The organism is Kitasatospora sp. NPDC059827 (assembly GCF_042731675.1).
Taxonomy (GTDB): domain Bacteria; phylum Actinomycetota; class Actinomycetes; order Streptomycetales; family Streptomycetaceae; genus Kitasatospora.
In genome coordinates, this window is record NZ_JBHWIV010000047.1 from 1 (window position 1) to 54,100 (window position 54,100).

General features: G+C 74.0%; 54 protein-coding genes and 1 tRNA gene (1 of these 55 cut by a window edge). 25 read left to right on the forward strand and 30 right to left on the reverse strand.

What is annotated here, in order from left to right; all coding sequences use genetic code 11:
- Positions 1 to 78 precede the first annotated feature (78 nt).
- The gene (gene dhaL, locus ACFV8H_RS26135; RefSeq protein WP_380404309.1) at positions 79 to 705 is read right to left on the reverse strand and encodes a dihydroxyacetone kinase subunit DhaL; all 627 of its coding nucleotides are present in this window, start codon (positions 703 to 705) and stop codon (positions 79 to 81) included.
- An 11-nt stretch (positions 706 to 716) separates the two neighbouring features.
- Positions 717 to 1,712, reverse strand: a complete 996-nt coding sequence (gene dhaK, locus ACFV8H_RS26140; protein WP_380404312.1) for a dihydroxyacetone kinase subunit DhaK — start codon at positions 1,710 to 1,712, stop codon at positions 717 to 719.
- 147 nt (positions 1,713 to 1,859) lie between these two features.
- Here dhaK and dhaM point away from each other — a divergent pair, with 147 nt between their 5' ends.
- Positions 1,860 to 2,252 carry a dihydroxyacetone kinase phosphoryl donor subunit DhaM gene (gene dhaM, locus ACFV8H_RS26145; RefSeq protein ID WP_380404314.1) on the forward strand — a complete coding sequence of 131 codons (393 nt, stop codon included), beginning with the start codon at positions 1,860 to 1,862 and terminating at the stop codon, positions 2,250 to 2,252.
- 6 nt (positions 2,253 to 2,258) lie between these two features.
- Here dhaM and ACFV8H_RS26150 read toward each other — a convergent pair whose 3' ends face one another.
- Entirely contained in the window at positions 2,259 to 3,971 is a 1,713-nt protein-coding gene (locus ACFV8H_RS26150) for a bifunctional 3'-5' exonuclease/DNA polymerase (RefSeq protein ID WP_380404316.1), read from the reverse strand.
- A 175-nt stretch (positions 3,972 to 4,146) separates the two neighbouring features.
- Between ACFV8H_RS26150 and ACFV8H_RS26155 the strand changes: the two genes are divergently transcribed.
- Positions 4,147 to 6,171 (forward strand): M3 family metallopeptidase, encoded by a 2,025-nt coding sequence (locus tag ACFV8H_RS26155; protein WP_380404319.1) that lies wholly within the window; start codon positions 4,147 to 4,149, stop codon positions 6,169 to 6,171.
- A 51-nt stretch (positions 6,172 to 6,222) separates the two neighbouring features.
- On the opposite strand, the gene ACFV8H_RS26160 is transcribed toward ACFV8H_RS26155, so the two are convergent.
- Both ACFV8H_RS26160 and ACFV8H_RS26165 read right to left on the reverse strand, forming a co-directional pair.
- A complete protein-coding gene (locus ACFV8H_RS26160) occupies positions 6,223 to 7,695 on the reverse strand; it encodes a glycoside hydrolase family 5 protein (RefSeq protein ID WP_380404321.1) in 1,473 nt (490 codons plus the stop codon).
- Between the two features lie 138 nt (positions 7,696 to 7,833).
- Positions 7,834 to 8,475: a TetR family transcriptional regulator gene (locus ACFV8H_RS26165; RefSeq protein ID WP_380404324.1), complete on the reverse strand. Its 642-nt coding sequence runs from the start codon at positions 8,473 to 8,475 to the stop codon at positions 7,834 to 7,836.
- A 195-nt stretch (positions 8,476 to 8,670) separates the two neighbouring features.
- On the opposite strand from ACFV8H_RS26165, the gene ACFV8H_RS26170 reads away from it, so the two are divergent.
- Entirely contained in the window at positions 8,671 to 9,897 is a 1,227-nt protein-coding gene (locus ACFV8H_RS26170; RefSeq protein ID WP_380404327.1) for an acyl-CoA dehydrogenase family protein, read from the forward strand.
- Between the two features lie 48 nt (positions 9,898 to 9,945).
- Here the strand turns inward: ACFV8H_RS26170 and ACFV8H_RS26175 are convergent, their stop codons facing one another.
- From ACFV8H_RS26175 to ACFV8H_RS26185, 3 genes are all read right to left on the reverse strand, one after another.
- Complete coding sequence (locus ACFV8H_RS26175) at positions 9,946 to 10,548, reverse strand: hypothetical protein (RefSeq protein ID WP_380404329.1); 603 nt, start codon at positions 10,546 to 10,548, stop codon at positions 9,946 to 9,948.
- Positions 10,549 to 10,660: 112 nt separating this feature from the next.
- A complete protein-coding gene (locus ACFV8H_RS26180; protein ID WP_380404332.1) occupies positions 10,661 to 11,470 on the reverse strand; it encodes an enoyl-CoA hydratase/isomerase family protein in 810 nt (269 codons plus the stop codon).
- Positions 11,471 to 11,507: 37 nt separating this feature from the next.
- Positions 11,508 to 12,218 (reverse strand): TetR family transcriptional regulator, encoded by a 711-nt coding sequence (locus tag ACFV8H_RS26185; RefSeq protein WP_380404335.1) that lies wholly within the window; start codon positions 12,216 to 12,218, stop codon positions 11,508 to 11,510.
- Between the two features lie 271 nt (positions 12,219 to 12,489).
- Here ACFV8H_RS26185 and ACFV8H_RS26190 point away from each other — a divergent pair, with 271 nt between their 5' ends.
- Entirely contained in the window at positions 12,490 to 14,001 is a 1,512-nt protein-coding gene (locus tag ACFV8H_RS26190; RefSeq protein ID WP_380404338.1) for an MFS transporter, read from the forward strand.
- Between the two features lie 131 nt (positions 14,002 to 14,132).
- On the opposite strand, the gene ACFV8H_RS26195 is transcribed toward ACFV8H_RS26190, so the two are convergent.
- Positions 14,133 to 14,684, reverse strand: a complete 552-nt coding sequence (locus ACFV8H_RS26195; protein ID WP_380404340.1) for a GNAT family N-acetyltransferase — start codon at positions 14,682 to 14,684, stop codon at positions 14,133 to 14,135.
- A 134-nt stretch (positions 14,685 to 14,818) separates the two neighbouring features.
- On the opposite strand from ACFV8H_RS26195, the gene ACFV8H_RS26200 reads away from it, so the two are divergent.
- Complete coding sequence (locus ACFV8H_RS26200) at positions 14,819 to 15,430, forward strand: TetR/AcrR family transcriptional regulator (protein ID WP_380404343.1); 612 nt, start codon at positions 14,819 to 14,821, stop codon at positions 15,428 to 15,430.
- 305 nt (positions 15,431 to 15,735) lie between these two features.
- Here ACFV8H_RS26200 and ACFV8H_RS26205 read toward each other — a convergent pair.
- Positions 15,736 to 15,811 (reverse strand) — tRNA-Arg (locus tag ACFV8H_RS26205).
- Between the two features lie 645 nt (positions 15,812 to 16,456).
- Here ACFV8H_RS26205 and ACFV8H_RS26210 point away from each other — a divergent pair.
- The 5 genes from ACFV8H_RS26210 (at position 16,457) to ACFV8H_RS26230 (ending at position 22,101) form a co-directional block, all read left to right on the forward strand.
- A complete protein-coding gene (locus tag ACFV8H_RS26210; protein WP_380404346.1) occupies positions 16,457 to 17,041 on the forward strand; it encodes a single-stranded DNA-binding protein in 585 nt (194 codons plus the stop codon).
- A gap of 356 nt (positions 17,042 to 17,397) precedes the next feature.
- Entirely contained in the window at positions 17,398 to 18,837 is a 1,440-nt protein-coding gene (locus tag ACFV8H_RS26215) for a Cys-Gln thioester bond-forming surface protein (protein WP_380404349.1), read from the forward strand.
- Between the two features lie 313 nt (positions 18,838 to 19,150).
- Complete coding sequence (ettA, locus tag ACFV8H_RS26220; RefSeq protein WP_375896271.1) at positions 19,151 to 20,815, forward strand: energy-dependent translational throttle protein EttA; 1,665 nt, start codon at positions 19,151 to 19,153, stop codon at positions 20,813 to 20,815.
- A 110-nt stretch (positions 20,816 to 20,925) separates the two neighbouring features.
- Entirely contained in the window at positions 20,926 to 21,369 is a 444-nt protein-coding gene (locus ACFV8H_RS26225) for a thioesterase family protein (protein WP_360242622.1), read from the forward strand.
- A gap of 39 nt (positions 21,370 to 21,408) precedes the next feature.
- A complete protein-coding gene (locus ACFV8H_RS26230; protein WP_380404352.1) occupies positions 21,409 to 22,101 on the forward strand; it encodes a hypothetical protein in 693 nt (230 codons plus the stop codon).
- A gap of 28 nt (positions 22,102 to 22,129) precedes the next feature.
- Here the strand turns inward: ACFV8H_RS26230 and ACFV8H_RS26235 are convergent, their stop codons facing one another.
- From ACFV8H_RS26235 to ACFV8H_RS26280, 10 genes are all read right to left on the reverse strand, one after another.
- On the reverse strand, positions 22,130 to 22,534 hold the full coding sequence (locus ACFV8H_RS26235) for a globin (RefSeq protein WP_375896264.1): 405 nt from the start codon (positions 22,532 to 22,534) through the stop codon (positions 22,130 to 22,132).
- Positions 22,535 to 22,628: 94 nt separating this feature from the next.
- Positions 22,629 to 23,771 carry an ABC transporter permease gene (locus tag ACFV8H_RS26240; protein ID WP_380404355.1) on the reverse strand — a complete coding sequence of 381 codons (1,143 nt, stop codon included), beginning with the start codon at positions 23,769 to 23,771 and terminating at the stop codon, positions 22,629 to 22,631.
- Positions 23,768 to 24,685 carry an ABC transporter ATP-binding protein gene (locus ACFV8H_RS26245; RefSeq protein WP_380404358.1) on the reverse strand — a complete coding sequence of 306 codons (918 nt, stop codon included), beginning with the start codon at positions 24,683 to 24,685 and terminating at the stop codon, positions 23,768 to 23,770. Before ACFV8H_RS26245 ends, ACFV8H_RS26240 begins: the two co-directional genes overlap by 4 nt.
- A gap of 157 nt (positions 24,686 to 24,842) precedes the next feature.
- Positions 24,843 to 26,024 carry an FHA domain-containing protein gene (locus ACFV8H_RS26250; RefSeq protein ID WP_380404361.1) on the reverse strand — a complete coding sequence of 394 codons (1,182 nt, stop codon included), beginning with the start codon at positions 26,022 to 26,024 and terminating at the stop codon, positions 24,843 to 24,845.
- 84 nt (positions 26,025 to 26,108) lie between these two features.
- Positions 26,109 to 27,464, reverse strand: a complete 1,356-nt coding sequence (locus tag ACFV8H_RS26255) for a VWA domain-containing protein (protein ID WP_380404364.1) — start codon at positions 27,462 to 27,464, stop codon at positions 26,109 to 26,111.
- Between the two features lie 95 nt (positions 27,465 to 27,559).
- Positions 27,560 to 28,846, reverse strand: coding sequence for a protein phosphatase 2C domain-containing protein (locus tag ACFV8H_RS26260; RefSeq protein ID WP_380404367.1), 1,287 nt, complete (start codon positions 28,844 to 28,846; stop codon positions 27,560 to 27,562).
- A gap of 3 nt (positions 28,847 to 28,849) precedes the next feature.
- Positions 28,850 to 31,390, reverse strand: coding sequence for a tetratricopeptide repeat protein (locus ACFV8H_RS26265; protein WP_380404370.1), 2,541 nt, complete (start codon positions 31,388 to 31,390; stop codon positions 28,850 to 28,852).
- Between the two features lie 5 nt (positions 31,391 to 31,395).
- Positions 31,396 to 32,844 carry a hypothetical protein gene (locus tag ACFV8H_RS26270; RefSeq protein WP_380404372.1) on the reverse strand — a complete coding sequence of 483 codons (1,449 nt, stop codon included), beginning with the start codon at positions 32,842 to 32,844 and terminating at the stop codon, positions 31,396 to 31,398.
- Between the two features lie 281 nt (positions 32,845 to 33,125).
- Positions 33,126 to 34,118, reverse strand: a complete 993-nt coding sequence (locus tag ACFV8H_RS26275; protein ID WP_380404375.1) for a glutamate ABC transporter substrate-binding protein — start codon at positions 34,116 to 34,118, stop codon at positions 33,126 to 33,128.
- Positions 34,119 to 34,135: 17 nt separating this feature from the next.
- Positions 34,136 to 35,449, reverse strand: coding sequence for a hypothetical protein (locus ACFV8H_RS26280; RefSeq protein WP_380404377.1), 1,314 nt, complete (start codon positions 35,447 to 35,449; stop codon positions 34,136 to 34,138).
- Positions 35,450 to 35,976: 527 nt separating this feature from the next.
- Here ACFV8H_RS26280 and ACFV8H_RS26285 point away from each other — a divergent pair.
- Both ACFV8H_RS26285 and ACFV8H_RS26290 read left to right on the forward strand, forming a co-directional pair.
- A complete protein-coding gene (locus tag ACFV8H_RS26285; protein ID WP_380404379.1) occupies positions 35,977 to 36,552 on the forward strand; it encodes a nucleosidase in 576 nt (191 codons plus the stop codon).
- A 99-nt stretch (positions 36,553 to 36,651) separates the two neighbouring features.
- Positions 36,652 to 37,170: a DinB family protein gene (locus tag ACFV8H_RS26290; protein WP_380404382.1), complete on the forward strand. Its 519-nt coding sequence runs from the start codon at positions 36,652 to 36,654 to the stop codon at positions 37,168 to 37,170.
- A 127-nt stretch (positions 37,171 to 37,297) separates the two neighbouring features.
- Here ACFV8H_RS26290 and ACFV8H_RS26295 read toward each other — a convergent pair whose 3' ends face one another.
- Positions 37,298 to 38,239 (reverse strand): sigma-70 family RNA polymerase sigma factor, encoded by a 942-nt coding sequence (locus tag ACFV8H_RS26295; protein WP_380404385.1) that lies wholly within the window; start codon positions 38,237 to 38,239, stop codon positions 37,298 to 37,300.
- Positions 38,240 to 38,292: 53 nt separating this feature from the next.
- On the opposite strand from ACFV8H_RS26295, the gene ACFV8H_RS26300 reads away from it, so the two are divergent.
- The gene (locus ACFV8H_RS26300) at positions 38,293 to 38,814 is read left to right on the forward strand and encodes a hypothetical protein (protein WP_380404387.1); all 522 of its coding nucleotides are present in this window, start codon (positions 38,293 to 38,295) and stop codon (positions 38,812 to 38,814) included.
- Here ACFV8H_RS26300 and ACFV8H_RS26305 read toward each other — a convergent pair.
- The 3 genes from ACFV8H_RS26305 to ACFV8H_RS26315 form a co-directional block, all read right to left on the reverse strand.
- Entirely contained in the window at positions 38,790 to 39,122 is a 333-nt protein-coding gene (locus ACFV8H_RS26305; RefSeq protein WP_380404390.1) for a hypothetical protein, read from the reverse strand. The genes ACFV8H_RS26300 and ACFV8H_RS26305 overlap by 25 nt on opposite strands.
- A gap of 72 nt (positions 39,123 to 39,194) precedes the next feature.
- Positions 39,195 to 39,326: a hypothetical protein gene (locus ACFV8H_RS26310; RefSeq protein ID WP_375896225.1), complete on the reverse strand. Its 132-nt coding sequence runs from the start codon at positions 39,324 to 39,326 to the stop codon at positions 39,195 to 39,197.
- A gap of 122 nt (positions 39,327 to 39,448) precedes the next feature.
- The gene (locus ACFV8H_RS26315) at positions 39,449 to 40,921 is read right to left on the reverse strand and encodes an aldehyde dehydrogenase family protein (protein ID WP_380404393.1); all 1,473 of its coding nucleotides are present in this window, start codon (positions 40,919 to 40,921) and stop codon (positions 39,449 to 39,451) included.
- A gap of 59 nt (positions 40,922 to 40,980) precedes the next feature.
- Here ACFV8H_RS26315 and ACFV8H_RS26320 point away from each other — a divergent pair, with 59 nt between their 5' ends.
- From ACFV8H_RS26320 to ACFV8H_RS26340, 5 genes are all read left to right on the forward strand, one after another.
- Entirely contained in the window at positions 40,981 to 41,730 is a 750-nt protein-coding gene (locus tag ACFV8H_RS26320; RefSeq protein ID WP_380404396.1) for a TetR/AcrR family transcriptional regulator, read from the forward strand.
- Between the two features lie 14 nt (positions 41,731 to 41,744).
- A complete protein-coding gene (locus tag ACFV8H_RS26325; protein WP_380404399.1) occupies positions 41,745 to 42,230 on the forward strand; it encodes an SRPBCC family protein in 486 nt (161 codons plus the stop codon).
- A gap of 256 nt (positions 42,231 to 42,486) precedes the next feature.
- Positions 42,487 to 42,690, forward strand: coding sequence for a hypothetical protein (locus ACFV8H_RS26330; protein WP_380404401.1), 204 nt, complete (start codon positions 42,487 to 42,489; stop codon positions 42,688 to 42,690).
- A 111-nt stretch (positions 42,691 to 42,801) separates the two neighbouring features.
- On the forward strand, positions 42,802 to 43,221 hold the full coding sequence (locus ACFV8H_RS26335; RefSeq protein ID WP_380404403.1) for a hypothetical protein: 420 nt from the start codon (positions 42,802 to 42,804) through the stop codon (positions 43,219 to 43,221).
- A 6-nt stretch (positions 43,222 to 43,227) separates the two neighbouring features.
- Positions 43,228 to 44,121 (forward strand): hypothetical protein, encoded by an 894-nt coding sequence (locus tag ACFV8H_RS26340; RefSeq protein WP_380404406.1) that lies wholly within the window; start codon positions 43,228 to 43,230, stop codon positions 44,119 to 44,121.
- 5 nt (positions 44,122 to 44,126) lie between these two features.
- Here the strand turns inward: ACFV8H_RS26340 and ACFV8H_RS26345 are convergent, their stop codons facing one another.
- Positions 44,127 to 44,477: a DoxX family protein gene (locus tag ACFV8H_RS26345; protein ID WP_380404409.1), complete on the reverse strand. Its 351-nt coding sequence runs from the start codon at positions 44,475 to 44,477 to the stop codon at positions 44,127 to 44,129.
- A 61-nt stretch (positions 44,478 to 44,538) separates the two neighbouring features.
- Here ACFV8H_RS26345 and ACFV8H_RS26350 point away from each other — a divergent pair, with 61 nt between their 5' ends.
- Positions 44,539 to 45,483 (forward strand): LysR family transcriptional regulator, encoded by a 945-nt coding sequence (locus tag ACFV8H_RS26350; protein WP_380404412.1) that lies wholly within the window; start codon positions 44,539 to 44,541, stop codon positions 45,481 to 45,483.
- A gap of 280 nt (positions 45,484 to 45,763) precedes the next feature.
- Here the strand turns inward: ACFV8H_RS26350 and ACFV8H_RS26355 are convergent, their stop codons facing one another.
- Positions 45,764 to 47,311 carry an AMP-binding protein gene (locus ACFV8H_RS26355; protein WP_380404415.1) on the reverse strand — a complete coding sequence of 516 codons (1,548 nt, stop codon included), beginning with the start codon at positions 47,309 to 47,311 and terminating at the stop codon, positions 45,764 to 45,766.
- 575 nt (positions 47,312 to 47,886) lie between these two features.
- On the opposite strand from ACFV8H_RS26355, the gene ACFV8H_RS26360 reads away from it, so the two are divergent.
- A complete protein-coding gene (locus tag ACFV8H_RS26360) occupies positions 47,887 to 48,564 on the forward strand; it encodes a DUF4232 domain-containing protein (protein ID WP_380404418.1) in 678 nt (225 codons plus the stop codon).
- Between the two features lie 51 nt (positions 48,565 to 48,615).
- On the opposite strand, the gene dmpI is transcribed toward ACFV8H_RS26360, so the two are convergent.
- Positions 48,616 to 48,798 carry a 4-oxalocrotonate tautomerase DmpI gene (gene dmpI / locus ACFV8H_RS26365; protein ID WP_375888141.1) on the reverse strand — a complete coding sequence of 61 codons (183 nt, stop codon included), beginning with the start codon at positions 48,796 to 48,798 and terminating at the stop codon, positions 48,616 to 48,618.
- Between the two features lie 125 nt (positions 48,799 to 48,923).
- The gene (locus ACFV8H_RS26370; protein ID WP_380404421.1) at positions 48,924 to 49,820 is read right to left on the reverse strand and encodes a LysR substrate-binding domain-containing protein; all 897 of its coding nucleotides are present in this window, start codon (positions 49,818 to 49,820) and stop codon (positions 48,924 to 48,926) included.
- Between the two features lie 181 nt (positions 49,821 to 50,001).
- Here ACFV8H_RS26370 and ACFV8H_RS26375 point away from each other — a divergent pair, with 181 nt between their 5' ends.
- On the forward strand, positions 50,002 to 50,343 hold the full coding sequence (locus ACFV8H_RS26375) for a hypothetical protein (protein ID WP_380404424.1): 342 nt from the start codon (positions 50,002 to 50,004) through the stop codon (positions 50,341 to 50,343).
- Between the two features lie 69 nt (positions 50,344 to 50,412).
- Here the strand turns inward: ACFV8H_RS26375 and ACFV8H_RS26380 are convergent, their stop codons facing one another.
- Complete coding sequence (locus ACFV8H_RS26380; RefSeq protein ID WP_380404426.1) at positions 50,413 to 50,949, reverse strand: hypothetical protein; 537 nt, start codon at positions 50,947 to 50,949, stop codon at positions 50,413 to 50,415.
- 174 nt (positions 50,950 to 51,123) lie between these two features.
- Here ACFV8H_RS26380 and ACFV8H_RS26385 point away from each other — a divergent pair, with 174 nt between their 5' ends.
- From ACFV8H_RS26385 to ACFV8H_RS26400, 4 genes are all read left to right on the forward strand, one after another.
- On the forward strand, positions 51,124 to 51,597 hold the full coding sequence (locus tag ACFV8H_RS26385; protein ID WP_380404429.1) for a DIP1984 family protein: 474 nt from the start codon (positions 51,124 to 51,126) through the stop codon (positions 51,595 to 51,597).
- Between the two features lie 475 nt (positions 51,598 to 52,072).
- A complete protein-coding gene (locus ACFV8H_RS26390; RefSeq protein WP_380404432.1) occupies positions 52,073 to 52,837 on the forward strand; it encodes an SDR family oxidoreductase in 765 nt (254 codons plus the stop codon).
- Positions 52,838 to 52,864: 27 nt separating this feature from the next.
- On the forward strand, positions 52,865 to 53,191 hold the full coding sequence (locus ACFV8H_RS26395; protein WP_380404435.1) for a hypothetical protein: 327 nt from the start codon (positions 52,865 to 52,867) through the stop codon (positions 53,189 to 53,191).
- A 154-nt stretch (positions 53,192 to 53,345) separates the two neighbouring features.
- Positions 53,346 to 53,726, forward strand: coding sequence for a hypothetical protein (locus tag ACFV8H_RS26400; protein WP_380404438.1), 381 nt, complete (start codon positions 53,346 to 53,348; stop codon positions 53,724 to 53,726).
- Here the strand turns inward: ACFV8H_RS26400 and ACFV8H_RS26405 are convergent.
- Positions 53,681 to 54,100: the 3' portion of a hypothetical protein gene (locus ACFV8H_RS26405; RefSeq protein WP_380404441.1), read on the reverse strand. 153 nt of this gene lie beyond the right edge of the window; the window shows 420 of its 573 coding nt (coding positions 154-573); the start codon falls outside the window, past its right edge; its stop codon occupies positions 53,681 to 53,683. The two genes, ACFV8H_RS26400 and ACFV8H_RS26405, sit on opposite strands and share 46 nt — an antisense overlap.

The window sequence follows — 54,100 nt, forward strand, 5'->3', positions numbered from 1 at the left end:
GGGGGGGGGGGGGGGGGGGGGGGCCCCCCCCCCGGGGGGGGGGGCCCCGCCGCCGGGGGGGGGGGGGGGGGGGGGGTGTCAGGGGGCGGTGGTTTGGGCGAGGGTGCGGAAGAGGAGGGCGGTGGAGGTGGCGCCGGGGTCCTGGTGGCCGGTGCTGCGGTCGCCGAGGTAGGAGGCGCGGCCCTTGCGGGCGCGGAGGGGGGTGGTGGCGCGGGCGCCCTGTTCGGCGGCTTCGGCGGCGGCTGCGGTGGCTTCGGGGAGGTCGGCGCCGGTGGCGGCGGCGGTGCGGAGGGCGGCTACGGCGGGGGTCCAGGCGTCGACGATGGTCTTGTCGCCGGGGTCGGCCTTGCCGAGGGCGCGGATGGCGTCCAGGCCGGCGGCCAGGGCCTCGGCGAGGGTGGCCGGGTCGGCGGGGCCGGGGAGGGCGGCGCCGATGGCGCGGAAGGCCTTGCCGTAGAGGGGGCCGGAGGCGCCGCCGACCTTGGAGATCAGGGTGGTGCCGGTCTTGGTGAGGACGGCGCCGGGGCCGTCCGGTTGGAGGCCGTCCAGGGCGGCGAGGGCGGCGGCGAAGCCGCGGTGGAGGTTGCTGCCGTGGTCGCCGTCGCCGATCGCGGAGTCCAGGTCGGTGAGGAGGGTCTGCTGCTGTTCGACGGCCGTGGCGATCGCGCGGATCCAGGCCTCGGCGAGGGGGGTGTCGAAGTCCATGCCGGCTCCGTTCAGGCGCGCTTGAGGGCGGGGGTGTCGACCGGGGCGTCCCAGAGGTCCAGCAGCTGGGCGTCGGCCTTGGTGAGGGTGAGGGAGAAGCCCGCCATGTCGAGGCTGGTGACGTAGTTGCCGACCAGGCTGCGGGCCACCGTGATCCCGTGGTCGGCGAGCCGGGCGGCCACCTCGCCGTAGACCACGTACAGCTCCAGGAGTGGGGTCGCGCCCATGCCGTTGAGCAGGGCGATCACCTCGTCGCCCGGGGTCAGGTGGTGGTCGGCGAGGATGGTCTCGACCACCTCGGCGGCCAGTTCGCGGGCGGGGCGGAGCTTCTCGCGGCGGCGGCCGGGCTCGCCGTGGATGCCGACGCCGACCTCGATCTCGTCCTCGGGCAGGTCGAAGCCGGGCTTGCCGGCGGCCGGGACGGTGGCGGCGGTGAGCGCGATCGCGAAGGAGCGGGAGGCGGCGTTGACCCGCTCGCCGAGGGCGGCAACCTCGTCGAGCGGGGCGCCGCGTTCGGCGAGGGCGCCCGTGGTCTTTTCGACCAGGACGGTCGCGCCGGTGCCGCGGCGGCCGGCCGTCCAGGTGGAGTCCTCGACCGCGACGTCGTCGTCGACCAGGACGGTGCGGACCTCCAGGCCCTCCTCGGCGGCGAGTTCGGCGGCGAGCTCGAAGTTCATCACGTCGCCGGTGTAGTTCTTGACGATGAAGACGACGCCGCAGCCGTTCTCCACGGCCTTCGCGGCGGCCAGCATCTGGTCCGGGACGGGGGAGGTGAACACCTCGCCGGGGCAGGCGGCGTCGAGCATGCCGGGGCCGACGAAGCCGCCGTGCAGCGGCTCGTGGCCGGAGCCGCCGCCGGAGATCAACGCGACCTTGGGGCCGGCCGGGCGGGCGGCCCGGGTGATCACCCGGTTGGGGACGTCCACCGTCAGCTCGGGGTGGGCGGCGGCGACTCCGGCCAGGGCGTCCTCCAGGACGTTCTCCGGGGTGTTGATCAGTTTCTTCAACGTTCTTCGCTCCCTTGGGTGACCGCGGTGTGGACGCAACAGCCTGGGGCCGACGCTACGCCGGATGGGGGGTGGGGGCACGGGGTGCGACACGCGCGGTTCCGCTCACCCTTCCGGAGCAGTGGGGTGGGGTCTAGGGTCGGGCGCATGAGTGGACGGGTGGGAATCGTTCTGGTTTCGCACAGTGCCAAGTTGGCCGAGGGGCTGCGCGAGTTGCTCGGTGAACTCGCCCCGGACGGTGTGCGGGTGGTGGTCGCGGCCGGGACGGAGGACGGCGGGCTCGGCACCAGCTACGAGCTGATCGCCGGGGCGGTCGTGGAGGCGGACGGCGGGGCCGGGGTGGTGGTGCTGCCGGACCTCGGCAGTTCGGTGCTGACCGCGGTGACCGTGCTGGAGGACCAGCCGAGGCCGGGGGTGCGGCTGGTGGACGCGCCGTTCGTGGAGGGCGCGGTGGCCGCCGTCGTCACCGCCTCGACCGGGGCGGGGCTGGCCGAGGTGGTCGCGGCCGCGGAGGAGGCGCGTTCCTTCCGCAAGGTGTAGCGGCGCTCACTTGGCGTCGGCGTAGCAGTCCACCACCGCGGTGCTGAGCGGGAAGCGCACCGGGGTGTCGCCGAAGACCAGCCGGCGGGCCTCGTCGGCGGACTCGGCGACGGCGGCGGCCACCTGCTCGGCCAGGTTGGCCGGGGTGTGCACGATCACCTCGTCGTGCTGGAAGAACACCAGGTGCGGGCGGTCCGCCGGGACGGGCACGGGCAGTTCGCCCAGCCGCCGGCGCAGCGCCGCCAGCAGGGCGAGCGCCCAGTCGGCGGCGCTGGCCTGGATGACGAAGTTGCGGGTGAACCGGCCGCGGGCGCGGGCGGTGCGGCCGCCGGTCTCGCCGCCGGCGTCGGCCTCGGTGAGGTCGAGGAAGGCGGCGGAGGCCGGCGGGCAGACCCGGCCGAGCCGGGAGGTGACCACGCCGCCGTCCTCACCGGTGCGGGCCGCCGCCTCGACGTAGCCCATCGCGGCCGGGTAGCGCCGGCGCAGGGTGTTCAGCAGCGGGCCGATGTCGCCGCTGGTCTGCCCGTACATGGCGCCGAGCAGGCCGAGCTTGGCCTTGTCGCGGTCGCCCTGGAAGGCCTGGGCGGCGAGCGACTCGTAGAGGTCGCCGCCGGCCGCGGTGCGGGCCAGCCCGGCGTCCTGGGAGAGCGCGGCGAGCACCCGCGGCTCCAGCTGGGCGGCGTCGGCGACCACCAGCAACCAGCCCGGGTCGGCGACCACGGCGCGGCGCAGGATGCGCGGGATCTGCAGGGCGCCGCCGCCGCGGCTGGCCCAGCGGCCGGAGACCACGCCGCCGACCACGTACTCGGGCCGGAAGCGGCCGCCGCGGGCCCAGGCGTCCTGCCAGGCCCAGCCGTGGGCGACGTGGATCCGGGACAGTTCCTTGTAGCGGATGAGGAGTTGGGCGGCGGGGTGGTCGATGCGCTTGAGCTCCCAGGAGCGGGTGGAGGTCAACTGGATGCCGGCCTCGGCGAAGGCGCGCAGCACCTGGGTGTGCGAGTCGGGGTTGAACGGCTTTACGCCGAGGGCCTGTTGGAGTTCGACGGCGAGGTCGGCGAGCACCCGGGGCAGGGTGCCGGGGACGGTGGGGCGGGGGCCGAGCAGGTCGGTGAGCAGCCGGTCGTGGACGTCGGAGCGCCAGGGCAGGCCGTCGTGGGCGATCTCGGCGGCCACCAGGGCGCCGGCGGACTCGGCGGCGACCAGCAGCCGGAAGCGCTGCCGGGCGGCCGGGTCGGCGACGGCGGCGATCCGCCGCTGCTGTTCGGCGTGCACGGCCACCACGGCGGCCAGTGGGTCGGCGCCGGGCGGCAGTTGCAGCCGGTCGGGGGCGAACAGGGTGTCCTGGCCGTCGTCCGCGTCGGACAGGCCGGCTTCGGGCAGGTCGTCCGGGACGGGCAGGCCGTGCAGCCGGGACCAGGCGGCGCCGAGCGAGCGGGGCGCGCCGAAGCGGCCCTCGTGGGCCAGCAGCAGCGCCTCGACCAGCCGGAGGTCGTGGCAGCGGGCGAGCCGGTCGGGCAGCCGGGGCAGCAGCGGGGCGTACCCGGAGTCGGCGGCGGCCCAGACCCAGCGCGGGCGGTCGGCGGACTCCAGGGCGGCGACGGCCGCGGCGAGGTCGCGGACGGCCTCCGGTGGGCCGAGCGGCCGGCCGGTGTCGTCGAGCGGCTGGAGGCGGCCGCCGGGGCCGTGCTGATCGGGCACGAGGGCCGTTCTGGGGGCCACGGCGGGTGTCTCCTCTCCTGGGGCGCCTTCTGGCGGTGCTGCGGCGGGGCGGGTGTGCGGGTGGGGCGCGGGTGTGCGGACCGGGGGTCCGCGCGGTCGACGTTAACGGGTGGGTCTGACAACGATGGCCTGGGGTGTATGGGCACGCGGGGTGACACCGCGTAGGGTCGGCGGAATGACCGAGAACCCGTTCTTCGCGGCCAGCCCCCTGGTCTACGAACTGCCTCCCTACGCCGAGATCCGGGAGGAGCACTACCTGCCCGCGTACGAGCGCGGAACGGCCGAGCAGCTGGCCGAGATCGCGGCGATCACCGACGACCGGTCCGAGCCGACCTTCGAGAACACCCTGGTGGCCCTGGAGCGCTCCGGTGAGCTGCTGAACCGGGTGGACCGGGTGTTCCGCAACCAGTCCTCCTCCGACACCACCGAGCTGCTGGACGAGGTGGAGGCGAAGGTCAGCCCGCTGCTCGCGGCCCACCACGACGCGATCCACCTGGACCGGCGGCTGTTCGCCCGGATCGAGGCGCTGCACGGGGACCGGGCCGCCCTGGGGCTGGACCCGGAGTCGCTGCGGCTGCTGGAGCGCTGGTACACCGCGTTCGTCCGCTCCGGCGCCCGGCTGGGCTCGGCGGAGCAGGACCGGCTGCGCGAGCTGAACGCCGAGCTCGCCGCGCTGGGGACGACGTTCCAGCAGAACGTGAACGCCGCCACCCGCGCCGCCGCGCTGGTCGTGGACACCGCCGAGGAGCTGGCCGGGCTGTCCGAGGGGGCGATCGCCGGTGCCGCCGAGAACGCCCGGGTGCTCGGCCACGAGGGCCGGTACGTGCTCAGCCTGAAGAGCACCTCCACCCAGCCCGAGCTGGCCCAGCTGGCCGACCGGTCGGTGCGCGAGCGGCTGCTGGCCGCCTCGCTCGGCCGGGCCGGCGCGGAGAACGGGCCGCTGGCGATCCGGATGGCGGGGCTGCGCGCCGAGCGGGCCGCGCTGCTGGGCTTCCCGAACCACGCCGCCCACGTCGTCGCGGACGAGACGGCCGGGACGGTCGAGGCGGTGTCCGGGCTGCTCGCCCGGCTGGTGGAGCCGGCCGTGGCGAACGCCCGCCGGGAGGCCGCCGAGCTGGCCGCGGTGGCGGCCGCGGACGGCGTCGAGGAGATCGCCGCGCACGACTGGGCGTACTACTCGGAGAAGGTGCGGCAGGCCTCCTACCAGGTGGACACCGCCGCGCTGCGCCCGTACTTCGAGCTGGAGCGGGTGCTGGTGGACGGCGTGTTCTTCGCCGCGGGCCTCGCGTACGGGATCACCTTCACCGAGCGGCCGGAGCTGACGGCGCACCACCCGGACGCCCGGGTCTTCGAGGTGTTCGAGGAGGACGGCACCGCGCTGGGCCTGTTCATCGGGGACTTCCACGCGCGGGCGTCCAAGCGCGGCGGCGCGTGGATGGACGAGCTGGTGGGCCAGTCCGGGCTGACCGGGCGGCGGCCGGTGGTGCTGAACACCCTCAACGTCCCGCGCCCGGCGCCGGGCGAGCCGGCACTGCTGAGCTGGGACGAGGTGCGCACCCTGTTCCACGAGTTCGGGCACGCGCTGCACGGGCTGTTCTCGGACGTGCGCTACCCGCTGTTCGCGGGCACCGCGGTGCCGCGGGACTTCGTGGAGTTCCCCTCGCAGGTCAACGAGATGTGGATGGTCCGGCCCGAGGTGCTGGCCAACTACGCCCGCCACCACGCCACCGGGGAGCCGCTGCCGGCCGAGCTGGTCGAGCGGATGACCGCGGCCGAACGGTTCGGGGAGGGCTTCCGGACGGTGGAGTACCTCGCGGCGACGCTGCTGGACTGGGCCTGGCACACCCTGCCGCAGGGCCACCGGGTCGAGGACGCCGAGGAGTTCGAGGCGCGGGTGCTGGCGGAGGCCGGTCTCGCGGTGGCGGCGATCCCGCCGCGCTACCGCACGCCGTACTTCCAGCACATCTTCTCCAGCGGCTACAGCGCCGGGTACTACGCGTACATCTGGTCGGAGGTGCTGGACGCGGACACCGTGCGGTGGTTCGAGACCAACGGGCGGTCGGTGCGGGACAGCGGCGAGCTGTTCCGGCGCGAGCTGCTGGCGCGCGGGTTCGGCCGGGACCCGCTGGAGTCCTTCCGCGCGGTGGTCGGCCGGGCGCCGGAGACCGCGCCGCTGCTGGAGCGCCGCGGTCTGGGCTAGTCGGCGGTCTGGGCTGGTCGGCGGGACGGGCCGGTCGGCGGTCCGGGCCGGTCAGCGCGGGGTGAGGGTCACCGTCACGGGCGTGCCCGGGCGGGTGTGCGGGAGCCGGATCCGTACGGTTCCCGCGCGGCCGTCCGCGGGCTGCTCGACCTCGACCCGGGCGCCGGCGGGGGAGGCGGCGACCCGGGCGCCGCGCGGGAACGCGGCGGGCGGCAGGACGAGTTCGCCGGTGCGGCCGCTGCCGTCGGCCGTCCAGCGGACGGTGGCGGTGCCCGCGGCGCCCCCGGTGGCGGTCCGGACGTCGGTGCCGGGGACGGCCGCCGGGTACGGGCCGAAGGCGGGGCCGTCGCCGGGCGCCGGGTGGCCGGCCGGGTCGAGGGCGCAGTAGCCGCCGGTGCCCCGGCACCAGTACCACATCGTCCAGCCCTCGGCGAAGCCGTCCATCGCGGCGACCTGGCGGCGGACCAGCAGGGTGTTGCCGGGGGTGCGGGAGTCGGGCGGGCCCCACTCGCCGACCAGCACGGGCAGGTGGTGGGCGGCCGGGTAGCCGGTGATCGCGGCGGCGTACTGCTCGACGAAGCCGTCGGCGGGGTTCCAGTCGGCGCCGTTCTCCACCGCGGTGTCGTAGAAGTGCGGGGCGTAGCCGAGCCGGGGCGCGCCGGGGCGGGGGTCGGTGAAGCCGGGGAGGGCGGTGGGCACGCCCTGGCCGACCAGGACGGTCGGTTCGACGAACAGCCAGGCGCGGGAGTCCGCCCGGCGGACGGCGGCGATCAGGCGGCGGTACATGTCGGCGAGCCGGCCCTGTTCCAGGGCGGCGGAGGCGGCGGCGAGCACGGCCGGGTCGGTCGGGTCGCCGTCCACCGGGCCGAACGGCTCGTTGAACAGGTCGTAGCCCAACAGGGAGCGGTGGCCGCGCAGTTCGCGGGCGAGCCGGGTGTAGAAGTCGGCCTGCCAGGCGCGCAGGTCGGGGTCGTCGTAGAGGTGGCGGAAGGCGGCCTGGACGGCGGGCTGGAAGTAGCCGGCGAACCAGTCCTTCGGGTCGGGGGTGAAGGGCAGGCCGTCGTCGCGGGTGGCCCAGCGCGGGATGCCGTTGGTGCCGCCGCCGAACCGCGGCCCGTAGACGTCCTGGTGGAAGTCGACCAGGACGAGCAGGCCGAGGCGGTCGGCCCGGTCGAGGAGTGCCTGGATCCGGTGCAGTTCGGTGGGGTCGAGGCGGCCGCGGTCGGGCTCCAGCCTGGTCCAGGAGACCGGCAGCCGGACCAGGGTGAAGCCCTGGGCGGCGACGGAGTCGAGGTCGGCCGGGGTGGCCTCGGCGTACTTGTCGAGGTTGACGCCGCGCAGCTGGAGGTGGCGGCCCCGGTCGTCGGTGAGGGCGGTGCGGCCGTCCGGTCCGGTGGCCGTTCCGGTGGGGAAGTGGCTGGGGAGGCGGGTCGGGGGGCCGCCGTGGGCGGCGGCCGGGCCGGCGGCGCCGAGGGCGGTGGTGGCGGCGAGCAGCAGGGCGACGACGGTGCGGCACGGGCACATCGGGGACCTCGCACGGCGGGGGGTGGGGGCCCGATGATGCCCGTGCTCCCCGGGCCGGCACAAGGGTCGTGCGCGGACGGGGTCGGTGCGGTGGCCCGGTGCGGCCGGGCGAGCAAGGGCCGTGCGCGGAGCGGGAGTTCAGTCGCCGTTCGGTTCGGTGGGGGCGGGCGGCAGGACGGCGGTGGGCAGGACGGCGGTGGGCAGGTCCGCGGCGGCGGCGAGCCGGCCCCAGAGCAGGTCGGCCAGGGCCTGCACCATGCGGGTGCGCGAGCAGGGTCTGGTCTCCAGCCACCAGTCGCCGGCGGCCAGCACCATGCCGGTGATGCCCCGGCCCCAGGCCTCGGCGAGCAGGTCGCGGTCGGCGCCGAGGTCGACCTGGTTCTGTACGGCGCGGGTGATCTCCTCGGCGATCTGCCGCAGCGCGGGGGCGAGGGCGTTGCCCGCGCCGCTGGGGTCGCCGGGCTCGGGGTGGGTGAGCAGCCGGTAGACCTGGGGGCGGGCCTCGATCCCGGCGAGGTAGGTGTCCAGGACGTGTTCGACCCGGTCGCGGCGTTCCAGCGGTTCGGCCAGCGCGGCCCGGACGGCGGCCAGCAGGCCGCCGGTGTGGCGCTCGGTCAGGGCCCTGATCAGGCCGGTCCGGTCGCCGAAGTGGCGGTAGAGGATCGGCTTGGTGATGCCGGCCTCGGCGGCGATGGCGTTCATGCTGGCGCTCGGCCCCTCGCGCTGGATGACCCGGTCGGCGGCGTTGAGCAGCTGCTCGCGGCGGGGCTCTCGGGACATGCGCTGCTCCTCGGGATTCTGGGTGGCCTGGGCGTTGACACCGGTTACCAATCAGTAGCAGACTCCGACGATGTTACCCGGGGTAACACCCCGGTGGGTCGCACCCGGCGGCCGTGATCCCCGCGTCGTGACTCCTGCATCGCCATCCCTGCACCGCCATCCCTGCGTCGTCATCCCTTCTGCGGAGGCTCCCTCATGAGCAGCACGTTCTCGCTGGACCCGGGCGCGGACCAGCTCGCCGTACGCGACTGGCTGCACGGCTTCGCCGCCGACGTGATCCGCCCCGCCGCGGCCGAGTGGGACGAGCGCGAGGAGACCCCCTGGCCGGTCATCCAGGAGGCCGCCAAGCTGGGCATCTACTCGCTGGACTTCTATGCCCAGCAGTACTTCGACCCCTCCGGCGTCGGCATCCCGATCGCCATGGAGGAGCTGTTCTGGGGCGACGCGGGCATCGGGCTGGCCATCGTCGGCACCACGCTGGCCGCCGTCGCGGTGCTCGCCAACGGCACCGACGAGCAGATCGGCACCTGGACCCCGCAGATGTTCGGCACCCCCGACGACGTCAAGGTGGCCGCCTTCTGCTCCTCCGAGCCGGACGCCGGCTCGGACGTCTCCGCGCTGCGCACCCGGGCCGTGTACGACGAGGCCAAGGACGAGTGGGTGCTCAACGGCACCAAGACCTGGGCCACCAACGGCGGGATCGCCGCCGTGCACGTGGTGGTCGCCACCGTCGACCCCGGGCTCGGCGCCAAGGGGCAGGCCTCCTTCGTCGTCCCGCCGGGCACCCCCGGGCTGAGCCAGGGCCAGAAGTTCAAGAAGCACGGCATCCGCGCCTCGCACACCGCCGAGGTGGTGCTGGACGGCGTCCGGGTGCCCGGCAGCTGCCTGCTCGGCGGCAAGGAGAAGCTGGACGAGCGGCTGGCCCGGGCCCGGGAGGGCGTCAAGCGGACGGGCGGCCGGGGCAACGCGGCGATGGCCACCTTCGAGGCGTCCCGCCCGGCCGTCGGGGCGCAGGCGATCGGCATCGCCCGGGCCGCGTACGAGGTCGCGCTGGACTACGCGAAGACCCGGGAGCAGTTCGGCCGCCCGATCATCGACAACCAGGGCGTGGCCTTCCAGCTCGCCGACATGCGGACCCGGATCGACGCGGCCCGGCTGCTGGTCTGGCGGGCGTCCTGGATGGCCGCCAACAACCAGCCGTTCACCGCCGCCGAGGGCTCGATGTCCAAGCTGTACGCGGGCGAGACGGCCAAGTTCGTCACCGCGCAGGCGATGCAGATCCTCGGCGGCAACGGCTTCACCCGGGAGTACCCGGTGGAGCGGATGCACCGGGACAGCGCGATCTACTCGATCTTCGAGGGGACCAGCGAGATCCAGCGGCTGGTGATCGCCCGGGCGGTCTCGGGGATGCCGATCCGCTAGCCGGGGCCGATCCGCCGGCCGGGGCCGGGTCGGGCTGCCGGGTCGGGACTACCGGGCCAGCCAGAAGGTCAGCCCGGCGGCGAGGGAGCCGACCACCGCGCCGACGATCGTCTGTGCGGTGGTGTGGTCCCGCAGCACCACCCGGGACCAGCCGATCACCCCGACCAGCGGGTAGAGCAGCAGCCACAGCGGGCCGAGCGCGATGCCGAGGCAGGCCACCGCGCCGGCCGCCACGGCGGTGTGCACGGAGACCTTCCACCAGACGGTGATCACCAGGATCGGCACCAGCGAGGCGAACATCGCCGCCACCATCGCGGTGAGGTCGCGCGGGGCGTGCGCCAGGATCATCACCGCGAAGCTGACGGCGACCGAGCCCATGATGAACGGGATGACGGTCAGTCGGCGCTGCCGGTGGCCGACGTGGCGGTCCTCCAGGGTGCCCTTGCGGATGCCGCGCTGGATGAACAGGGTCGGGATGACGGCCGCGAACAGCGCGGCGAAGGCGGCCCAGCCGAGACCGGACCAGCCGTAGCGCAGGCCGCCGATCAGCAGGCAGACCGCGATGATCACGTTCTTCGGCTCGACGCCGTCGGTGACCCGGCGGGCCCAGGTCGTCCGGCTGGTGGGGGCGGTCGTGGCCTCGGTGGTCATCGGGGTGCGTGCTCCGGGTGGGGAAGGGCGGTCGGCGGCTCGGCGCCGGTCGCACGATCGTACGTGAGCCGGCGGTGCCGCCGTCCGTCCGGAGGGCCCGCAGGGTCGTTGCTCAGAACCGCGCCGGGCGGCCCGCCAGGAACGCGGCCAGCCCCTCGTGCACGTCCGGGGCCTCCCGCGAGCGCCGCTCCCAGGGCTCCAGCGCCTCGGCCGCCCGCTCCGCCGGGACGGCCAAGGCGGCCTTCACCGCGCCGATCGTCTGGGTCGAGCGGGTAGTCAGCAGTCGGGCGAACTCCAGTGCCGCGGCGTCCAGTTCGGCGTCCGGCAGGACCCGCTCGGCGAGGCCCAGCGGCAGTGCGTCCCGGCCGCGCACCAACTCGCCGGAGAACAGCAGGTACTTGGCCCGGGCCGGCCCCACCAGACGGGCCAGCCGCAGGGTCGGCACCGCCGGGTAGACCACGCCGAGCTTGGCCGGGGTGATCCCCAGCCGGGCGTCCTCGGCGACGAAGCGCAGGTCGCAGGCGACGGCCAGTTGGCAGCCGCCGCCCACGCAGGCGCCGTGCACCACGGCGAGGGTCGGGTGCGGGAAGGCCGCGAGCGCCTCCTCGGCGGCCACGTTGACCGCGTGGTAGGCGTCCGCGCGCCGCGGATCGCCGTACACCTCGGCGAGTTCGGTGATGTCCGCGCCGGCGCTGAAGGTGTTCCCGGCGCCGGTCAGCAGCAGGGCCCGTACGCCCGGCCGCTCGGCGAGCCGGTCCAGCACCTCGGGCAGCGCCCGCCAGATCGCCAGGGTCACCGCGTTGCGCCGGTGCGGGCGGGCGAACTCCAGGACGGCGACGCCGTCCTCGCCGACGTACGCGTTCAGGCCCTCGGCCCGGGCGGGCAGGGCGGAGCGGTCCCGCGTGAGCAGCGGCTGGTCCATGCGCACCTCCGGCGTCGGTCGTGGTGCGCCCACTCTCTCAGGCCGGGGCCGCGCCCTCCCGGGCCGGTCCGGCGCAGTACGTGCCGAGGCCGTGCTCGACCGTGGCGAAGGCGCGCCGGGCCTCGTCGAGGGCGCCGGGCAGGGCGTCCGCGGCGCGCCCGCCGGCCAGCATCCGTAGGTGGTTGCCGGTGATCAGGGTGAGCCGGACGGCGAGCAGCTGGGCGGCGGCGACCCGGGCGGTCAGCTCGTCGTGGGCCGGGTCCTGGTCGCGCAGCTCGTCGGCGAGCAGGCTCTGGGCGCGCCGGTCGAAGGCCGCGGTGGCGCGCAGGGCCAGCGCCGGGGTGGCGTGGATCAGCCGGATCACGTCCAGCACCACCGGGTCGTCGCTCAGCCCGGTGGCCGGGTCCCGGCGCTCCAGGGCGGCGAGGAAGTGCTCGCGCAGCGCCGTCACCGCCGAGGTGCCCGGGGCGCGGTCGCGCACCACCCGGGCGGGCTCGTCGAGGTGCTGCTCCATCGGCCCGAGGACCAGGTCCTCCTTGGTCGGGAAGTAGTTGAACACGGTCATCTTGGAGACCTCGGCGGCGGCCGCGATCTCGGCCACCGAGACCTGGTCGAAGCCCCGTTCGATGAACAGGCCGATGGCCGCGCGGAAGATCCGGACGCCGGTCTGGATCTTCTTGCGCTCGCGCAGCGGGAGGGCGTCGAGGTCGCGGTCGGGGCCGAGGTCCAAGCCGTGGTGGGTCGCCATGCGAAGACTGTACCAGGATCAAAGCTAGACCGAGCAGAAAGATGTGCTGGGATGAAAGATTGGTCTGGATGAAGAATTGACCCAGTCCAAAACTACTGCCATGGTGGTGCCGAGCCCGCCGGACCGCACCGGTCGGGGCCGACTCCACACACCCCGGGGGGACTCTCCGATGGCACCCGCAGCCCCGCACACACCCGCAGCCCCGCACACACCCGCAGCTCCGCACGCACCCACAGCCCCGCACGCACCCGGCCAGGCCGGATCCACCCTGATGACCACCGCCCAGCGCCAACTCGGCATGCTGCTCTGCCTGGTGACGATCGTGCTGGCCGTGCTCGACTCCAACATCGTCTCGGCGGCCACCGTGCCGATCGTCCGCGACCTCGACCCGGTCCACGGCGTCGACCGGCTGCCCTGGCTGTTCAGCGCCTTCTCGCTGGCGGCCACCGCGCTGCTCCCGCTCTACGGCAGGCTCTGCGACGTGTACGGCGCCAAGCGGGTGCTGCTCGGCGCGGTCGGCACCTTCCTGTTCGGCTCGGTGCTCTGCGGCGCCGCGCAGTCGATGAGCGAGCTGATCGCCTTCCGGGCCGTCCAGGGCATCGGCGGCGGCGGACTGATGAGCGTGACCATGGTGGTGATGGCCCAGCTCCAGGACCCGGAGGAGCGCAAGGGCGGCAAGGGCGGCGCGATGGGCGGCATCGTCGCCGGGCTCGGCATGGCGGTCGGCCCGCTGGTCGGGGCGCTGTTCACCGACCACCTCGGCTGGCGCTGGATCTTCTACTTCAACGTGCCGCTCGGCCTGCTCGTGCTGGTCGGCGTCGCCCTGGTGATCAAGCTGCCGCGCGGCCTCGGCGGGCGCGGCCTGGACTTCCTCGGCGCCACCCTGGCCGCCGCCTTCGCCACCGGGCTGCTGCTGGTCACCGAGTGGGGCGGCAAGGACTACGCCTGGACGTCCCCGGTGATCCTCGGGCTCTCCGCCGCCACGCTGGCCTCGCTCGGGCTCTTCCTGTGGCGCCAGGCCACCGCCGCCGAGCCGGTGCTCCCGCTCTCGCTGTTCCGGATCCCGGTGGTGCGGATCGGCTTCGCGGTCCAGGGCCTGGTCGGGATGGGCATGATGGGCGCGATCGTCTACGTGATGATCTACCTGCAGATCGCCCGGGGGATCGCCCCGACCACGGCCAGCCTCTACCTGATGCCGATGGCCGCCGGGATGACCGGCGTCGGCCTGCTCGCCACCCGGCTGATCGCCCGCGGCCACCGGCCGCGCACCTTCCTGATCCTCGGCTCGGGCGTCTCGGTGCTCGGCCTGGCCCTGCTCGGGCTCAGCGGCCCGGACACCCCGCTGTGGGCGGTGGGCTCCGAACTCGCCCTGCTGGGTGCCGGGTTCGGGCAGCTGATCGGGCAGCTGATCACCATGGTGCAGGACACCGCCCCGCGCGAGCAGCTCGGTGTCGCCACCACCGGCGTCCGGTTCTTCCAGACCCTCGGCAACGCGCTCGGCGCGGCGCTCTTCGGCACGGTGCTGACCCGGGTGTTCGAGGCCGGCGAGCCCGGACGCTCCCTCTCCTCGATGCGCACGCTGACCGGCGCGGCCCGGGAGCACGCACTGCGGAGCTTCACGGACGCCGTGGACGTGGTCTTCCTGTCGGCGGGCGGGGTGATGGTCCTGGTGCTGCTGCTGGCGCTGCGGCTGCGCACGACGGAGCCGGCGGCGGCGGAGGTGGAGGCCGCAGGGGCTGCGGAGGCTCCCGCGGCGGCCGAGGGTTCGGTGCTGGCGGCCTGAGCGGGGCCGCCGGGGCCCGGCGGAGCCAGGCGGGGGAGGACGGCGGAGCGGGGCTCGGTGGACCCACGGGGGTGTCCACCGGGCCCCGCTGCGGCTTTCCCGCACCGGGCGCCGAGGGGGCCGGCGGGCCGTCAGGCCTCGGTGACGGTGTGCTCCGAGGCCAGGACCGCCCAGATCTCCTTGTCGTGGCGGACGCCGTTGTGCAGGAACCACTCCCGCAGCACGCCCTCCCGCTGCATCCCGACCCGCTGGGCCACCGCCCGGCTGCGGGCGTTGGCGGCCGAGCACCACCACTCGGCGCGGTGCAGGCCGCGGGTGGTGAAGGCGTAGTCGAGCAGCCGGCGGACGGCGGCGGTGATCAGCCCGCCGCCCTCGCCGGCCGGCTCGGTCCAGGCGCCGATCTCGCAGTTGCCGCTCCGGGTGTCGAAGTGCACGAACATCACGCCGCCGACCAGCGTGCCGTCGCGCCAGATGCCGTAGATCCGGCTGGAGTCGGCGGCCTGGCCGTCGGCGTAGCGCTGGAGGGTGGCGCGGGCCGAGTCCAGGTCGGTGGTGCGGGTGGCCCACGGGATCCACGGGTCGGTGTGGGCGCGGGCGCGGTCGATGTGGGCCAGGAACTCGGGGGCCTGCCAGGGCTCCAGCGGGCGCAGTTCGGCGTTCTCGGTGAGCGGGACGGAATACACGGGCGGGCCTCTCGGGGCGGTGCGACGGGGTGCGCGCGGCGGGTGCGGGGCGGGTGTGGGGCGGGAGTGGGGGAGGGTGTGCGTGGGCCGTTCGGATCATTCATAACAAACGTTTGGTATGTACGATAGCCCCCATGACGCCAGCCCGTGGAGACCATGACGCCCGCCGTTCGGAAGTCTCCGAGGGGGTGTGGCGGGTGCTCTCCGCCAAGGGCTTCGAGGGGCTGACCCTGCGCGCGGTGGCGGCGGAACTGGGCGCCTCCACCGGGCTGTTGACGCACTACTTCCCGAACAAGCGGGCGCTGCTGAGCCACGCCCTGGAGGAGCTCGACCGCCGCTCCGCCGCCCGGCCCCGCCGGCTGGCGCCCGCCGACGGCACCCCGCCGCCGCCCGAGGGACTGGCCCGCCTGCGGGCCGCACTGCTCGACGTGCTGCCGCTGGACGAGGCCACCGAGTCCGGCAACCGGATCTGGGTCAGCTCCTGGGACGTCGCCCTGGCGGACCCGGAACTGGCGGCCGCGCACGCGGGGCGCTACGCCCGGTCACGGGTGGCGCTCACGGGGCACGTGGCGGACGCCCAGCGGCTCGGCGAGCTCCCGGCCGGCGCCGATCCCGCCGGGCTCGCGGCGGGCGCGCAGGCCTTCGTGCTGGGGCTGGTGGTGCAGTCGCTGTTCGCCCCGGCGGAGTTCCCGGCGCAGCGGCAGATCGCGCTGCTCGACGCCTATCTGACGGGACTGGCCGGTTAGGGCCCTCCCGGCCTGCGGCAGTTCAGCCGCGGTTCGGTCGCGAGCCGGGTTCCGGCCCCGGGGAGAGGCGTCCCGGGCGCCTCTGTCCGGCTTTTGTCGGATTTCGCCGGTCGGCCGTTCGGGCGGCTGTTTCGTTCAAGGGTGGGGGATTCGCCCGGAATTCCGGTTTTCCGCCCGGCCGGCTTTCGCGGCGGTCATGACACGCATTGTCACGGGTTATGTGCGGTGGGTGCTGGATTACCCGGAGGTGATAAACGGCCACGGAAAGTACTCACGGGCGCGATGGCCTGCGGAAATTCGCAGGGTGGCGCCCCCAGCAGGATTCGAACCTGCGACCTACCGCTTAGAAGGCGGGTGCTCTATCCGCTGAGCTATGGGGGCGGGACGGACGGCGCCCTGGCGGGCGTGACCGTGGCCGGGATCGGGCGACGAGCGCTGGGCGCGCACGTTGTCCGGCCCCGTACCTGAGGGTGGGGGTGGGGGTTGGTGGGCCCTCGCCCTGTCGGGGACAGGATAAGGGTGTCCAGTTCCTCGGCCGGGTGTGACGACACCGTCGTTGGTGTGTCGGTTCGGTGGAGCGGTCCGATAATCGCAGGTGGAGACCGTGTGTGCAGCGGTCTGGGACAGTTCCGGGCCGGACGTTGTGCAGTCGTTACGGGGCTGCCTCCCCACCCGTTATGGATTCGACACGGAGAATGTCCCGCCGCCGGTGCGGGTGGGGGGTCCTATTCGGCGCGCTCCGGCGTGATGACGTGCGCGGACGGCCCGGCCCGGGTGTTCCGCCGTGCTGCGGGGGTGGCCGCGATCTGGCCGTTTGTTGTCATGACCGCGAAGAGATGGTACCCGAGCGGTGTGCGAAGGCCGAAATTCACCCCTGTGAGTGACGGCCGTTTTTCACCCTGCCGATCGGCCTACTAGTTGTCCACAGGATTTCGGAACCGGGTGGTCGTGATTTCTTCCGGGACGCACTCTGAACTCGCACCGCTCGATTCCGTACGGTGCGTCGGCGAGAACGGGGAGTGCGCTGTGAACGAGGTTCAGGTGACGGTGCTCGGCAATGTCGCGACCGAGGTGCGCTACGGGGAAACCGCCGGCGGGGTGCCGATGGCGGACTTCCTCCTCGGCTGCACCGAGCGGCGGTACGACCGCGAGCGCGCCTGCTGGGCGGACGGCGGGACGCAGTGGCTGAGGGTGACGGCCTGGCGGGCGCTCGCGGTGAACCTGATCGGCTCGCTGGCCAAGGGCGAGCCGGTGCTGGTGACGGGTCGGCTGCGGGTGCGGGAGTGGACGGAAGGGGAGGTGAAGCACAGTCGGGTCGAGATCGACGCCCGGTCGATCGGACACGACCTCACCCGGGGTACCACGGCGTTCCGTTGGGCGGCGGGTGTGCGCGGGCAGCCGCCGGGCGCGGCGGAGCCGCCCGGCGTGAAGCCCGCGGGCGAGCCGGTGCCGGGGTGGATCGTCGACGCACTGGAGTCGCGCCGGGCTTCGGCGGTGGCCGCGGCGCCCGCTCGGCCGGAGCCGCCGCCGGGTGCGCGGGCGGTGACGGGGCAGCAGGGCGAGGTGTCCGAGGGGGAGCGGGGAGGTGAAGACCGAGCGCTGCTGGGCTGACCGGTCGGTGACCTTCCCTGTCGACAAATATGTTGATCGAGAACGTCGTTGCGCCCGCACGCGCAATCTCGTCCGGATAACGGAAAGTCGCGCAACGATTCTGTCGGTACGTCAGCTTGTGTGGGATCTGAGGGGGTTGATAACGATCCAGATACGGAATCGTCCTGATTTCGCATGGGGGTTTCGGGGCCTCCGGGGCTCAATAGGATTCACTTTGGTTCACACCCGCAGCAGTGCCACAGGGGGCACGCGCGGCACGGCAAGTCGGCGGGCTGCCCACTCGGTGCAAGCCCGCTCCGGAGGGATCCCAGATGTTCAAGCGGCAGGGGCGGAATCTGTCCCGCATAACCACTGTCATGCTCACGACCAGCATCGGGCTGGGCGGAGGACTGTTCGCGGCCGGTGCGGCGGTCGCGGCCGACGCCCCCGCGTCGGGCGTGACCGCGATCGTCCAGCCGGACATGTTCGGCGAGCGGGTCGACGTCCAGGGCAAGGACAGCGTCGACGCGGGCCTGTTCACCCTCAAGACGGCCTCCGGTGAGCTGCTGCAGACCTACTGCATCGACTTCGACAACCCGGTGTACCTGGACAGCAAGGCCAAGTACCACGAGGCCGACTGGTCCGCGAGCTCCCTCAACGGCAACGCGAACGCCCCCAAGATCCGCTGGATCCTGGAGAACTCGTACCCGCAGGTGCCGATCGACGCCCTGCGCAAGGCGATCGGCGACTCCGAGCTCTCGGAGAAGGACGCCGCCGCGGGCACCCAGTCCGCGATCTGGAAGTTCTCGGACAACAAGACCGCGACCCCGCGCAACGAGCACGCCAAGAAGCTGCGCGACTACCTGACGGGCGACGCCAACAAGGGCGTCGCGGCCGAGCCGAAGCCCTCGCTGACCCTCACCCCGGACTCCGTCTCCGGCAAGTCCGGCGCCAAGCTCGGCCCGTTCGTGCTGAACACCAGCGCCAACGAGGTCAAGCTCGCCGTCTCCGGCGACGCCGCCGACAAGATCAAGGTGCTGGACAAGGACGGCAAGCCGGTCAACGGCACGCTGGCCGGCCCGGTCGCCAAGGACACCCAGCTGTTCCTGGACGTCCCCGGCGGCACCCCGGACGGCAAGGCCGTGCTCAAGGCCACCGCCGACACCACCGTCCTCAGCGGCCGGGTCTTCATGAGCGGCCTGGACGACCAGGGCAACCACAGCCAGACCATGATCCTGGCCGGCTCCAAGAAGCTCAGCGTCGCGGCCGCGGGCCAGGCCACCTGGAAGCAGGGCCAGGGCGCGATCGTCGACAGCTCCGCCAAGGAGGAGTGCGCCAACGGCGGCGTGCGCGTCTCCGTCACCAACACCGGCGACCAGCCGGCCGAGGTGACCGTGCAGCCGGGCCAGAAGGTCACCGTGCAGCCCGGCAAGACCGAGACCGTGCTGGTCAAGGTCGCCGAGAAGACCAAGTACGACATCACCGTCACCGGCCCGAACGGCTACTCCAAGAAGTTCACCGGGGTCCTCGACTGCAAGACCGGCGTGACCCCGACCGGTACCCCGACCACCCCGACCGGCACCGGCACCACCACCGCGACCCCCTCGGGCACCCCCTCGGGCACCCCGAGCTCCGGTGCCGCCCACCCGGCCCCGTCGACCACCAGCGCCGCCCCGGGTACCGGTGGCCTGGCCCAGACCGGTGCCAATGACTCCACCCCGATCCTCGCCGCCGTCGCCGGTGGCCTGGTCGTGGCCGGTGGCGCCGCGGTCTTCGTCCTGCGCCGCCGTGGCCGTCACGGTCGCACCACCGCCTGAACCGCCTGAACCGTCTGAAACGGTCCGAACCGCCTGAGCGGTGCTCCGGGAGGCGCTGACCTCCCGGGGCCCCGAACGAGCGGAGCCCGGCCCGGCTCCCCGCACCAGCTGCGGGGAGCCGGGCCGTCGCGTTTCCCGGCCCGCGCCCGGCCCGGGCCCGGTGCGCGCGCCCCGGGCGCGGACACCCCCGGGGCGAACATCCCGGCGCGGATACCCCGGTGGGGTCACCCCGGCGGTTCGGGGCTCCCGGCCGGGTGCGGCACAATGGAACGCTGCAAGACGAATACTCCCGACGACGCCGGAGCGATCTCACGTGGCGGAATACATCTACACGATGCGCAAGGTGCGCAAGGCGCACGGAGACAAGGTCATCCTTGACGACGTGACGCTCAGCTTCCTCCCCGGGGCGAAGATCGGCGTCGTGGGCCCCAACGGTGCCGGTAAGTCCACCGTGCTGAAGATGATGGCCGGCCTGGAGCACCCCTCCAACGGCGACGCCTTCCTCTCGCCCGGCTTCACCGTCGGCATGCTCCTCCAGGAGCCCCCGCTCGACGAGACCAAGACGGTCCTGGAGAACGTCCAGGACGGCGTCAAGGAGATCAAGGGCAAGCTCGACCGCTTCAACGAGATCGCCGAGCTGATGGCGACCGACTACTCGGACGCCCTGCTCGAGGAGATGGGCAAGCTCCAGGAGGAGCTGGACCACGCCGAGGCCTGGGACCTGGACGCCCAGCTGGAGCAGGCCATGGACGCCCTGGGCTGCCCGCCCGGCGACTGGGCCGTCACCAAGCTCTCCGGTGGCGAGAAGCGCCGCGTGGCGCTCTGCAAGCTGCTGCTGGAGGCCCCCGACCTGCTGCTGCTCGACGAGCCCACCAACCACCTCGACGCCGAGTCGGTGAACTGGCTGGAGCAGCACCTGGCCAAGTACAAGGGCACCGTCGTGGCCGTCACCCACGACCGGTACTTCCTCGACCACGTGGCCGAGTGGATCCTGGAGCTCGACCGCGGCCGCGCCTACCCGTACGAGGGCAACTACTCCACCTACCTGGAGACCAAGCAGTCCCGTCTCAAGGTCGAGGGGCAGAAGGACGCCAAGCGCGCCAAGCGCCTCAAGGAAGAGCTGGAGTGGGTCCGCTCCAACGCCAAGGGCCGCCAGGCCAAGTCCAAGGCCCGCCTCGCCCGTTACGAGGAGATGGCGGCCGAGGCCGACAAGATGCGGAAGCTGGACTTCGAGGAGATCCAGATCCCGCCGGGCCCGCGCCTGGGCAGCGTCGTCATCGAGGTCGAGAACCTCAACAAGGCCTTCGGCGAGAAGGTCCTGATCGACGACCTCAGCTTCACCCTGCCGCGCAACGGCATCGTCGGCATCATCGGCCCGAACGGCGCCGGCAAGACGACGCTGTTCAAGATGCTCCAGGACCTGGAGACCCCGGACTCCGGCAAGGTCAAGGTCGGCGAGACCGTCAAGATCAGCTACGTCGACCAGAGCCGCGCCAACATCGACCCGAAGAAGACCCTTTGGGAGGTCGTCTCCGACGGTCTGGACTGGATCAACGTCGGCCAGGTCGAGATGCCGTCCCGCGCCTACGTGTCGGCCTTCGGCTTCAAGGGTCCGGACCAGCAGAAGCCGGCCGGCGTGCTCTCCGGCGGTGAGCGCAACCGCCTGAACCTGGCGCTCACCCTCAAGCAGGGCGGCAACCTGCTGCTCCTCGACGAGCCCACCAACGACCTCGACGTCGAGACGCTCTCCTCGCTGGAGAACGCCCTGCTGGAGTTCCCCGGCTGCGCCGTGGTCATCTCCCACGACCGCTGGTTCCTGGACCGAGTGGCCACCCACATCCTCGCCTACGAGGGCGAGAGCAAGTGGTTCTGGTTCGAGGGCAACTTCGAGTCGTACGAGAAGAACAAGATCGAGCGACTGGGCGCCGACGCCGCCCGTCCGCACCGGGCCACGTACAAGAAGCTGACCCGAGGCTGACACCCAGCTGTCACAACGGCCCGGCAGACTGCCCCCCGGGGGCGGCCTGCCGGGCCGCGGCCCGTCACCGAGGTTCGGCGGCGGGCGACCGGACACCGAGGAGAACACCCGTGGCTCGCCACATCTACGCCTGCCCGCTGCGCTGGTCCGACATGGACGCCTTCGGGCACGTCAACAACGTGGTCTTCCTGCGCTACCTGGAGGAGGCCCGGATCGACTTCATGTTCACCCAGGCCGCCGAGGCCGGTGCCGGGGAGTTCGCGGGCGGCTCGGTGGTGGCCCGCCACGAGATCGACTACAAGCGCCCGCTGGTGCACCGGCCGGAGCCGGTCACCGTGGAGACCCGGGTGACGCACATCGGCAGCGCCTCGCTGACCGTCTCCTACGACATCAAGGACGTCCACGAGGACGGCTCCGAGACGGTGTACGTCCGGGCCTCCACCGTGGTGGTGCCCTACGACCTGGCCGCGGGCCGGCCGCGCCGGATCTCGCCGGTGGAGCGGGAGTTCCTCTCCCGGTTCATGGACGAGGCCCCGGTCGGCGCGGCAGTCTGAAAGTCCCTGGACCCCCGAACCGATTCGAGCTGAGCCGCGTTGACCGTCACCGCCCGCCTCGCCCTGACCGACACCCGTGAGGCCGCCGACCTCTCCGCCTTCCTGCTGCGCCTGCTGCGCTTCGACAAGGCGGCGGCCGTGCGGCTGCAGGCGGTCGACCCGGCCGCGGCGGACGGCGTGCTGGCGGTCTTCGGACGGCTGCCGCTGGGCGAGTCCGGCGTGCTGGCGATCCGCACCGCCCGGCTGGACGGCCTGGACGAGCCGGTGGACCTGACCGTCTCCGCGGGCCAGCTGCTGGACGGCGTGGACGCCGATTCGGGCGCCGTCGCGCTGCCCGCGCCGGTGACCGGCCCGGCCTGGGCCGGGCTGCTGCCGCCGCGGGTCGGCTGGCGGCCGGTCGGGACCCCGCCGGCGGCCGAGGTGTGCCGCGAACTGATGGCGGCGGTGGGGGAGTTCCGCGAGCGCAGTGAGGCCGTCCCGGCGCAGCACCGCACCCGCGCGGTGCTGGACCGGCTGGCGGACGAGGTGTGGTCCCGCCCGGTCTCGGTGCTGCCGGAGCTGCCGCTGCGCGCCGTGCACGCCTCGTACCGGATCGGTTTCCTGAGCCCCGAGGCGCCGCTCTCGGTGCACCGGGCGGGCGGCTGGCTGCGGTTGAGCTCCCCGGTGGGCTCGGTGGTGGTGCGGACCGCGGCCGCGCCGGGCGCGGGGCTGGGCCTCAGCCCGCTGCGCTGATCCTGCTGCGGTAGCGGCAGGCCTACGCTCAGCCCGGGGTGTTGATCATCGAGGCGGCGGCGTAGACCAGGTAGTCCAGCAGCTGCCGCTCGTGCTCGGCGGGCAGTTCCAGGCTCGCCACGGCGGCCCGCATGTGGGTGAGCCAGGCGTCGTGGGCGGCCTTGTCGACCTTGAACGGCGCGTGCCGCATCCGCAGCCGAGGGTGGCCGCGCCGGTCGCTGTAGGTGCGCGGGCCGCCCCAGTACTGCATCAGGAACAGCGCCATCCGCTCCTCGGCCGGGCCGAGGTCCTCCTCGGGGTACATCGGCCGCAGCAACTCGTCCTCGGCGATGCCCTCGTAGAAGCGGCGGGTCAGGCGCCGGAAGGTGTCCTCACCGCCGACCTGCTCGAAGAAGGTCTCCTCGCTGAACGTGCCTCGTCCGATCTCTGTCACCCGACCATGGTCGCAGACGCCGACGGGGCCGTACACCGGGACGAAAGGCGTACGACCCCGTCGGGCCTGAGTGGTCAGGGCAGTGCGCGGACGGCTACGCGTCCTCCCACTTGAACAGCTTCCAGGCGATGCCGGTGAACACGGCCGCGAAGAGCAGCAGTCCGCCCATGGCGGGCAGGGCGTCCATGACGCCGCCGCCGCGGGTCAGCACCGACTGGGCGGCCGACACCAGGTGCTTGAGCGGCATGACCTGGGAGACGGTCTTCAGCCAGTCCGGGGCGCCGTCCAGCGGGAAGAACGAGCCGGACAGGAAGGACATCGGCAGCACGATGAGCTGCGAGATGCCGTTCGCGGCCTCCTCGGTCTTGGCGACCGAACCGGCCAGCAGGCCGATCGACATGAAGGCGAGCGTCGCGCAGGCCACCAGCGGCAGGATCAGCCACCAGTTGCCGGTGAGCTTGAGCCCGAAGAAGCTCGTCGCGACGACCAGGAAGACGGTGGTCTGCAGGAAGGCGGTCACCAGCGAGACCGCGATCCGGGAGCTGACCACCGCGCCGGCGCTGATCGGGGCCAGTCGCAGGCGCCGCAGCACCTTGGACTTGCGCCAGTTGACCAGGGTCAGCGCGGCGCCGAAGACCGCGCCGGTGGCGACGGCCCAGCCGAGCAGGCCGGGGGTGAGGAACTGGATCGGCTTGAGCGACTGGTCCTCGACCTGCTGGGAGTCCAGCACGTAGGCGGCCGGCTGGTGGGTGGCGGCCTGGTTGGCGCTCTGGACGACCGAGTTGAGGATGCCCTGGACCGCGCCGGCCTTGACCTGGTCGGCGGCGGTGTAGCGGAGCTCCACCTTGCCGTCCGGGCCCTGGCTGATCATCGCGTCGAAGTCGCCCTTGCGGACCTTCTCCAGGGTGCCGGCCTCGTCGTCGGTCCTGGTGATGGTGAGGACCTTGTCCAGGCCGGCCCGTTCGTCGCCCTGGATCGAGTCGAACAGCTTGACCGCGCCGACCTGGGCGACCTTGGCGTGCGGGCTGGCGGAGCCCTTGGTGACGGAGCCGAAGAAGACCAGGAAGACCAGCGGGAACAGCAGGACGAAGAAGGTCGCGGTGCGGTCGCGCTTCATCCCGAGCAGCATCGCGCGGGACAGGCTCCAGAACGCGCTGACCCGCTCCCGCCCGTCGGCGGAGCCGGCCGAACCACCGCGCTGGGCGGGGACCTTCGGCTCGGTGGAGGTGCTGGTCATGCGCGGAACTCCCGTCCGGTCAGCTGGAGGAAGACGTCCTCCAGGGTGGCGCCGCGCACTTCGAGGCCGCGCAGCGCGTTCTGCTCGGCGAGGACGCTGAGCACCGGGGCGGGAAGGCGGGTGGAGACGGAGAGCGAGACGGTGTCGTCCTCCAGGTTGGCGACGTCGGCGCCGGCCGCGGCCAGCAGCTCGCGGGCCCGCTCGACCGGCAGCTGGCCGGAGGCCACGCTGATCCGGACGGTGTCGTCGATCTCGCGGATCAGCGCCGCCGGGGCGCCGGTGTGCAGGATCTTGCCGTGGTCCATGATCGAGACCCGGTCGCAGAGCACCTCGGCCTCGTCCAGGTAGTGGGTGGTCAGGACGACGGTGCGGCCCTCGGCGTTGATGTCCCGCAGCAGGTCCCAGAGGTTGCGGCGGGCCTGCGGGTCGAGGCCGGTGGTGGGCTCGTCCAGGAAGACGAGCTCCGGGTCGTGGGCCAGGGCGCAGGCGATCGACAGGCGCTGGGCCTGGCCGCCGGACATCTGGTCGGTGAGGGTCTCGGCCTTGTCCGAGAGCCCGACCCGCTCCAGCATCGCGTCGGCCCGCTTGGGGCCGACCCCGTAGAACGACGCGAAGGTGCGGATCGTCTCCCGGGCGGTCAGCTTCCGGAAGAAGGCGGAGGCCTGGAACTGCACGCCGATGCGCGGCAGCAGCTTCGGGTTGCGCGGCCAGGGGGCCATCCCCAGCAGCTCGACCCGGCCCTCGTCGGGCTTGCGGACCCCTTCCAGGATCTCCATGGTGGTGGTCTTCCCGGCCCCGTTGGGACCGAGGATCCCGTAGAACTCGCCGGCCTCGACGGTGAGCGACACCCCGTCGACGGCCTGCACATCCCCGTACCGCTGGCGGATGCCGTCAGCGGATATAGCAGCAGTCATGAGGCCAGAGAATAGGGCTCATGAGGCGTCTTGTGCACACCGGGGACGGGAATTTGTGGATTCCCTGAGGGAGGCACGGGAAAAGCCGGGCCGGGCGGAAAAACGAATTCCGCCCGGCCCGGCCGGAGTTATCCCTGACGTACGCTCAAAGCGCAGGTCAGGCGCGGTGCACCGTGATCGTCGTCCAGGCGCCGACGTGGATCCGGTCGCCGTCGCCCAGGGGGATGGCGGTGTTCGGGGAGATCGGTTCCTCGCCCCCGTTCACGGTGGTTCCGTTGGTCGATCCCTGGTCCACCAGCACCCAGCTGCCGTCCGCCTGTTCGGCGAGCAGCGCGTGCTGGTGCGAGGCGCCCGGGTCCTCCGGCGGCACCGACAGGTCGATCTCCGGGACGGTGCCCCGGTGCTGGCTGCGCCGGCCGATCCGCAGCTGGCCGCGGCCGGTCAGCGGGATGCGGCGCTCGGGGCAGTACGGCGGGAAGAACAGGCCGGCCGCCTCGGGGCCGCTGCGGGCCATCATGTCGGTGAAGTAGTCGCGGTCGGCCGAGACCACCGCGATCCAGTTGCTGCGCACCGGCCCGGCCGGGGTGGGCTCCGGCTGGGCGCCGGGCTGGGCCTGCGGCGGGGCCAGGTGGAAGGACGTGCCGAAGTCGCCGCCGCGGGTGTTCGGGCCGGGGCCGGCGGGCTGGGCGTACACCGGGCCGGAGTCCTCGCGGACCGGGGCCTCCGGGAAGGCGCCCTCCGGCGGCGGGTAGCCGTAGGTGTGGGGGTACTCCGGCTGCGGCTGGTACTCCGGGGCCTGCGGCTGGTGCTGCTGCGGGGCCTGCGGCTGGTACTCCGCGGCCTGCTGCTGGTGGGACTGGTGCTGCTGGTGCGGCTGCGGGGCCGGGGCTCCGCCGTAGGCCGCCGGGATGTTCAGCGGCGGGGGCTGGGCCGGGCCCGGCGAGGGCGCGCCGCCGGCCGGCGCCTGGCGGCCGGAGGGCGCGGACAGCTCGTAGTCGTAGCCGCACTCCTCGCAGAACCGCCCGGTCTGCGGGCTGCGGCAGATCGGGCAGACGGCCAGGCCCTCGGTGAGTCCGGGGCCGGCCGGCGGCGGGAAGGCACCGGGCGGCGGGTAGCCGCCGGGCGGTGGGAACGCCCCGGGCGGGGGCGGCGGGACGGCCCCCGGCGGGGGTGGCGGCGGCGTGCCGAAGGCCGCACCGCCGTGCTGCGGGTGTCCGGCGGGCGCGCCGGGGTGGCCCCCGTGGGCGCCGGGCGCCGGGACCGGCGGGGTCATCGGGAAGCCGCAGAAGTCGCACCAGTCCTCGGCCTGCGACTCGTGGCCCCTCGGGCAGATCGGCATCAGGTCCCCCTCGTTTCGGGCCGGTGCGGTGCGGCGTCGCGCCGGGCGGCCGGCCCGATCACGTCTACAGCGGTCACTTCGCGGTCACTTCTTCACACGTACCGTCTTGGTCGACCGGGTCTCAAGGGTCATCGAGTCGGCCTCGCTCACGTTCTTACGGAACCGAACCGTACCCTCCTTCGGGTCCACCACGTCCACCACCTTCTGCAGCAGCTTGAAGGTGCCCTCGTTGCCGGTCGCGTGGGCGATCCGGACGGCGGCGCCGAGCTTGGCGGTGGCGGTGTCGACGTCGCCGGAGCGGTGGGCCTCCAGGCCCTCCTGGATGGAGGAGGCCAGCTCGGCCTGCCCGGTGTAGTGGGCGACCTGGGGGCTGATCCGGGTGGAGGAGGCGAGGTCGTCCGTCCAGACGGCCTTCACCAGGCCCTGGCTGAGCACCTCGGGGGTGCCGCCGCCGACCTGCGGGGGCAGCACCAGGCTGATCCGGGCGGCGAGCATCTCGTTGCCGACCGAGGCGGACGGGACCTCGACGCAGACGTGGTAGTCGCGGCTCTCGTCGCCCCAGGAGCCGGTGGGGTAGTCGCCCGCCCGGGGCCCGGCCTCGGCGCGGCGGTCGCTGAGGTCCTCGACGGCGGGGGCGACCTGCTTGACGAACTTGACGGTGGCGTTGGCCGGGGTCCAGATCCGCAGCGCGACGTCGGCGACCTGCTTGCCCATCGCGCCGGTCATCATCGAGCGGAAGTCCTCGGCGAGGCCGGAGGGCTCGGCGACGATGTCGGTGGTGCCGAGCAGCGCGGAGGAGATCTTGCGCAGTTCGTCGATCCGCCAGTCGGTGCCGACGCCGCGGCAGTCGGCGGTGAAGTGGCCGGTGACCCGCTCGATCGTGCGGGCGAGGTCCTCGGCGGACTCGTGCTCGTTGTTGCCGTCGGTGAGCAGGATGGCGTGCCGGATGGCGATGTCGCGGCGGGTGAGGAAGAGCTTGTCGGCCTTGGACAGCCAGGTGCCCATGGCGGTGCCGCCGGCCGCGGTGAGGCGGCGCAGCGACTCCTTGGCCTGCTCCCGGGTGGCCGCCGAGGCGGTGGCCAGGGTGCCGTCGCCGGGGTAGATGTCGCGGGCCTCGTGGGTGCCTGCGACGACGGCGAAGGCGGTGCCGTCGCGCAGGGCGTCGATGGCGGCGGCGGTGGCCTCGCGGGCGCCGTTGATCTTGGTCTTGGGGTAGTCCATCGAGCCCGAGCAGTCGACCAGGACCACCACGGCCGCGTTGGCGTCGCCGCTCTGCGGGCCGGCGTCGGCGAGCCCGAGCGGGCGGCCGCCGGAGGTGCCGCCGCCGGTGGAGGTGACGGTGACGATGGCGTTGACCTCGCGGGCGCCGTCGGCCAGGTACTCGTTCTGGAAGATCTCCACGTCGAACCTGGGCAGGTTCGGCTTCGCCAGTGTTGCCATGGGGCGGTGGCTCCCGTCGGGTGAGGGGTGGATGCGATCAGGTCGGTGGGGCGGACCGGCGGACGGGGGCCGTCGGTCCGGTCGCGCGGAACCGGTCAGGCCGTCGGCGGGTGCGGCGGCTGCGGCGGGACGGGCGGGGCGACGGGGGGCGCGGGCGGCGCCGGCGGGGCGGCCGGGGCCGGGGGCAGCGGGGCGGCGGCGGAGCCGATCACCGGGAGGTCCGGCAGGGTCGGCTCGTAGTCCTCGTAGTCGTCGTTCCCGGCGGCGGCCGCCGGCCTGACGATCTTGAGGTCCAGCGCGGTCGGCGTCTCCACGATCTCCGCCAGCGCGGCGGCGGACGGTTCGATCGGCAGCACGGCGACCGTGATGTTGTCGTGCCCGCCGGCCGCGACCGCGAACTTGACCAGGGTCTGGGCCGCCAGCAGCGGTTCGGTGCGGGCGTCCGGGCGGACGTAGTAGGCCAGGTCGGTGGCCGCCTCGGCGTAGTTCCACAGCCCGTCGGTGCAGATCAGCAGCACTCCGGGGACGTGCGGGGTGAACTCGAGGGTGTGCGGCACGACCTCCTCGGCGTCGGCGCCGAGCCAGCCGGTGATCGCGTGGGCGCGCGGGTCGGCGTAGGCCTCGGCCTCGCCCATCAGCCCGGCCTCGACCATCCGGGCGGCCCAGGAGTCGTCCTGGGTGAGCCGGAAGGGTTCGGCGCCGGCCCGGTCGTCCGGGATCCAGTACGCCCGGGTGTCGCCCACCCAGCCGATGGTCACCCGGCCGCCTGCGGCTATGGCGCTGACGTAGGTGCACGCGGGCGCGTTGACGTCGGGCCTGGTCGGGCCGGCGCCGTCGGTGGCGAGGTCGGCGACGGCCTTGGCGGCGTCCGCGATCGCCGTGCGCATCGCCCCCTCCGGGTCGCGGCCGGCCTCCAGGGAGGTCAGCAGGGACTCGGAGGCGGCGTCGACGGCGGTCTCCGAGGCCTCGTCCGGGCGGTCGGAGGAGGAGACGCCGTCGCACACCACGGCGACCACGACCGGCTCCCCGCCGGGCAGCGAGGTGGCGGCGACGGTGAAGGAGTCCTCGTTGCGGTGGTGGCGCACGCCGCGGTCGCTGACCCCGGCGACGCCCGCGAGCGCCTTCTCCATGTGGTCGCGCGGGCGCGGCTGGGCGCTCCCGCAGCCCTCGCAGTAGCCGTCCTCGGTGACCTGTGCCTGCCCGCAGTTGACGCAGACCGGCCCGCGTTGCGGCGGGACGGCCTCACCGCGTGCGGCGGCCCAGCTGGCGGGCATCGCGCCCGGGGCCGCCCGGCCGTCCCGGCCGGCCCCGCAACGCCCGCAGTAGGCGTCGTCAAGGTCCATCGGCTCGGAACAGCTCGGGCACTCGGTCTGCTGCGGCATCGGCTACACCCACGTCCTGGGGCGGGCCCGGTTGGCCCGTTCCACCATCTCGATCCTGGTCTCGGCCCGGTCGGCCAACCGGGCGAGTACCCGGTAGGACTGTTCCAGGGCGAAGCGCAGTTCCCGCTCCACGGCGGGACGTCCGAGGACGACCGGGCCGGCGCCCTGCGGGGCGCCGGCCGAGCCGGCGCCGACCCAGCCGAGGGCCGCGCCGAGCACCTCGACCGAGAGCTCCTCGCGGCGGCGGTCGTCCAGGCGCAGCGCGGTCAGCTGGTCGGAGCCGGCCGCGAGGTCGACGGCGAGCGGGTCGGTGGCGGCCCTTTCGCGCAGCCGGGCGCGGACGGCGGCGATCCGGGCGGCGGTGTACTGGCTGGAGGTGGCCGGGACGGACTCCAGCGCCCGCACCGCGCCGGGCCGGTCGTCCTCGGCGAGGCGGACCCGGGCCAGGCCGAAGGCGGCGCTGAGGTAGGACTGGTCGGTGGTCCAGACGAGCCGGTAGAACTCGGCCGCGTCGCCGCCGTCGCCGAGCAGTTCGGCGCAGATGCCGAGGGCGAGCTTGGGAGCGGCCTCGCCCGGGAAGGCGTCGTAGACCGCGTCGAAGGCCTCGGCGGCCGCCCGCAGGCGGGGCTCGGCGGCGGTGCCGGCGGGGTCCTCGGCGAGGTCCGCGCCGGCGCCGACCAGGGCGACCAGGCCGCGGTACCAGACCACCCGCCAGTCGTCCGGGTGGTCCTGCTCCAGCTTCGCGAACTCCTGCACGGCCGTGCCGTGGCGGCCGAGTTCGAGCAGGGAGCGCAGTTCACGCAGCCGACTCTCGACCGAGACGGCGGGGGCGCCGGCGAGGGCGGCGAGCGCCTCCTCGGGGTCGGCGGCGAGCAGGGTGGCGAGGAAGCCGGCGTTGGGGTCGCCCGGGTCGACCCGGGGGACGGGCAGCGCGAGGGCGGCGGCGGCCGGGTCGAGCCCGGCCACCCGGAGCTGTCCGGGCTGGGTGGTGGGCAGCACCAACTCGGTGTCCACGACGCGCAGTTCGGGGCCGAAGAGGGTGGACGGCGCGGGCCGGGGCCGTTCGTCCTGGAGGGCCAGGATCTCCCGCAGCACGCCGGTGAGCTGGTCGGCCATCTCCTCGGCGGAGGAGAACCGGCGGGCCGGGTCCGGGTCGGTGGCGCGGACCAGGAAGCGGTAGTAGGACTCGTACCTGGCGAAGACCTCGACGTCCTCGGGGCCGGGCAGCGAGTCGCGGTAGGTGGTGCTGTAGCCCTGGAAGTCGAAGGTGAGCACCGCGAGGGTGCGGGCCACGGTGTAGAGGTCGGAGGCGGGGGAGGGGCCGTCGGTGGCGATCTCCGGGGCCTGGTAGCCGATGGTGCCGTAGATCGCGCCGTCGTCGTCGAAGCGGCGGACCGCGCCCATGTCGATGATCTTGAGCGTGTCGCCGCTCTGGATCACGTTGTCGATCTTGAAGTCGCAGTAGATCAGGCCTCGGCCGTGCAGGTAGCCCAGGGCCGGCAGCGCCTCCAGCGCGTACGCGATCGCCTGCTCGACCGGCAGCGGCTCGCGCCGGCCGTCCGGGGTGCGGCGGTCGTTGGCGATGTCCTTGAGCGACTTGCCGCCGACGAACTCCATCACGATGTAGCCGTCGGTGGAGCCGGTGCGCAGGTCCGGGTGCTCGGCGAAGTTGATGATCCGGACGATGTTCGGGTGGTCCACCTCGGCCAGGAAGCGCCGCTCGGCGACGGCCGCGGCCAGCGCGTCCTCGTCCCCGGTGTCCAGCAGGCCCTTGAGCACCACCCACTTGTCGTTGACCCGCCGGTCCACCGCCAGGTAGATCCAGCCGAGCCCGCCGTGCGCCAGGCAGCCGAGCACCTCGTACTGGCCGCCGACCAGGTCGCCGCGGCGCAGCTTGGGGGTGAAGGAGTACGGCGTGCCGCACTTGGTGCAGAAGCCGTCCGGGCGGCCCGGCCGGCCGTTCTTCTCCCGGCCCACCGGGGTCTCGCACTTGGAGCAGTACCGCTTGCGCTCCGGCACCTCGGGGTTCTCCAGCACCGCCTGCGCCGGGTCGGCCGTCTCCACGGTCGGCACGGTGACCAGGCCGGCGCCCAGCCGGTTGCGGGTGCCCGCGCTGACGCTGCCGCGGGTGGAGCGCACCGAGACCGAGCGGCTGCTGCCGGTGCGGGTCGAGCGGTGCGAGCGGGAGCGGCCGGACATCGACCGGCCGGAGCCGGTGCGGGCCGACAGCGAGCGGATCGAGGCGCCGGGGGCGGAGTCCGGGGTGACCCGGGCGGACGGGACGTAGGGCTGGGTGATGCCGGTGTCGCCGCCGGGCGGGGTCAGCCCGCACTCGTCGCAGTAGCCGTCCGCATCGATGGTGCCCGAGCAGTCCCGCGGGCACGGCGAGCCGGGCCCGGCGGCGGTCGGCGGGGCGGCGCCGGCGGCGGCGGCCGGGGGGACCGTGGTGGTCCCCACCGGGGTCAGCCCGCACTCGTCGCAGTAGCCGTCCGCATCGATGGTGCCGTCGCCGGAGCACTCCGGCCGCACGCACGTCTCGCCCATCAACCTCAGCCCCCCTGTACCTGTCCGTCGACCGGCGTCTGGCCGGCCGACCCGTGTGCCTGCTGCCCGTGGGCCTGGTGCCCGTGGGCGTGCTGCCCGTGCGCCTGCTGCCCGTGCTGCCCGTGCTGCCCGTGCGCCTGCGCGCCGTCGGAGGCCTCGGCCTGGGCCGGGCGCAGCGACTGCTGGAAGCGGGCCACCGCGGCGGCCGCCGCCCGCAGGTCGCACGGCGCGCTCCAGAGCAGCCAGCGCGCCTTCTCGTACCGTTCGATCACTTCCGGGTCCTCGGCGACCCGCATCCGGGCCGCCATCGCCTTGTAGGCGTCCAGCCGGCCGCGCAGCTCGGCCCGGACGGCCAGCGGCTGGGTCACCTCGGTGAGCGAGTGCCGGGCCCGGGCCAGCTCCTTGGCGGCGGCGTCCTCCAGCGCGTCCAGCAGCGGCGCCAGCCGGCCCCACTGCCCGGCCTGGCGTAGGTCCAGGGCGGTGACGATCCGTTCGCGCAGCGCCGAGGCCGGGCCGGGCACCGCGGGTACGTCGCTGGAGGCTATCTTCGCCAGCACCTCGCCGCGGGCCCGGCGGGCCTCGGCCAGGGTGGCGTCGGCCCGCTGGAGCAGGTCGCCGACGCCCTGGAGGCGCTCCTCGGCGTCGTCGCGCAGCCGCAGCAGGTTCTCCAGCTCCAGCCGGACGCCGTCCAGGGCCCGCCCGGCCCGGTCGAACCGCTCGGTGTCCACCACCCCGGCGGGGGAGGCGAAGGCCTCGCCGTCCGGGACGGTGCCGCGCTGGGCGGGCACCCGGGCCGGGCGCCACAGGGCCAGCGGGTCCTCGCGGACCTCGGTGCGCAGCTCGGTGAGGTCCCGCTCCAGCCCGGTCAGGTCGTCGCCCAGCGGGTGGCTGCCGGTGCGCACGCCGAGCGAGGCGGCCAGCGTGTGCACCCGGTGCAGCTCGGCCAGCAGCAGGTCGATCCGGGCCGGCAGCGCCGACCAGACCGCGTCGGCAGCGCTGACCACCTCCAGCACGGTGGCGTACCAGGAGTTCATCCGGGCCATCAGCGCGTCCAGGCTGATCCGCTCGACCAGCTTGGCGGGCGCGCCCAGCAGTTGCGGCCCGTCCGGCACGGCGCCGCCCGGGACGGTCACCGCGTCGCCCGTCAGCAGCTCGGTCAGCTCGGCGAGTTCGGGCCCGCCGGGCTTGGCCTTGCGGGCCCGGACGGCGCGGGCCGAGGCGAGCGCCTCGGAGTAGCGGTCGAACAGCGCCCAGAGCAGCGGCAGCCCCTTGCCGGCGACGGACCAGCGCTCCAGGGTGCGGCCGGACAGCTCGGCGCCGTCCAGCAGCCGCAGGCCCGGGTGGTCCTGGAGGGCGAGCAGCGCCGACTCGACCGCGTCCCGCTCCGCGCCGAGGCGCGCGAGCGCGCGGTCCACCTCCTCCCGGCTCAGTACCGGGCCAGCCGATGCCGCCACCGCGGTGTCCTTCCTTCCTCGCGTGCGATCCCGCCCTGTGCGACGTGCGATCCCACGACAACCCCCCGTGTCCACCACCGGTCTCCCCGTGGTGATCGTCCCGAACCCTAGCCGGTGGCCGTTCGGGCGGTGCGGGCGCGGGGCGTCAAGACGGCGTCAACGCCCCGCGTCAGCGGTGCTCCGTGCGCGATGCGGCGCCGCCTGGTGGGGCGCCCGGTGCGGTGCCCTGCGGCGACCGGTGCGGCGCCCGGTGCGGTGCTCAGTGCGTGCTCAGCGCGTGCTCAGTGCGGGACCGGCCAGTAGCGCTCCGCGTCGTTGAGCATGTACGGCTTCAACCAGCGGTCGTAGCTGCGCCCCCAGTCGCCGCTCGCGTGGTAGTCGGCCAGCACCTGGTTGACCCGCGCGGTGAGGTCCGGGCTGGTCTTGAGCATGGCGACGCCGATCACCTCGGGCTGCACGTCGCCGTCCACGATCCGCACGGTCTGGTCCTGCGCGGCCTGACCGGCCGCCAGGCCGTCGTCGGTCATGGTGGCGTCGACCTTGCCGAGCTGCATCAGGACCAGGCAGTCCAACTGGTTCTCCACCACCGTCAGCTGGGCCCTGGCGTCCTTCTTGGCGCCCTTGGCCGGGTCCATCACGTCGGCGGCCGTCGAGCCCTTGGCGACGCAGACGTTCTTGCCGCCGATCGCCTCGTCCAGGTTCTTCGCCGGGGAGGTCTTCGGCACCAGCACCCGCTGGGAGATGCTGAAGTACGGCTTGGAGAAGGCGACCTGCTCCATCCGCTTGCAGTTGACGGTCATGGTGCGGACGATCAGGTCGACCCGGCCCTTCTGCACCGCGTCGACCCGGTCGGCGGTGGCCACCGGCTTGAGCACCACCTTGTCCGGGTCGCCCATGATGGCGGTGCCGATCGCCCGGGCCAGGTCGATGTCGAAGCCCTCGATCTGGCCGGTGTTCGGGTTGCGGGCGCCCCAGCGGTAGCTGTTCTGGTCGACGCCGATCACCAGGCTGCGCTTGCCCTTGATGGCCTTCACCGCCGGGCCGTCCACCGAACTCGGCGGCACGCTGCCGTAGATGTCGCAGGAGTCGGACTGGTCCTGGCTCTGCTGGACGGCCTGCGGCGCGGTCGCGGTGGTCGCGGCGGCGGCCCCGGCCGGTGCGGCGCCGGAGGGGCCGCCCCCGCCGAGCACGGCCGCGCAGGCGGCCAGCACGGCCAGTGCGGCGGCGCTCCTGGTCGGTACGGTGGTGCCGCGCGTGAGTGTCCGTGTGCGCATGAGTGTCCGTTCCCCCTCTACCGGTACTCGGCGAGTCGTCGGCCCAGGCCGCGCAGCGCGGCGACCGCGGCCGCCAGGCCGAGCACGGCGGCGGCGCCGGCCGCCAGCCGGAGGTCCCCGGCGGTGCCGTCGGCGTAGGCCGTGAAGCGGGCCTGCTCGGCGTCGGCGGCCTGGGCCAGTGCCCGGTCGGTGGCGTTGAAGGCGGCGTCGGCGGTGGTGGTGGTGTCGGTGGCGGACACCGTCGCGTTCAGGGCGCCCTGGTAGTCGGCGTTCTCGACCTCGGCGGTGCGCGCCTTGCGGTACCGGTCCTGCCACTCGTCGTACTGCTGGGCGGCGGTGGCCAGCGGCTGGTCCGCGGCGGCGGGGGCGAGGATCAGCGCGTTGGAGAGCGTGCCGGCCCGGTCGCGCATCGGGGTGCCCTTGCCGGCCGTCCCGGCGAGGCGCTTGGTGACGTCGTCGTACTGGGTGGCGTAGGTGGCGGTGGAGCCGCGCGCGACCAGGTTCAGGTTCTCCGCCAGGCGCGCCGTCAGCATGTCCACCCGGGCCGAGTTGAGGGCCTGCAGCGGGAAGGCCCCTTCGAGGTCGCTCTTCTTCAACGCCGAGCCGGTGGTCAGCCCGGCCACGGCGAGCCAGAGCGTGCCGGCCAGGACGGCGGCGGTGGCGCCCAGCAGGCCGACGTTGAACACCCGGTTGGTGCGGCGGAACAGGGTCAGCTGCACCCAGCCCAGCGCGGCCAGGGTGAGCACCGCCAGGCCGTACGCGCCCCACGGCGTGGACCGGGCCGCGGCGTAGTCGGTCACCAGCTCGTGGTTCTCGATGGTGTTCAGCTCGGCGGCGGCCGGCAGCAGGACGGTCTGCATCTGCTCGGAGGCGTACCGCAGGTAAGCTCCGCCGAGCGGGATGCCCTGCCGGTTGTCGGCCCGCGCGGATTCCACCAGACCGGCGTACACCGGGAGTTGCTGGTTCAGCCGGGCGAGTGAGTCCTGGGCCGGGGAGGTCGAGGTGGTCCGGGCGGCGGCCTGGGAGATCAGCTTGGCGGCCTGGGCGAGGTCCTGTTCGTAGCGGGCCCGGACGTCCTTGGGCTCGGCGCCGGCCAGCAGGAAGCCGGAGGCCGCGGTGGTGGCGGCGTCGGCCAGCGAGCGGTGGATCTCGGCGGCGTCCCGGCTGAGCGGCTGACTGTACGAGACCACCCGGTCGGCGGCCTGCGCCCTGGTCTCCAACTGCCAGGCGGTGAGCCCGCCGAAGGCCACGGTCAGCACCGCGAGCACCACCCCGGCGATCCGCAGCCGGCCCGGGGGCGTGCGGGTGGCCTGGGCCAGCCGGGCGCGCACCCCGCGCTCCGGCGCAGTGGCCCGGGGCCGCTTCGCGGGCGGTGCGGCGCTCGGTCGGGGCGCGGCCGGACCGGGGAACGCCGCTCCCCGGGGTGCCGGCGCTCCCGGTGCTCCCAGGGTGCCCGGTGCGCCCGGGGTCGCCGTTGGTGCGCCGAACGCCGCCGTCCCCGGTGCGGCCGGCGGCGTGCCCGGTCGTGCCGGGAACGCGGCGCCCGGTGCGCCGTTGCCTACTGGTGTCGCCACCCGCCTCATCCTCCCCTGGGGCCGGCCCGTCTCCCCGGGCCCGACCGATGGCAGCAGTATGGCCGTGACTCCCTCCGGCCACACCTGACTTGCGCCGATCTTGAGCATGTCGTGCACGGTTTCCGCACGCCTCCGTACGGCTTGTGCCGATTGTCACCGGTTGTCACCGATCGCACCGGCCCCACGGAGAGGTGGCGCCCGCTGCGACGCCCGCCGGGGCCCCCGCGGTTCCGCGCCGCGCGGCCGCCGGGCCCGGCACCCCCGTGCTCCGTACCATGGGCCCCATGCGACTGCTTGGAACGATCTCGCCCGACCGCCCGCTGCTCGTCGTCGCGGTCCGCGAGGAGGCCGCCCACCTCGACGACCGGCTGCCCGTGCTGCTCACCGGGATAGGGAAGGTCAACGCCACCGCGGCCCTGGCCACCGTGCTGGCGCAGGGCGAACTCCCCTCCGAGGTGATCAACCTCGGCACGGCCGGCGCGCTGCGCCCCGGCTGGGAGGGCATGCACCACGTCGTCCAGGTGATCCAGCACGACCTGAACACCGCCGCACTCCAGCACCTCACCGGCCGCAGCTACGGCGCCCCGCTGGTGGTCGGCAAGGGCGACGGACCGGTGCTGGCCACCGGTGACCTGTTCGTCGACTCCCCGGACGCCAAGGAGCGGCTCGCCGAGCACGCCGACCTGGTCGACATGGAGGGCTACGCCGTCGCCACCGTCGCCCACCGGGCCGGGGTGCCGGTGCGGCTGGTCAAGTACGTCAGCGACGAGGCCGGGGACGGTGCGGCCCGCAGCTGGCAGGAGTCGGTCGACGGCTGCGCCCGGCACCTCGCGGACTGGGTGCACGCGCAGGGGTGGTGACGGGGCGGTTGGGTGTCGGGCCGTCAGGGGCGTCAGGGGCGTCGGGGCGTCGGGCCGGTTGGTCGTCGGGGTGTCGGTTCGGGTGGCTAGGGTGGCGCGGTGACCGAGAACACCGCGCCCAGCCCGCGCCCCGACGTCCGTCCGCCCGGCCTGAACGCCGATGAGCGGACCACCCTGCTGTCCTTCCTCGACTACCTGCGCGAGGCCGTGATCGGCAAGGTGGAGGACCTCTCCGACGAGGACGCCCGGCGGCCCGGGGTCGCCTCCGGCACCAGCCTGCTGTGGCTGGTGCGGCACTTGGCCGTGGTCGAGTACAACTGGTTCGAGTACGCGTACGGCGGCCTCGGGGACGAGCCGGCCCTGACGTCGGACGCCCCGCCGGCGGAGCTCTCCACGGCCTCGGCGGTCGCCGCCTACCGGGACGCGATCGCCCGGGCGAACGCGGTGGTCGCGGCCGCCCCCGACCTTGACCGGCCGGGCGTGCGCTCGCTGCGGCCCGACGCGGTCGAAGGGCCGTCGCTGCGCTGGGTGCTGGTGCACATGATCGAGGAGACCGGGCGGCACGCCGGGCACGCGGACATCATCCGGGAGCAGCTGGACGGTGCCGTCGGGCGGTGAGGCCGGGCGGTGAGGCGGCGGGGGTGGGAGGGCGGTTCGCCCTCCCACCGCCGCCGGTTCACTCGTGGCCGGTCGCGGTCGGTCGTGGCCGGTCGTGGCCGGCGGCGGTCGGTCGCGTCGGTCGCCGTCAGTCCCGGAAGGCCGAGAGGTCGAAGGCCGCCAGCCGCTCCGGGTCGGCGATCACGTCGATCGCGGTGATCGCGCCGGCCACGACGGTGAACGCCATGATCGACAGCGCCCGGCCGTTGGCGCCGATGACCACCGCGCCCGCGGCGCCGTTGACCAGCGCCGGGCGGGCGAACGGCGACAGCCTGCCCCACAGGACGGCCTGCCCGGCCACCGTCGCGGCACCGGTGAGCACCACGGTGTGGCGGGCCAGTCCGGCGCCGCCGTCCGAGCGCAGCACCACGTCCGGGTCCAGTACGGCGACCAGCGCCTCCAGATCGCCGGTGCGGGAGGCGGCGAAGAAGGCGTCCACGGCCAGCCGCTGACGGCCCAGGTCCCGGTCGGGCGCGGGCTGCGCCTGCACCTTGCGGCGGGCCCGGCCGGCCAGTTGGCGGGTCGCGGCCGAGGTCTTCCCGATCAGCGGGGCGATCTCCTCGAACGGCACCGCGAACAGGTCGTGCAGCACGAAGGCGACCCGCTCGGCGGGCGACAGCGACTCCATCACCACCATCAGCGCCAGACCGACCGAGTCCGCGAGCATCACCTCCTGCTCCGGGTCGACCACCCCCTCCCGGCGCAGCAGCGGGTCCGGCAGCCGCTCGGGGCCGCTCGCGCCGTCCGGTCCGACCGGTTGGAGCGGCTCCTCCCGGCGGGCGGCGCGGTCGCGCAGCAGGTTCAGGCAGACCCGGGACACCACTGTGGTCAGCCAGCCGCCGAGGTTGGCCACGGTGGCCGTGTCGGTTCGGTCGTACCGCAGCCAGGCGTCCTGGAGCGCGTCGTCGGCCTCGCTGACCGAGCCGAGCATCCGGTAGGCGACGGCGCGCAGGTGCGGGCGGTGCTCCTCGAAGAGCGCGGTCCGGGCGGCTCGCCCGTCGGTTCCGCCGGTACCGCCTGTTTCGTTCACCGTGTCTCGTTCCTTCGTCGGGGTTGTCGGAGCGGGCTCGTAGGGTGTGCGGCATGTCGTTCCTCGATCGCCTGCGGGCGACCCCCGCCACCGTCGACTTCCTGCTCTGGCCCGGGGACTTCTCCCTCGACGCCTACTCCCACGTGGAGGAGGTCGTGCTCGCCTCCGGCGAAGCCCTGGAGGAGGTCGCCAAGTGCGGTGCGGGCGGCACCTTCTTCCTCTGCGGCGAGGGCGGCGACGAACGTCCCGTCCTCTACGCCGACTCGGAGGGCGGCGCGGCGCTGCTGGCCGTCAGCCTGGAGGAGCTGGTCCGGCTGCTGCTGGCGGTGCCGTGGTGGCGGGACTGCGTGCGGCTGACCGAGGAGGAGAGCACGGAGGCGGCCGAGGACTACCTGGCCGACGAGCCCGACCTGCTCGCCGACCGGGACGCGGCCGCGGCCGCGATCGGGCTCGAAGTCCCGACCGCGGCCGAGGCCTTGGCCCGTCTGCGCGAGGTCACCCTCGGCCTCGGGCCGTCGTACGTGCTGCTCAACGCGGTGGAGGGCAACGCCTACCAGCCGCTGTTCCGGCTCTGACCCGACCGGCCCCGGAGCCGGTCGGCCAGTTCGCGGGCCACGGCGGCCTCCGGGGCGTCGGTGTCGTCCAGGTGCGCCAGCAGGCGCAGGACGGCACGGTGTTCGCCGTGGGTGAGCCGGACCTGTGCGCCCGGGTGGGCGAGGTCCTCCGTGACGCCCCGGGCCAGGTCGGCCGTGCTGCGGGCGGAGTCGCCCGCGGCCGGGGCGTCCGGGCCCGGGCTGTTCTGGGCCGGGCCGTTGATGGTGACGTTCGTCGACTGGACGACCTGGCCGCCGATGGTGACGTCGCCGATGATCTGGTTGACCATGCTTCCCCCCGGGGTGAGTTGACGATCGATCGGCAGCGTAGCCGGTGCGGCGGCGGTGTGGCGGCGGTGCGGTCAGGGGCGGCGGCCGCGCCGCCTGGACCAGCCGGTGTCGGGGTCGTCGCCGGAGCTGCCCGGGCGACCCGGGTTGTGCAGGGTGCTTGCGGAGGTGTGCCGTTCGGCCGGTCGGATCGCGATGGCGTCCATGGTGTGCCTTTCCCCGTCGTCGTCATGCGTGTGCTCTGGCTCGCAGAACGCTAGGGGCGGCCAGGGCGCTCCGCATCCGTACGGGTACTCAGGCGGGCTGAGTCGATCCGCCGTCGTGCCGGTCAGAGGAGGCGGCGCAGGAGGCGGGACTTGAGGGGGGTGAAGGGCGGGTAGGCGGGGCGGAGGGGGTCGGCGAGGAGGGGCTTGTCGAGGACGGACTTGGTGTGGCTGAAGGTGTCGATGGAGTGGGCGCCGTGGTACCGGCCGAGGCCGCTCTCGCCGACGCCGCCGAAGGGGAGGCCGGGGACGACGATGTGGGCGTTGGGGACACCGAAGGCGAGGGCGCCGGAGGAGGTCTCGGTGGTGAGGCGGCGCTTGGTGGTGTCGGAGGCGGTGAAGGCGTAGAGGGCGAGGGGCTTGTCGCGGGCGGTGATGAAGGCGATCGCGGCGTCGAGGTCGGGGACGCGGATGATCGGCAGGACGGGGCCGAAGATCTCCTCGCGCATCACCGGGGCGTCCGGGTCGACGTCGGCCAGGACGGTGGGCGCGAGGTAGCGGTCGGCGCGGTGGTGGTCGCCGCCGGTGACGATGCGGCCGTCGGCGAGCAGGGCCGTCAGCCGGTCGAAGTGGCGCTCGTTGACGATGCGGCCGTAGTCGGGGCTCCGGGCCGGGTCGGTGCCGTACATCTCGCGGACGGCGGCGGTGAGTTGGCGTTCGAGCTCGGTGGCGGTGTCGCCGATGGCGAGGACGTAGTCGGGGGCCACGCAGGTCTGGCCGGCGTTCATGAACTTGCCCCAGGCGATCCGGCGGGCGGCGGTGGCGAGGTCGGTGCCGGGTTCGACGACGACCGGGCTCTTGCCGCCCAACTCCAGGGTGACGGGGGTGAGATGGCGCGCGGCGGCGGTCATGACGATGCGGGCGACGGTGCCGTTGCCGGTGTAGAAGACGTGGTCGAAGCGCTGCTCCAGCAGGGCGCCGGTCTCCGGCACGCCGCCCTCGACGACGGCGACGGCCTGCCGGTCGAGGGTGCGGGGCAGCCAGTGGGCGAGGGCGGCGGAGGTGGCGGGGGCGAGTTCGCTGGGCTTGACCACCGCGCAGTTGCCCGCGGCGAGCGCGCCGACCAGCGGGGCCAGGGCGAGCTGGAGCGGGTAGTTCCACGGACTGATGATCAGCACGGTGCCCAGGGGCTCGCGGACCGTCCGGGCCCGGGCGGGCAGCAGGGCGAGCGGGACGGGGATGCGGCGCGGGCGCAGCCAGCCGTCGAGGTGGCGCAGGGTGTGGTCGATCTCGTTGACCGTGAAGCCGATCTCGGTGGTGTAGGCCTCGGCGGCGCTCTTGCCGAGGTCGGCGTGGAGGGCGGCGGCGAAGACGGCCTCCTGGTCGACCAGCAGGCCTCGCAGGGCGCGGAGTTGGGCCTTGCGCCAGGCGAGGGGCTTGGTGCGGCCGGTGGCGAAGGCGGCGTGCAGGCGGGCGACGGTCGCGGCGGGGTCGGCGGCGGGGCCGGCGGCGGGGGTGGCCGTCGCGGGGCCGACGGCGGGGGTGGCTTCGGCGGAGGCGGGCGCGGCTGTGGGCGTGGCTTCGGCAGAGAGGCTCATGCCGTCGAGCATAAACGAAACGAAACGATTTCGTTTCTAGTTCTCGGTAGACTTCCGGCATGAGCCGCAGCACCACCCCGTCCAGCACCACCCGGTCCAGCACCACGACCTCCAGCGCCGCACCGGCCGCCACAGCGCGCCGGGGGCGCCCCCGTGACGCCGCCCGGGACCGGGCGCTGCTGGACGCCACGCTCGCCGTCCTCGCGGAGAGCGGCTACGGCGGGCTGACCACCGCCGCGGTGGCGGCCCGGGCCGGGGTCTCCACGGCGACCCTCTACCGCCGCTGGTCGTCCAAGGAGGACCTGGTGATCGCCGCCGCCGCGCTGCACGGCGAGAGCTCCTACGAGCAGCCGGACACCGGCGGACTGGAGGGCGACCTGCGGGTCGTCCTACGGGACAAGGCGGCGAGCATGACCGGCGAGCCCGGCCGGCTGATCCGCGCCCTGATCGGCGAGGCCGCCCACAACACGGCCCTGGCCCAGGCGCTGGTGACGGCCTTCCTCCAGCCGGTGTACGGGCGGGTCGCGGAGGTCGTCCGGCGGGCCGTCGAGCGCGGGGAGATCCCGCCGCTCGACGGCGTGGACCTGCTCGGCGAGGTGGTGGTCGGACCGGTGATGACCCACTTCCTGCTCACCCCGCACCTGCCCGAGGATGTGGACGAGGCCACCGCCCAGGAGACCGCCGACCGGCTGCTGCCCTTTGCCCTGCGGGCGGTGGGCGGGACGGTCGGGACGCTCGGGACGCTCGGGACGTCCGCCCGTGAGATCCGTGAGATCCGTGAGATCCGCGAGACCCGTGAGGCCCCGTGAGAAGAGGAGCCCCGATGCCCTGGTTCACGCTCGAACGCTTCGACCCGTCCTTCTTCGACACCGCGCCGCACCGCTACGCGTACGTGCTGGACCTCCCGGTGACGCCGGAGGCGGTCTGGCGGGGGCTCGCCGGTGACGCGCCGCTGTCCTGGTGCCGGGGCCTGGCCGGCGGCCGCTACACCTCGCGACCCCCGCACGGCGTCGGCACGACCCGCGAGATCACCGCGATGCGGCTGCTGCGCCTGCGGGAGGAGTTCGTGCGCTGGGAGGAGGGATCCCGGCACTCCTTCTGCGTCACCTCGGCGAGCCTGCCGCTGTTCCGGCGCTTCGGGGAGGACTACCTGGTCGAGCCCACCCCGACCGGCACCCGGTTCACCTGGACCTTCGCCTTCGAGCCCAACCCGTTGCTGGCCCGCCCGGCCGCGCTGACGGACCTGCCGAACCGGTCCTTCCTGCGGACCCTGGTCGCGGACACCAAGCGGCACTTCGGCGCGGCCTGATGCGCCCGGGCGGCCAGGTGGCGGAGCGGGCCGGGTCGTCGGCCTGCGGGTAGTTCCCTGAGCGGCGGAGTGGATCGGACGGCCGTCTCGCGCGCTCGTCTCGTACGGGCGTCTCGGACGGACGTCCGTCTTGCACATCCGCGCCGGGCGGGTGCCCCACGCGTCCGGGCGGCATGGACGGTTCGGACGTACGTCTCGGACGTGCGTCTTGCACGTACGTCCGAGTCATGAGTATGGTGATCTCATCAACCGCCGGTTGTCCTACCTGGACTTCGGCGGCGCCGGCCGTCCGCCGCTCGCGCTGCACGGCCACCTCTCGGGGCGATCAACTCCTACCAGTTCGCGGCCCGCCATCCCGAGCTGGGGTGTTGTGACAACGCTGGTCGGCGACCATCTGCCGCCGATCACCGCTACCGACGAACTCGCGGTAACCGTAAGGGAGTTCCTCGCGGAACTGTAGCCGCAGCGGAACGGTGCGGTCCGCGTGGTGCCCGGCGCTCCGGCAGGGTATAACGCTCGTGACCGGAACACCGGTGCACCGGAAGAGCGTCCATATCCGTCGGGGGAGACCATGGACCCGGAACTGAGCTCACTCGCGGGCGTCGCCGCGACGGCCGTCGTCCAGCAGCTGACCACCACCGCCTGGGAGCGGATCCGTGCCGCCGTCGGGGAGTTGTGGCGCCGTCGGCACCCCGAGCGGGCCGAGACGGTGCTCGCCGAGCTGGGCGAGTCGCGCGAGGACGTGGCGCAGGCGCGTCGTGCGGGGGACGAGCAGGCGGAGCGGGAGGTGGTCGACCTGTGGGGCGCCCGGCTGCGTCGGCTGCTCGCCACCGATCCCGGCGCGGCCACACAACTGCGCTCGCTCGTCGAGGAGTTGGCCGGCGGATCGGCGCCCGCCGTGCCGCAGCAGTCGGTCACCATGACCGCCGAGGCCTCCGGACGGGCCCGGATCAACCAGGCCGTCGGGGACATCCACGTCAACGAACGGTGAGGGCGGGTGAGCCCCCAGGGGCCGCCACCCGGCCCGGACCGGCCGGAGCGCGGCCCGCGCAACGTCAACCTCAACCTCAATGCCACGGCGAGCGGCCACGGGCGGGTCAACCAGGCGGGCCGGGACCAGCACTTCCACATCACCGTCCCGCTGCTCGGCGCGGCGCTGGTGCTCGGGCTGCTGCTGTTCGCGCTCTGGAAGCCGATCCAGCAGGTGGCGGGCGGGTTGGTGGATGCGAGCCCGTCGGCCTCGGTCCCGGCGTCGGCGGCCGGGCCCTGGCCCGCGCCGACGACGCACAGCCGGGTGCCCGATCCACCGGCGCCGGCCCCGGCTCCCACCCCCACGCCCACCCCCACGCCGACCCCCGCACCGACCCCCGCACCGACCCCCGCGCGCACGTACACCCCGCCGCCGCTCCCGCCCGACCCGGTCGACGTGGCCTTCGCCGCGATCCACGCCGGTGACTGCCTGGACGTCTACAACACCGGGCGCGAGCAGTGGAGCCGCAACGCGCCGGTCGCGGTGGACTGCCGGGGCGGCAGCGCGTTCAACCGGGTCGCCGTGGTCGCCACCGCCGCGGCGAGCTGTCCGGCGGGCCAGGGGCGCGCCGCGTACGGCCACACCAACCGGGACCACTCGGTCACGGTGCTGTGCATCGAGCGGCAGTTCCGGTACGGCCAGTGCTTCGTCGGCACCACCGGCGACTTCCGGAGGTACACCGCCTGGCTGGACGTGGTGTGGGACTGCGGCTCCGGGCGGGTTCCGCAGGGCGCCAACGTGATCCTGGCGGTCGCGGCCGTCGTCACCGTCCGGGACAACTGCCCGGCCCACAACGGCCGGTACGGTGCCGAGTGGCCGGTGCTGGACGGCACCACCAAGGTGTGCGCGGTGGTGGTGTAGGCCGGTCAGCGGGTGGCGGTGAGGGCCAGGGTGGCGACGGCCAGGGCCAGGTAGCCGGCCGGGAAGTGGAGGTTGTGGAGGACCCGGGTGCGGACGTGGGTCGCCACGGCGCCGAGGTAGAACAGCACCAGCCCGACCGCGGCCGCGAGGCCGAGCGGCGGGAGGGCGACCAGGCCGACCAGCAGGCCGACGGCGCTGGCCAGCTTGAGCGAGGCCAGCCACGGGACCCACTCCGGCTTCACCTTCACCTCGGCCGAATTGGCCAGGACGAAGGGGGCCTTGGCGAAGTCGGCGGCGGCGATTCCGGCGTTGGCGGCGATGGCGAGGACGGTGACGACGAGACAGGCGATGGACATGGCTCCAGCCTCTTCGCGGGCCTCCGCTTGCGTCCAATACCGGCTTCCATAACCTGGTGGAATGGATGTGGACACCCGGCTGCTGCGCACCTTCGCCGCCGTCGCCGAGGACGGCAGCCTGACCCGGGCGGCCGAGCGGCTGTACGTCTCCCAGCCCGCGCTGACCAAGCAGGTCCGGCAGTTGGAGAAGCTGCTCGGGGTGCCGCTGTTCGTCCGCTCCCGGGGCGGGATGGCGCTCACCGTGGCCGGGCGGAGCCTCGCCGCGCGGGTGCCGGGCCTGCTGGCCGACTGGGACGCGACGCTGCGCGAGGCCAGGGGCGCGGCCAGCCGGGCGGGGCGGGTGCTGCGGGTGGGCTTCCTGGCCAGCGCCGCCAACGAGGCCACGCCGGGCATCGTCGCCGGGTTCACCGACCGCAATCCCGGCTGGCGGGTCGAGATGCGGCACACCGCCTGGTCGGACCCGACGGCCGGGCTGGCCGCCGGGGAGGCCGACGTGGCGCTGCTGCGGCTGCCGTTCCCGGGGCAGGAGGGGTGGCGGGTGGCCGAGCTGTTCACCGAGCCGCGGTGGGTCGCGCTGCCGTCGGCGCACCGGTTGGCGGCGCTGGAGGTGGTCCCGTTCCGGGAGTTGTGGGACGAGCCCTTCGTCGCGGCCCCGGCCGAGACCGGCCGCTGGCGGGACTACTGGGTCGCCGCCGACGAGCGGGAGGGCCACCCGGTCCGCTTCGGCGCCGTGGTGGAGCACCCGGACGACTGGCTGAGCGCCATCGCCAACGGTTACGGGGTCGCGCTCGCCCCCGCGTCCACGGCCCGCTTCTACGCCCGGCCGGGGATCGCCTACCGGCCGGTGAGCGGGGTCAGCCCGAGCCGGATCGCGGTGGCGTGGGCCGCGGCGGACGACGGGAACCCGGTGGTGCGGGACTTCGTACGGTGCTGCCTGGCGGCGGGCGATGCGGGCGACGGGGCTGATGCGGCCGACGAGACCGCTGGGGCTCCTAGCCCGGAGTGAATCCGGCCCGGCGCCGGGCCGGGGGAGGGGTGGCAGCCCTCAGCGCCGCCACCCCCCGTTGGCTTCTCGGCACCGGGGCGGTGGTTCATTGAGCCAAACCCCGCCTTGGGGTGAAAGCGGGTGGGGATCCGGCCGGGGTTCGGTGGGGTTTCGGTGCGCGTCCCATCGCGCTCCGGACCTCGCGCTGGGGCGAACCCCGGACTGGGGCGATCCCCGGGCCGGGCCCGGTCCGGGGCGTTCCCCGTCGCCGGGCCCGGCCCGGGGAACGCCCCGGGCGGGTTCAGTGGGCGAGGGCCTGGCGCAGGCGCTTCTTGTCGGGCTTGCCGACGGAGGTGAGCGGGATGGCGTCGACCAGGTGGAGGGCTTCGGGGGCGTAGAGGCGGCCCTTGTTGGCGGTGACGAAGGCGCGGACGTCCTCCAGGTCGGGCCGCTGGCCGGGGGCGGGGACGACCGCGGCGTGGACGTGTTCGGCCTGCTGGTCGTCGCGGACGCCGTAGACGGCGCACTGGGCGATGGCCGGGTGGGTGAGGAGGAGTTCCTCGACCTCGGTGGGGTAGACGTGGCCGCCGACGACGATGATCAGGTCCTTGAGGCGGTCGGCGAGGTAGAGGTAGCCGTCGGCGTCGAAGTAGCCGATGTCGCCGGTGTCCAGCCAGCCGTCGCGCAGGACCTTGGCGGTGAGTTCGGGCAGCTTCCAGTAGCCGGCCATCAGGGTGGCGGAGCGGACGTGGATCTCGCCCTGCTCGCCGGCGGGCAGCACGGTGCCGTCGGCGGCACGGACCTCCACGTCCACGTCGGGGAACGGCCGGCCGACCGGGAGCGGGCCGTCGTCCGTGAACCGGGTGTGCTCCTCGGCGGTGAGGTAAGCGATCTTCTGGGCCTCGGACATGCCGTACAGGCTGACCAGCACCGGCCCGAACACCTTGAGGGCCTCGCGGATCCGGGCCGGGGAGGCGGCGCAGCCGCCGTAGTCGAGCCGGCGCAGGCTGGACAGGTCGGTGCTGCCGACGGCCGGGTGGTCGAGCAGCTGGTAGATCAGCGGGGGCAGTGTCCAGAGGTCGGTGATCCGCTCGCGCTCGATCGCGGCGAGGACCTCGCCGGGTTCGAAGCTGCGCTGGAGGACGACGGATCCGCCGCGCTGGAGCGCCACGTCGGCGAGCACGCCCGACAGGTGGGCGAGCGAGGTGGCGGCGAGCAGCCGGGGCGGCTCCTCGTCGTCGGTGCCCGCGAAGTCGACGTGGAACATGTCGTGGTAGGGGCCGTGGAGGCTGAGGATGCCCTTGGGGATGCCTGTGGTGCCACCGGTGTGGCGGATGCCGATGTCGTCGCCGGGGCCGAGGGGGACGGCGGGGTCGGTGGCGGGGTGGACGGCGGAGGCGGCGATGGCGTCCTCCCCGATGCTCCCGGTGGTGTCGGGGCCGGGGCCGAGGGTGAGGACCGTCGGGACGTCGATCAGCGGCAGCAACTCGGCGGCGCCCGCGTACCGTTCGGCGTCGACGAGGAGCGCGGTGGTGTCCACGCTGGCCACGATCTCGGCCAGCACGGGGGCGCTCATCCCGTCGTACAGGTTGACCACCCGGGCCCCGGCCAGGCCGGCCGCGTAGCGGGCGGCGAGGGCCTCGGGGGTGTTGCCGGTGAGCAGGGTGACGGTGCTGCCGCGGCCGACGCCGCGGGCGAGGAGCTCGTGGGCGAGGCGGTAGGCGGTGGCGGCGAAGTCGCCGGCGGTGATCTCGTCGCCGTCGGCGGAGGTGATGGCCCGCCGCTCGGGGTGCGAGGCGAGGGACCGGAGGATCAGAGCGGGTCCGCTGACGAACTCCTGGTCACTCATGGCCACTTCTTCCTTGTAGTTTGCAACCATGTCGTCAGGCTAACTCCACCCCCCACTCCGTACCGGCGAGATTTGGCCATGTCCGGTCAGGGGATTGTCGGTGGACGAAGGACCGGCTCGGTGACAGCCCCCCGGCGCCCGTCGGGCGCGGTCACGATGACGTGCCCGGACCGGCCGGGGAGTGCGGGGGTTGCCGTCCGAGCGATCCGAGTTGGCCGGGAAATGGGCGAGTTGGGACCACGGGGTGGCGACGGAGCCGATCCGGTGCTCGGGCGGGGGCGGCCGGGGGCGGCCGGGGTCAAGATCCAACGGGTCAAGGTCCGTCGGGTCACGGGTGTGTCCCAGTGGGGGGTGGCCAGGTGTTGGGGGTGCGGGGGCGGTGGGAACCGCTGTCCCGGCTGGGCGGGGGTCCCGCTCCGGCGCTTCGTGGTCGGCGGGCCGTGTAACAGCACTGTCCTGACGGATGGTCGGACGGAACGGTTCATCGGCCCGGGTGGTCCTGCTCACCAGAACCGCCGCTCGTACCGATCCGTGCCGAGCAGCCGCCACCGCCACCCGATATCGAGGAAGTCACGATGCGCGTTCACAAGGCCACCTTCGCCGCCGCCCTGGTCGTTGCCGCCGGTCTGTCGCTCACGGCCTGCGGCCCCAACGACGACACCGGCACCGACCAGGCCAAGCCGACGGCCGCGGCGACCGTCACCACCGCGCCCACCAAGGCCACCACGGGCGGCTCCGCAGGCTCCGGCGGAACCGGCGGAACCGGCGGGACGGCCCCGAGCGGGAAGGCCACGGCCGGCGGGACGGGCGCCACCGACGGCGGCAAGGCGGGCGGCAAGTGCCGGACCGACGACCTGACGATCACGGCGGTGGACCGCACCATCGACGGCGACGCCGACCGCACCGTCGTGGTCGAGTTGAAGAACCACAGCGGCCACGACTGCTCGCTCACCGGGTATGCGGGCGTCGACCTCAAGACCAACGCCGGTTCGCTGTCCGCCCAGCGCTCTGGCGAGCCGGTCGTCGCGGGCGTCGTCAAGAACGGCAAGTCGACGTTCTTCGGCATCAGCTACCCGAACAACACCTCGGGTGGCTCCGGCGTCAAGATCACCGGCCTGGTGGTGACCCCGCCGGACGAGACCCACTCGGTCACCCTGCCCTGGCCGGGCGCGGGCTCGCTGCCCGTCACGGACGGGTCCGGCTCCCCGGTGAAGATCGGCCCGATGGGCAGCGCCGGCCAGGGCGGTCAGTGACCCCGCGCCCGTTCGCGGGGTTGAGCCGCCACGTCGGGCCGATCCGGGGGCTCACCGGTCCGCGATGAGCGTGCCCGCGACGCCCCAGCTCTCCGGCTGGTACTCGTTGACGAAGACGAACACGCTCTCGGCGGGGACCTCCAGGGTCTCCACGAACGCCTGGGTGACCTTCTCGACCAGCTCGCGCTTCTGCTCGACGCTGCGCGGGCCCTGCTGGATGGTGACGATCGGCATCTTCGGCTCCTGACCGGGTGTCCTGCCCGGCTGTTCCGCCGGGCTCTTCCGCCGGGTTCTCCGGCTGGGAACAGTCCACCCGACCGGTGCCGTCCGCACCCAGACCCGACCCGCTCTCGCAGCGATCACGAATCCTGATCGTTCCAGGTCGGGGGCGTTCTGCGGCAGGTCTCCAGGAGCAGTCGGGGCACCGGGGCGGAGCGCCGCACGGCGATCGAGGTGGGCAGCGCCAGCGGGGTGCGGCAGGGGCGGAAGGCGACCCGGTGGGTGTTCACCATCCGGGCGTTGGCCGCATACACCACCGTCCACATCGGGGTGCCGGTGCCGATCGAGGCCAGGGTGTCCTGGAGGGCGCCGTGCGCCGGGCCGAGGACGGGCCGGAAGCCGGCCCGGGCGCAGGCCTCCGTCACCAGGTCGACCAGCGCCGGGTGGTTGGCCCGCTCGGTGAGCCGCAGCGGCAGCTCGGCGAGGTCCGCGAGGTCCACCTCGGCCGCGTCGGCGAGCGGGTGCCGGGCGGGCAGCGCGAGCACCAACTCGTCCTGCCAGACGGGCAGGAAGCGCAGGTCCGGACTGTGCTCGGCGATCGCCCCGCGAACGAAGGCGGCGTCCAGCCGGCCGTCGGACAGCCGGGCCAGCCGCTCCCGCACCGGGGCGGAGTGCAGTTCCACGCGCACTCCGGGGGCCCGCTGCTGGTAGGTCTCCAGGATCAGGTCGAGCCGCTCGGCGAGCCCGGTGACGGTGCCGAGCCGCAGCACGGCGGGCGCGGCCAGGTCGGCGGCGAGCGCCCGGGCGGCGTCCTCGGCGGCCAGCACGTTCCGGGCGGCGGGCAGGAACCGCTCCCCGGCCGGGGTCAGCCGGACGTACCGGGGCGAACGGTCGAACAGCTCGACCCGCAACTCCCGCTCCAACCGCCGCACCTGCTGGCTCACCGCCGGCTGCCCGAGCAGCAGCCGCTCGGCCGCCCGCCCGAAGTGCAGCTCCTCGGCGACGGCGACGAAGCAGCGCAGCTGCCGTAGCTCCATGCGGTCCCCCTGGTGGATCGGTCGTCGACCCCATCGTCCCAGGCCGGGGTGTCACCAGGGAGGGGGTGCCACCGGGGAGGGCGGATGGTGCTGCACGGGAAGTCGGCCGGGCCGACTTCCCGTGCGGGCGCTCGGGCCGCCGGTGGCGGTGGCGGTGGTGGCGGCTGGAACACTGGGGGCCATGACCACGGGCATCGTCGTGCAGTACACCGGGCTCCTGCGGAACAGCGACCACGACCTCTGGGTCCGGCTGCGGGAGTTGCTGCGCGGCCAGGGGCTCGATCCCGAGGGGACGGTCGTCGTGGACCTCCTCCAGGAGAGCCTCAGCTCCGAGGAGGGGCAGGTCGTCTCCGCCGAGGGCCGGGTCTACCGGTTCAGCCTCACCTTCGACCCGGAGCGTGAGGACGGCGCCCGCGACGCCCGGCTGGGCAGGTGGCGGGACGTCACGGACTCCTGGCGGGACGGAGCACTGGCACGGCGGACGGAGTTCGCCTTCGCCTGGAAGTCCCGGGTCGAGCCCTGAGCGGGCGCCCTTCGCCACACGCCGCGACACTCCGCCGTGCACGGGAAGTCGGCCGGGCCGACTTCCCGTTCAGGTGCGGCGGCGTCGCCGGTAGTAGGCGAGGGTGACGACTGCGAGCAGTGGGCCCCAGAGCAGCAGGGGTGCGTAGCAGGCGTCCATCAGGAACAGGGCCGGCCCGGTCGGGGCTCCCGGTGCCCCGCCGAAGCCGCCCGCCCGGGGGATCGTCAGCAGCATCACGACGGCCGCGCCGAGCAGCGCCGGAACGACCGCCGCCAGCGGCGCGACCCGCCTCCCCCCGATCAGCGGCAGCCGGCGCGGCACCACCTCGCCCCAGGGCTGCACCAGCCCGAGCGTGAGGAGCGTGAGCCCTTCGGTGCCCAGGCTCATCGCGATGCACACGGCGCTGAACCAGCCGGGGACGTCCAGGCCCGAGGTGTCGAACCCCACCGGTACGCCGACCCCCATCGCGATCCGCCAGATCCCGGACGGTACGGCCGTGAGCGCCGCGAGGTGCGCGGCCCGTACCGCCCAGCGGGCGGGCGGTCGGTACGCGGGCGGTCGGTACGTCGGGGCGGTGGTGGTCGTCGGGTTCCCGTAGGTGTCCATGGCCCCCATGCTGGCGCGCGGCCCGCTGCGCCCGGATCGTGCGCGAGGCCCAACTCGCCTCCCCCGCGCGGGGGATGGGGGACGACGCCCGGTGCCGAACCCCCGCCACCGGGCCGTACCGCGCTGACGTGCATACTTGCCGGACGATCAGGAGGACGTGGAGGTGATGACGCGATGAAGCTGGCAGAGGCGCTCGCGCAGCGCGCGGCCGCGGTGCGGCAGGTGGAGCAGCTGCGGGCGCGCGTCGTCGGCAGTGCCCGCTACCAGGAGGGCGAGGAGCCGGCCGAGAGCGCGGCGGAGGTCCTGGCCCAGGCGGGAGAGACGCTGGACGAGCTGGAGCGGCTGATCCGGCAGATCAACCGGACCAACTCCACGGCGCGGATCGAGGGTGGCGGCACCCTCACCGACGCGCTCGCCCGCCGGGACGTCCTGCGGCTGCGCCACTCGGTGATCACCGCGGCCGCCGACGCCGCCTCCGGGCGCGACCAGCGCGGGGCCGTACGGCAGTTGCGGTCCGAGCTCCGGATCCTCGCCGCCCTGCCGGTCGCCGAGCTCCGTGCCGAGGCGGATGCGCTGGCCAAGGAGATCCGCGAGGTGGACACCCTGATCCAGCGCACCAACTGGGAGATCGACCTGATCGAGGACTGACCTCCCGGTCCCCTGAGCAGGGTGTGGGGCAGCAGGTAGTCGTCACGGAGGCGTGCACACACCGCGGGCCGGCGGTTCATCCGGTCCATGGCGCGTGAAGAGCAACGCAAGGGGTTCGATTCCCCACCCAACAGTGCAGCTCAGCACCGCGTACAGGTGACGGAGCACAGCGCACAGCTCACCACCACGTGCAGATCCGGACGACGAGGGCGGGAACGGGGCGCCCCACACCCCCCCAGCGAGGGCCGTGCGACCGAGCACGGCCCTCGCTGCATGAGGCCGGTGGGTTTCTGGCCGGTGATCATCGCTCGGATCGGCACGCCGGCAGGCGTGGTGAGTCCGCTCGGTGCCGTGGAGGCGGCAGACTCCTGACGGCGTCCGAGGCCCGGCGTCCGGTGTCCGGCGTCCGGTGAGTGGATCCGCCGGGCCCGCAGCGGGCAGGGGCCGCCGGGGCGCAACGACGAGAGGAGCGGCCATGGACGGGAACAGCCAGGAGCAGGGACGGCTGGGCGGACGGATCTGCGTCATCGCAGGCGCGGGCGGGGCCATTGCGGGTGCCGTGGCGGCCCGGCTCACCGCCGAGGGCGGGCGCGTCATCGGAATCGACCGGCAGCCGGTGGAGACCGGCTTCCCGGTCGTCGCGGCGGACCTGCGGATCGAGGCCGAGACGCGGCTCGCCTTCGAACGCATCCACGCGGAGTACGGCGGGGTCGACGTGCTCCACGTCAACGCCGGGCCCATGGACCGTGAGGACCACGGCCTGCTGGAGACGCCCCCCGAGGTCTGGGAACGGGCCTTCCGAGCCGTCCTCACCCCCGCGGTGCTCAGCTGCCGCTACGGGGTGCCGGTGATGAACCCCGGCGGATCGATCGTGCTGACCGGCTCCTTCCTCGCCGGCATGGGCGCGGCGACCGCCCAGACGGCCTTCTCCGCCGCCAAGGCCGCGGTGACCCAACTCGGGCGCGACCTGGGCACCCACCTGGCACGGCGCGGCATCCGGGTGAACACCCTGGCGCTGGGCCCGGTCGACGCCCCGGAGATCCGGGCCGTCTTCGAGCGGATGGGCGAGGAGGAGACCCGGCGTCGCTTCGCCCACATCCCGATGGGCCGGTTCGCCACCCTCGACGAGGTCGCGGCCGCGGCCGCCTACCTCGCCGGCCCGGACTCGGGCTACCTGACGGCCTCCGAACTCCCCGTCTACGGCGGCATCCGCGCCGCGTACACCCTCCCGGACCACTGAACCGGCGCGGGGCGGATACTGCACGGAGTGGAACGCGAAGACCTGATCACCGTCCTCGAACGGCACGGGACCGACGGCGCCCTGGGGGCCGCGACGGCCCTGCGGGCCGGAGCGGCCTTCCAGGTGTGGTCCGGATCCAGCGCGCCGGCCCGTCAGTTGTTCGCCATCTGGGAATGGCGGGCGCAGTGGATGGCGGAGGACGGGGTCGTCACCGTCAAGGACTTCGAGCAGGGACTGCCGGCCCTTCGCCGGGCAGGGGCCACCCCGGTCGCCCTGGCGAAGGTGAAGATGACCGGTGACAGCCACCTCGTCTTCCTGACCACCGACCTGAGCGCGTGCGTCGCCGTGCTGTAGCCGCGCCCGCATGGGAAGTCGGACGGGTCGACTTCCGGTGCGGGGGAGGGCTGGGGCTGGGGGAAATCTGGTTGCCCGGGTCGGGGCCGGGACTGACGGTGTGCTGCACGGGAAGTCGGACGGGCCGACTTCCCGTGCGGGAAGAGGTGTTGGGGTGTTCAACCGGATCGAGCTCGGGGTGGAGCCGCAAGGACGGCGGTGGACACCGCTGGTGCGGGTGTGGATCGACGGTGCGGAGGTGGTGGCGGAGGCCGTCGGGACCGGCGGCCGGGGCCCGTTCGCGGCCGAGGTGCTGCCCGGCGAGGGGGACGGCCTCCTGCACGCGAGCGGCGAGGCCCGGCGGGTGGTGCTGGGGGAGCCCGAATGCACCGGCGGGTGCTGCGGGTTCGTCTCCGTGGTCGTGCGGCGGTGCGGGGGCATCGTGGAGTGGTCCGACTGGGAGGTGCCCTACGAGTCCGCTCGGCTGCCGGACTTCCACTTCGACGCCGCTCAGTACGACGCCGAACTGGCCCGGGCCGCACGGCTGCGGCACTGAGCGAGGGCGGTTTTGATCCGGGGGTCGGGGGTGGGGGTGGTGGTGAGGAGTTCGCCGGCGGTGATGAGGGTGGTCCAGTACTGGGTGGGGTTGCCGGTGGTGGGGCGGGGGTGGGCGGCGGTGAGGGAGAGGTAGGCGGCGGTGAGGTTGCCGGTGGTGAACCAGCGGGCGAGGCCGTGCTGGTGGCCGGGGCGGATGCCGCCGAGGGCGTCGATGGCGGTGAGGAAGTGGTCGACGACGGCGAGTTCGGTGGCGGTGAGGTCCTTGGGGACGTCGAAGACGCCGAGGGCTTCGAGGAGTTCGCCGGTGTCGGCCTCGGTGCCGGGGCGGGGGTCGGCGAGGAGGGCGTCGTAGCACTCGTTGAGGCGGATGGT

Bases quoted from the DNA above. Each gene is read 5' to 3' on its own strand.
- dhaL (WP_380404309.1), bottom strand. From the start codon at position 705: ATGGACTTCGACACCCCCCTCGCCGAGGCCTGGATCCGCGCGATCGCC.
- dhaM (WP_380404314.1), top strand. From the start codon at position 1,860: ATGAGTGGACGGGTGGGAATCGTTCTGGTTTCGCACAGTGCCAAGTTG.
- ACFV8H_RS26155 (WP_380404319.1), top strand. From the start codon at position 4,147: ATGACCGAGAACCCGTTCTTCGCGGCCAGCCCCCTGGTCTACGAACTG.
- ACFV8H_RS26160 (WP_380404321.1), bottom strand. From the start codon at position 7,695: ATGTGCCCGTGCCGCACCGTCGTCGCCCTGCTGCTCGCCGCCACCACC.
- ACFV8H_RS26165 (WP_380404324.1), bottom strand. From the start codon at position 8,475: ATGTCCCGAGAGCCCCGCCGCGAGCAGCTGCTCAACGCCGCCGACCGG.
- ACFV8H_RS26170 (WP_380404327.1), top strand. From the start codon at position 8,671: ATGAGCAGCACGTTCTCGCTGGACCCGGGCGCGGACCAGCTCGCCGTA.
- ACFV8H_RS26175 (WP_380404329.1), bottom strand. From the start codon at position 10,548: ATGACCACCGAGGCCACGACCGCCCCCACCAGCCGGACGACCTGGGCC.
- ACFV8H_RS26180 (WP_380404332.1), bottom strand. From the start codon at position 11,470: ATGGACCAGCCGCTGCTCACGCGGGACCGCTCCGCCCTGCCCGCCCGG.
- ACFV8H_RS26185 (WP_380404335.1), bottom strand. From the start codon at position 12,218: ATGGCGACCCACCACGGCTTGGACCTCGGCCCCGACCGCGACCTCGAC.
- ACFV8H_RS26190 (WP_380404338.1), top strand. From the start codon at position 12,490: ATGACCACCGCCCAGCGCCAACTCGGCATGCTGCTCTGCCTGGTGACG.
- ACFV8H_RS26200 (WP_380404343.1), top strand. From the start codon at position 14,819: ATGACGCCAGCCCGTGGAGACCATGACGCCCGCCGTTCGGAAGTCTCC.
- ACFV8H_RS26215 (WP_380404349.1), top strand. From the start codon at position 17,398: ATGCTCACGACCAGCATCGGGCTGGGCGGAGGACTGTTCGCGGCCGGT.
- ACFV8H_RS26240 (WP_380404355.1), bottom strand. From the start codon at position 23,771: ATGACCAGCACCTCCACCGAGCCGAAGGTCCCCGCCCAGCGCGGTGGT.
- ACFV8H_RS26245 (WP_380404358.1), bottom strand. From the start codon at position 24,685: ATGACTGCTGCTATATCCGCTGACGGCATCCGCCAGCGGTACGGGGAT.
- ACFV8H_RS26250 (WP_380404361.1), bottom strand. From the start codon at position 26,024: ATGCCGATCTGCCCGAGGGGCCACGAGTCGCAGGCCGAGGACTGGTGC.
- ACFV8H_RS26255 (WP_380404364.1), bottom strand. From the start codon at position 27,464: ATGGCAACACTGGCGAAGCCGAACCTGCCCAGGTTCGACGTGGAGATC.
- ACFV8H_RS26260 (WP_380404367.1), bottom strand. From the start codon at position 28,846: ATGCCGCAGCAGACCGAGTGCCCGAGCTGTTCCGAGCCGATGGACCTT.
- ACFV8H_RS26265 (WP_380404370.1), bottom strand. From the start codon at position 31,390: ATGGGCGAGACGTGCGTGCGGCCGGAGTGCTCCGGCGACGGCACCATC.
- ACFV8H_RS26275 (WP_380404375.1), bottom strand. From the start codon at position 34,118: ATGCGCACACGGACACTCACGCGCGGCACCACCGTACCGACCAGGAGC.
- ACFV8H_RS26285 (WP_380404379.1), top strand. From the start codon at position 35,977: ATGCGACTGCTTGGAACGATCTCGCCCGACCGCCCGCTGCTCGTCGTC.
- ACFV8H_RS26300 (WP_380404387.1), top strand. From the start codon at position 38,293: ATGTCGTTCCTCGATCGCCTGCGGGCGACCCCCGCCACCGTCGACTTC.
- ACFV8H_RS26305 (WP_380404390.1), bottom strand. From the start codon at position 39,122: ATGGTCAACCAGATCATCGGCGACGTCACCATCGGCGGCCAGGTCGTC.
- ACFV8H_RS26310 (WP_375896225.1), bottom strand. From the start codon at position 39,326: ATGGACGCCATCGCGATCCGACCGGCCGAACGGCACACCTCCGCAAGC.
- ACFV8H_RS26315 (WP_380404393.1), bottom strand. From the start codon at position 40,921: ATGAGCCTCTCTGCCGAAGCCACGCCCACAGCCGCGCCCGCCTCCGCC.
- ACFV8H_RS26320 (WP_380404396.1), top strand. From the start codon at position 40,981: ATGAGCCGCAGCACCACCCCGTCCAGCACCACCCGGTCCAGCACCACG.
- ACFV8H_RS26325 (WP_380404399.1), top strand. From the start codon at position 41,745: ATGCCCTGGTTCACGCTCGAACGCTTCGACCCGTCCTTCTTCGACACC.
- ACFV8H_RS26335 (WP_380404403.1), top strand. From the start codon at position 42,802: ATGGACCCGGAACTGAGCTCACTCGCGGGCGTCGCCGCGACGGCCGTC.
- ACFV8H_RS26345 (WP_380404409.1), bottom strand. From the start codon at position 44,477: ATGTCCATCGCCTGTCTCGTCGTCACCGTCCTCGCCATCGCCGCCAAC.
- ACFV8H_RS26350 (WP_380404412.1), top strand. From the start codon at position 44,539: ATGGATGTGGACACCCGGCTGCTGCGCACCTTCGCCGCCGTCGCCGAG.
- ACFV8H_RS26355 (WP_380404415.1), bottom strand. From the start codon at position 47,311: ATGAGTGACCAGGAGTTCGTCAGCGGACCCGCTCTGATCCTCCGGTCC.
- ACFV8H_RS26360 (WP_380404418.1), top strand. From the start codon at position 47,887: ATGCGCGTTCACAAGGCCACCTTCGCCGCCGCCCTGGTCGTTGCCGCC.
- dmpI (WP_375888141.1), bottom strand. From the start codon at position 48,798: ATGCCGATCGTCACCATCCAGCAGGGCCCGCGCAGCGTCGAGCAGAAG.
- ACFV8H_RS26370 (WP_380404421.1), bottom strand. From the start codon at position 49,820: ATGGAGCTACGGCAGCTGCGCTGCTTCGTCGCCGTCGCCGAGGAGCTG.
- ACFV8H_RS26375 (WP_380404424.1), top strand. From the start codon at position 50,002: ATGACCACGGGCATCGTCGTGCAGTACACCGGGCTCCTGCGGAACAGC.
- ACFV8H_RS26380 (WP_380404426.1), bottom strand. From the start codon at position 50,949: ATGGACACCTACGGGAACCCGACGACCACCACCGCCCCGACGTACCGA.
- ACFV8H_RS26385 (WP_380404429.1), top strand. From the start codon at position 51,124: ATGAAGCTGGCAGAGGCGCTCGCGCAGCGCGCGGCCGCGGTGCGGCAG.
- ACFV8H_RS26390 (WP_380404432.1), top strand. From the start codon at position 52,073: ATGGACGGGAACAGCCAGGAGCAGGGACGGCTGGGCGGACGGATCTGC.